Raw genomic sequence first — 56,621 nt, forward strand, 5'->3', positions numbered from 1 at the left:
CCGGCCCAGCGCCCAAATTACTTTATCCTTATGCACCGTTCGCTAGCTGCGGCACTGGCGGCTTAGTCCAACAGACATTTAAAGGTCATGCTGCGCACGACCATTAAATGCTTAGGTGTTATGAAGCCAGTGCGACGACGTCCACTGGTTTTTAGCCACCTTTCAATGTGTGCATAGGCATCATTTCAAGTTAGCAGAAGGATTTTGAACGTCCACTTGCGGGGGAGCTATCAACCAAAAAAAAGCCCACCGAGATCACTCCCGGCGGGCTTTGGTGCTGATTACAACTTTACTGAGTTACTGCCTCAACAGGTTACGCCTTGCCCATTGCTGCCTGGCGCTGGCGCTCCTCCTCTTCGATCTGAAGATCTACAGAAGACACATCGTACTCTTCAGCAAAGCCAGACTCAGGCTCCTTCAACCACATCAAGCAAAGTACCCAGCTGATAAAGGCGCCACCTGCAATGATGAAGAAGAACTGATTAGGCGTTACGAAGGTGAAGATAGTCAGGTAGACCACAGCCCCTACGTTGCCATATGCACCCGCCATTCCCGATATCTGCCCGGTTAAGCGGCGCTTGATTGACGGGATGATTCCGAAGGTTGCACCCTCTGCACCCTGCACAAAGAATGAAGTGAATACAGTGATACCTACCGCAATGATTAGCGGCCAGCTGGAGTTGAGCAAGCCCATCAGTGCGAAGCCAACGGATATACCCAGCATGTAGCTCAGCATCACGAACCGGCGGTTACCCATGCGGTCTGAAACCATGCCACCCATAGGACGAGCCACCAGGTTTACAAAAGCAAAGGAGGCAGCAACCATACCCGCAGCAGCGGCACTCAGGCTCCAGGTTTCTTCAAAGAACATTGGCAACATGGAAACCACTGCCAGCTCTGCACCAAAGTTGGCAAAGTAGGTACTGTTCAACGCAGCAACGCTGTTAAACGGGTACTTGTCGTCCACAGGCACACCCTTTTTCAGGATAGGTACGTTTACTCGCAGAATCTGTACGATCTGATAAAGCACGATGGCAACAATGACTGAGTAGGCAATGATCGCACCAGTCACACTCAGGTAGCCCATGTTCTGGATGCGCCAAACAAGGATTGCCAGAACACCAATCAAGGGAATGGTCCACAGAATAAGTTTGACCATGTCACCCCAGGTGCTGACTTCCAGCGCAGTCGCTTTACGCGGTTTGCGGTGTACGGTGCCTGCAGGACCATCGGTAACAGCAAACCAGTAGTACACGCCGTAAAGCGCCATCACGATAGCACTCTGGGCAATAGCCCAGCGCCAGCCGTCATCGCCGCCATACATTTGCAGTGCAATAGTAGGTAGAGTCAGTGCTGCAGCAGCAGAACCAAAGTTACCCCAACCAGCGTAGAAACCCTCGGCAAAACCAATGTCCCGGGGTTTGAACCACATGGCGGTCATGTGAATGCCCACCACAAAGCTCGCACCGATGGAGCTGAGCACCAAACGGCTGACCAGCAACTGGGTCATGGTGTCGCCAAAGGCGAAGGTGAGTGCCGGAATCGACATCAGAATCATCAGTATGGAAAACACCCGGCGCGGGCCGAAGCGATCAAGGGCCATGCCCACGAGAATACGAGCAGGAATCGTCAGCGCCACGTTACAAATGGCGAATAGGCGAAGGTCGTCCGGGGTCAGCCAATCGACACTTTTGAGCATGCTGGACGCCAGTGGCGCCATGTTGAACCACACATAAAATGTGATAAAAAATGCTATCCAGGTCAGGTGTAATGCCTTAATCTCTGGATTTTTGAAGCGGAATACGTCTGCAACTCTCATTTCAGCCTCCGGGGGCTTCCAGTTCAGTGCCAGTGGCTTTTAGCGGCTGGGCAGGATAAGTAGCGGGCATTGCACCCGGCGAGCCAGAAACGAGCTGACTTTACCGAATGTCATGTAATCCAACTCATCCACAAAGTAAGTTAGCGAGCGGGCGATCAAGCCGCCGTCAACCTCATCACTGTGGCGAGCGATGATGAGCATGTCGGGCTTAACCTTGCTGTCAGCGGCATATAGCAGCATTTTTCGAGCGTCGCCCTCCAGAAGCAGCGTTTCAGAAGAAACTCCCTCCTTCTCACAAACCCCCTGCGCTTCAAGCAGATGGTTTTTGAGTTCCTCTAACTCCTCCTGAAACATGTCTTCATTGCTGGCCGTGATGTCTCTGGGGTTTTCCGCCACAGCCACCAGGATGATCTGAGGCTTCAGTTCGCGAAACATCGTAATCGTCTGAACCAGCGCCAGCTTCGCGTTCCTGGAGCCGTCGTAGGCAATCATGATTTTCATAGCAGTCTCCGAAGGCAAAAGTGCCACACAGGCACAGCGCCAATTGATATTACTCAGTATTAGCCCACACTCAGTAGTGGCGCATATTTGATTTAAGTCAAATACAGCGCCAGATACCCCACCAGAGCAATCGAAGCTCTACCCCCTGACAGCAAATCCCTGTCGGCACCTACCACCAGCCCACCCTGCTGGAGGTACCCCCAATGCCCCCACACGGAAAAAGCCGCTTTTGATATTGTTATAGAGGCTCTGAACAATGGCCCGTATATGCAAACAGACAAGGCCGCAGTAATGATCTCGCCAACCAAACCACAGCAGTACCGCGCACTTGGCCTTTCCACGCTGGCCTTCACTTTGTGTTTCGCCGTATGGACCATTTTCTCCATCATTGGCATCCGCATTGCGGAAGATCTTGGGCTATCTGACACCCAGCTTGGCCTTCTTATGGCCACCCCTATTCTGACTGGCTCAATCAGCCGGCTGTTTCTTGGTATCTGGACGGACCGGTACGGCGGGCGCTGGGTATTCGGCATCCTCATGCTGACCACGGCGGCCTGTGTTTACCTGCTCACCTTCGCCACCACTTACCTGATGTTGCTGATTGGTGCTCTGGGTGTGGGCCTTGCCGGTGGCGCGTTTATTGTGGGCGTAGCCTATACAGCAGCCTGGTTTACCCCCTCCCGACAGGGCACAGCGTTGGGCATCTTTGGTGCAGGCAACGTCGGCTCTGCTGTAACCAACTTTGGTGCACCCTTTTTGCTGGTGGCTTTTGGCTGGGAGACCACCGCCCAGATCTATGCCTCTGTGCTGGCGGTTATGGGCATTGCCTTCATCATTCTGGCAAAAGAAGACCCTGTTTCTGCAGGCCGAAAAAAAGACGATCAACAACGTTCGTTTATGGAGCAGATGGAGCCGCTGCGGGATCTTCGGGTCTGGCGCTTTGCGCTTTACTACTTCTTCGTATTTGGCGCCTTTGTGGCCCTGGCACTCTGGCTGCCCCACTACCTGATTGGCGTTTACGGCCTGGACATAACAACCGCAGGCATGATCGCGGCCCTCTATACCATTCCCGCCTCCCTGTTCCGTATTCTTGGGGGCTGGATGTCTGACCGCTTCGGCGCTCGACGCGTGATGTACTGGACATTTATTGCGTCGGTCATCTGCACTTTCCTGTTGAGTTACCCCCCTACTGATTATGTGGTACACGGCATCGACGGCGACGTGCGCTTTACACTGGAAATGAGCTTGCCGGTGTTTATTATTCTGATTTTCACCCTGGGCTTTTTCATGTCTCTGGGCAAGGCAGCGGTCTACAAGCACATACCGGTTTACTACCCCATGCATGTGGGCGCTGTTGGTGGCGTGGTGGGGATGATCGGCGGACTGGGTGGATTCATTCTGCCGCTCACTTTCGGAGTTTTGAACGACGTTACCGGCATCTGGCAGAGCTGCTTTATGCTGATGTTCATAATTGCCGCCGCTGCTCTCGCCTGGATGCATTACGCCATTCGTTCAGCCGAACGCGTTGAGTGGGCCGCAAACAAGGAGCAAACCGACTTGCCGGAACTGGCATCACCTCAGCTCTTCTACCCCTTGAACCGCAAACACAGCCAGAAAGGCGGCACAGGATCAGCCCCGCAATAAAAGGTTCGGTGCGAGTTTCTTGAAATCTCTGTAACAGTACTGTTCCAGCGCTGGCAGTGCCTTTAGAATTCGCACTCCCGATTTCACCTGGAGCAGTAACCCCCATGTCCCTGGATCTTTCTCCCTCGGCCAGCTTCAACCAGTTGCGCCGTATTGAATCCAGCACGCTTTTTCAGGGCGTAGTGATCGCCATCATCATCCTGTCTGCCCTGACCATAGGCGCGAAAACCTATGACTTACCACCACTGGTGGAGCAGTCACTGGGCGTTATGGATACAGCTATCACCCTGTTTTTCCTGATCGAGATTCTTTTCCGCTTTGCCGCCAGCCCGGTCAAACGCCGCTTCTTCATGGACGGCTGGAACGTCTTCGACACACTGGTGGTGATTGGCAGCCTGATTCCTCTGGATAACTCGGAGGCGGTCTTGCTTGGAAGATTGTTGAGGGTTTTCCGGGTATTGCGTCTGGTCTCTGTGGTGCCGGAGCTGCGTTTTCTGATCAACTCCCTGCTCAAAGCCATCCCACGCATGGGTTACATTGCACTGTTGATGTTTATTATTTTTTACATCTATGCCGCCATGGGTTCGATGTTCTTTGCCAAAGTGGATGAGGATCTCTGGGGTGATGTCGCAATTTCCATGCTCACGCTGTTCCGCGTGGCCACGTTTGAGGACTGGACAGACGTGATGTACGCAACCATGGAGCAATACCCCCTAAGCTGGATTTACTATCTGACGTTCATTTTCCTCACGGCCTTCGTGTTCCTGAACATGATGATTGGAGCGATTCTGGAAGTGATGAGCGAAGAGCAGAACGCCAAACAGGCCCAGCAAGCCCACGACGAGCGGGATGAGATTGTTCAGCAGCTCCACTCGGTTCAGCGCAAGCTGGACGAGCTGTCAAAAAAGCTGGAGAGATAGAGAGGCGGCAAGCCGCCCGATCTATGCCTTGCGAGCCACAAACTGAACCACAGCCCCTTCACCATCATGAAGTGGGCCTTCACGAATATCACGGACGAGTTCGCGGGAAAGAAGTATTTCCTCGGGCTCAAAAAACTGTTCCAGCTCCTGCTTGCTGAACATCATGGCTTTATTGCCCGGCCCGCCAGTGCCTCGCCCAATTTGATCTTCTGTATAGCCTTCCAGAATCAAATGGCCACCGCTTCGCAACGCGTCTTTTGCGATTTGAAGCGAACGCTTGCGAATATCGGTTGGAGTGTGGGCAAAAATCATGACAACCGCCGAGCAGGTGTTTGATTCCGGGGTATAGGTTGCCAAATCGGCATGCACGGTTTCCAGCTCCACGCCACGAGTGGCAGCAAGCCGGGCAGATTTCTGCAGCCCGACTTCAGACAAATCGACCGTGGTTACAGTATGCCCTCGCTCTGCCAGATATACGGCATTTCGGCCCTCTCCCTCTGCCAGGCACAACACTTTGCCTTTGCTTTTATCCAGCTCGAATGCGTTCCACTGCTCCACAAGAAAGGAGTTTGGCTCTTCTCCGTATACAAAGTGTTCGCTACTGAATCGCTCGTCCCACATTGCTTGCTCCATATAACTGTCAGGATACTGGCCCACGGGGTTTGGGCTCGGGTATTGCGTACCTTGAATGAATCAAAATAAGACGGGTTTGGCCATGGCAAGGTGGAAAATAGCGGATACCTGCACCAGGGCCAATACTGCGGCCACAACGCGAATCGGGCGCGAGACGGTCACTTTCAAAGCGAATAGTCCGGCAGCGATGTAGCCCAGCAACAATGCGATTTTTGCCAGAAGCCAGCCTTGCTCCAGCGGGTTCCAACCACCCACAAACAGCAGGCTGATCGCCGCAACCAGCAGTACTGTGTCGTTAGCGTGGGGAATCCAGCGCAGTGGAGTCATACGCCAGCCGGGGCGCCCCACAGCGTCCATCAACAGCCTCAGTGAAAACAAGACAACCGTGAGGTAGGCTGTGGTCATATGGAGGTGCTTCAAAATCATGTATGAGTTCATAAACCATTCCATTGTGAATCAAAACGATAGCGGCATTGTACGCAAAGATACCCCTAACCGGGTATGTTAATTCTGCTCACAGCCGCTTAACATATAACTAACATATATGTATTGACAGGAACCAACATGCAAGCGACTTCAACACCCCAAAAAGCTGGGCCCGCCAGCTTCAACCAGCTTTTCGGCTACCCGTTCCGAATCTTCTTCCTGTCCATGACGGTATTGGCGATTGTCGCCATTCCTCTCTGGGTACTGCAGGTAACAGGCGCCGTCAGCATGCCGCTGGCCATGCCGGGATTGTTCTGGCATCAGCATGAGATGCTGTTTGGCTTTCTGACGGCTGCTATTGCCGGCTTTTTACTGACAGCTGTCTGCGTCTGGACTCAGACCGAACGCACCCACGGGTTCCGACTGATGCTGCTTTGGGGCGTATGGCTGGCCGGGCGCCTGCTGCTCGCATTTGGCGCAGATCTGCCAGAATGGCTAGTGCAAGGGGTAAACCTGGCGTTTCTACCGCTGGTGATGCTGGATGCCGGGTGGCGGGTTTGGCAGGCCAAGCAAAAACGCCAACTTATGCTTCTGGTGGTTCTCGGCTTACTGTGGCTGATGCAAATTGGCTTTGTTACCCGCCTGGATATGACTTACAGCCACGGAGCACTGATTGCGGCTATGGCGCTTATCAGCATTGTGGGTGGGCGAATAACGCCGGCGTTCACTACTGGCTGGTTGCGCCAGCGAGGGCTGAATGCAGACGCGGTAAAAAACATCCCGGCGCTCGATATGGCTTCGCTGTTTTCCATGATTCTGCTCATGGCGTCGCTGGTAACCGGCTGGCAAGCCATCACAGGCATTCTGGCGATCATTGCTGGCTCTCTTGTGTTGGTGCGACTGGCTAACTGGAAAGGCTGGCTCGTTCGCAAAGAGCCTCTGTTGTGGGTTCTTCACCTCTCTATTCTCTGGGTCCCGGTGTCACTCTACCTGCTGGCCGGCACCATTTTCTCCGGCTGGCCATCTAACGCCTGGAGTCATGCAGCAGGAACTGGCGCTATTGGCTGCCTGATTCTGGGTGTAATCGCGAGGGTGACTCTCGGCCACACTGGCCGCCCCCTGGTGCTACCCAAAGGCATGGTTGTGGCATTTATTGCACTGCAACTCGCGGCAGTGGTTCGTGTTCTCACGGCTTTCGATATCATTCCCTGGCATCCCGGTATTGGCAGTAGCAGCCTGCTTTGGGTTTTCGCCTTCGGCATGTTCCTGGTGCGCTACACGAAAATACTTGCAAGCCCCAGACCGGATGGCCGTGCAGGCTGACGCCCTGGCCAGGTTTCCTGAAGTTTTAGATGCATGAGCAGGCTCGCAGCAGCCTGCTTTTTTTATTTTTTTGACCGCCCCCGGAGAGCAGCTCGGGCTTGCAACTGCAACCCTTAAACGTTAATCATCCACTAATGGTCAATAGCGACTCTCGAAATAACAGCTAAAGTAACAATAAATCATTCTGTAACAGAGACGATGGCACTATGAACCCGGATCATTTTGACAAGGAAGACCTGATTAAGTGTGGTCATGGCAAACTTTTCCCGGGCGCCACGCGGCTGCCCATTGATGAGATGCTAATGGTTGACCGCGTCACCCACATAGGCACAGATGACGGTATCTACGGCAAAGGCAGCTTGGTGGCAGAGCTGGATATCAATCCCGACCTCTGGTTCTTCAAAGTGCACTTTGTGGATGACCCGGTTATGCCTGGCTGCCTGGGCCTGGATGCCTTGTGGCAACTGGTTGGGTTCTACCTGGCGTGGAGCGGCAGCGAAGGCAAGGGCCGCGCGCTGGGCGCAGGAGAGGTCAAGTTCACCGGCCAGGTTCTCCCGACCAATAAAAAGGTAACCTACTACCTCGACCTCAAACGTGTAATCCGGCGCAAGCTGACAATGGCTATTGCCGACGGACGTATGGAAGTGGATGGCAAAGAAATATACACAGCCAAAGACCTGCGGGTTGGCGTGTTCACTTCCACCGATGATTTCTAGGAGTTAACAAGATGCGGCGTGTTGTTATCACCGGCATGGGGATTGTCTCCAGCCTTGGCACCAATCAAAAAGAAGTCACTCGCTCCCTGAAGGAGTCCATTCCCGGGATCGCCTTCAGTGAAGAAGCCCGTGACAACGGTTTGCGCAGCCACGTTTGCGGGCAAATCAACCTGGATTTGCCTGAGCTGATTGATCGCAAGCTTTTGCGCTTCATGTGCCCGGCTGCTGCATACACTTATCTCGCAGCCTGCGAAGCGATTGAGCAAGCTGGATTGACCGAAGAGCACCTCACAGCTAACAGCACTGGCGCTGTGTTCGGTACCGGCGGCGCGTCAACGGTTGAGCTTCTCGATGCAATCGACACTCACCGCGCCAAAGGTATTCGCCGCGTTGGGCCATATCGCGTGCCCCGTACCATGGGCAGCTCAATCAACGCGACCATTGCAACGGCATTTGGCATCACCGGCATCAACTACGGCATTACCTCTGCCTGTGCCACCAGCGCACACGCCATTGGCCACGCCGCTGACCAGATTGCCCTGGGGCGCCAGGATGTGATGCTTGCAGGCGGCGGCGAAGATATCCACTGGACTCTGAGCCTGATGTTTGACGCCATGGGTGCGCTTTCAACCAAGTACAACGACACGCCTGAAAAAGCATCCCGCACTTATGATGCAGACCGGGATGGTTTTGTAATCTCTGGCGGCGGCGGCACTCTGGTACTTGAAGCCCTGGAGCATGCAGAAGCTCGCGGCGCGAACATTATTGCCGAACTGGTTGGCTTTGGAGCTACATCAGACGGCGCCGACATGGTAGCTCCAAGCGGTGAAGGCGCTATTCGCTGCATGCACCAGGCTATGAAAAACCTGGATGGTGAGATCAGCTATATCAATACTCACGGCACAAGCACACCCGCTGGTGATGTAACTGAACTTAAGGCCCTGAAAGCAACCTTTGGCGACAAAATCCCGCCACTGAGTTCTACCAAGCCTCTTTGCGGCCACGCTCTTGGCGCAGCCGGTGTTCATGAAGCGATCTACAGCCTGATCATGCAGCGGGATGGCTTTATTGCGCCCTCAGCGAACATCGAGAACCTCGATGAAGGTGCCGAAGGCTACCCAATCGTGCGTGAGCGGCTCGACAACCAGAACCTGGATCTCGTCATGAGTAACAGCTTTGGTTTTGGTGGCACCAACGCAACACTGGTATTCAAAAAGTTCCAAGCCTAAGCGTCAGGACAGCCTGACAGAGCGATACTCAGCCGGGGAAGTGCCCATCCAGCGTTTGAATGCCCGGCTGAACGCGCTTAACTCTGAAAACCCAAGCTGCTCGGCAATTTCCACCAGCGGCTTGGTTTTATCCTGCATGTAAGTTAGCGCCTGCTTACGGCGCACATCCTCAAGTATGCGGGCAAAGGTCAAACCTTCACGCTTCAATTTCTTGTGAAGCGTATATCGGCTCATGTGCAACTGAGATGCCACCACCTCAACGCCCACCTTGCCCCGGGCAAGCTGAATACTGATCAGCGAACTCACTCTATTACCTAATGAAACCCGCGCCACGTCTTGGCTCAGGGGGCCTGACGCCATCTTTTTACCCTCCAGATTCATAACTATCCAATTGCTTACTCCAAGTTACAGCGTACACATGTTAGCTGAAAACAATCAATAAGACGTTTGAGCAGGATCAAGGGAATACACGTTAGCCTGCGGCAAAATAGCCCACCACTGATCTACCCGGAGCCCACATGAACATCCCGGAACTGCTGGCACCCGCCGGCACCCCTGAACATCTGGAGACCGCATTCGCCTATGGCGCTGATGCAGTTTACGCCGGCCAGCCGCGCTACTCCCTGCGGGTACGCAACAACAGCTTTAAAGACACCGCAGCATTGGGTTCCGGTATCCAGCGCGCCCATGAACTGGGCAAACAATTCTACCTGGTGTCGAACATTGCACCCCACAACGACAAGGTACGCTCTTACCTGCGGGATCTGGAACCGGTGCTGGAATACAAGCCAGACGCATTGATCATGTCAGACCCGGGCCTGATTATGCTGGTTCGGGAAAAGTGGCCAGATCAGCCCATCCATCTTTCGGTGCAGGCCAATGCCGTAAACTGGGCAACAGTGGAGTTTTGGCGACGGCAAGGCATCAGCCGGGTGATTCTTTCCCGGGAGCTGGCTCTGGGTGAAATCCGCGACATTCGCGAACGGGTTCCGCAAATGGAACTGGAAGTATTCGTTCACGGCGCTCTGTGTATGGCCTACTCCGGTCGCTGCCTGCTTTCCGGCTATATGAACCACAGGGATGCCAACCAGGGTGCCTGTACCAACGCCTGCCGCTGGAACTACAAGGAAGTTGCCCACACCCAGGACCAAACCGGCGACCTGATTGCCACATCCGCAGCAAGTGATGTTCAAAGTTTTGAGCCGAAAAAAATTCTGCTGGAAGAGCCCAACCGGCCCGGCAGCTTTATCCCTGCCTATGAGGATGAGCACGGCACCTACATCATGAACTCCCGGGATCTGCGTGCCGTGCAGCACGTGGCGGAACTGGCTGCCATGGGTGTTCACTCCCTGAAAATCGAGGGCCGCACTAAAAGCACCTATTACGTTGCCCGCACTACTCAGGTCTACCGCAATGCCATTGATCAGGCGGCACAGGGTAAACCTTTTGACATGACCCTGATGAATGAGTTGGAGGCACTATCCAACCGAGGCTACACAGAAGGCTTTTTGCGCCGGCACATGCCACAGGAATACCAGACCTACGAACGTGGCTCGTCCTATCTGGGCACTCAGCAAGTTGTGGGCACCATCACCGATGATGACGGGCAATGGCTCACCATCAATGTGAAAAACAAATTCGCCCCCGGCGACCAGATGGAACTGATCACTCCCTCTGGCAACCTGCAGTTCTCAATTCCAGCCATGGAAAACCGCAATGGCGTGCGTATGGATTGCGCTCCAGGTAGTGGACATATCGTTCGCATCCCCCGCCCAACCGGCACTCCGGAAGCTTTGGAATACAGCTACCTCACCCGTATCTTGCCGCCTGAAAGCTAACGCCACCCTGCGTTTCCAGCTCCGTATATACGCTTATCAAACCCGTGCTACACCCGCCAGACTTAGCGTCTGGCGGGTGTATTACGATATACTTGATCATCCTTACATTTAATACCTGACTAATTTAGTCTGGTATTGTACAATTACGATCCACAAGCTACAGATCAGGCCCCGCAACCCAGTCTTGGTTGCCGGCAAATCAAAGGGCCTCAGAGCCCGCGAGAGAGAATACGGAGCGACGATCATGACGACCGCCAACAAAGAGGTGAACGAACTGATCAAACGGGAATACGAACACGGTTTCGTAACAGACATCGAAGTAGATACCTTCGAGCCCGGTTTGAATGAAGACGTGATCACCCGCCTTTCTGAAATCAAGAAAGAGCCTCAGTTCATGCTGGAGTGGCGCCTCAAGGCCTATCGTCGCTGGCTTGAGATGGAAGAACCCGATTGGGCTCACCTGGGCTATGAAAGAATCGATTACAACGATATTTCCTACTACTCAGCCCCGAAACGCAAAGAAGACATGCCTCAGAGTCTTGATGAGGTAGATCCCGAACTGCTGAGAACCTATGAGCGGCTTGGCATCCCACTGCACGAGCACGCAAAGCTCGCTGGCGTAGCCGTTGATGCAGTATTTGATTCTGTTTCGGTGGCCACCACGTTCAAAGAGCCACTGGCAAAAGCAGGCGTTATCTTCTGCTCTATTTCAGAAGCCGTGCGCGATTACCCCGAACTGGTGCAAAAATACCTCGGTACTGTTGTTCCCCATACTGACAACTTCTTTGCCGGCCTTAACGCCGCAGTCTTCTCAGACGGAACCTTTGTATATGTGCCCAAGGGTGTTCGCTGCCCCATGGAACTGTCCACATACTTCCGCATCAACGCGGCAAACACCGGCCAGTTCGAGCGCACACTGATTATTGCCGACGAAGGCAGTTACGTGAGCTATCTGGAAGGCTGTACCGCCCCGATGCGCGACGAGAACCAACTGCACGCAGCGGTGGTTGAACTGATCGCTCTGGACGATGCCGAAATCAAGTACTCCACCGTACAAAACTGGTACCCGGGCGATGAGAACGGCAAAGGCGGCATCTACAACTTTGTGACCAAGCGCGCGGCCTGTATCGGCAAGAACTCCAAAGTTTCCTGGACCCAGGTAGAAACCGGCTCGGCCATTACCTGGAAGTACCCCAGCTGTATCCTGCGTGGTGAAGGCAGCGTTGGTGAATTCTATTCTGTAGCGCTTACCCACAACTACCAGCAGGCCGACACTGGCACCAAGATGATTCACCTGGGCAAGAACACCACCAGCACCATCATCTCCAAGGGTATTTCGGCCGGTAAAAGCTCCAACGTTTATCGCGGCCTGGTCAAATTTGGTCCCCGTGCCGAAGGCGCTCGTAACTTTACCGAGTGCGACTCGCTGTTAATCGGAGACCAGTGCGGTGCACACACCTTCCCTTACATTGAGAGCCTGAACAAGTCCGCCATCGTTGAGCACGAGGCCACCACCTCGAAAGTGAGCGACGAGCAGATGTTCCTTTGCCGCCAGCGCGGAATTGATATGGAGCGGGCCGTTTCCATGATCGTTAACGGTTTCTGTAAGGACGTGTTCAAGGAACTTCCTATGGAGTTTGCGGTTGAAGCCGGCAAGCTTCTTGAAGTTAGCCTTGAAGGTTCTGTTGGTTAAATTACACACACAGATTTTCAGATTAAAGAGAGAAGCCACAAATGCTGAGCATCAAAAACCTGCACGCCTCCGTTGAGGGCAAAGAAATCCTCAAGGGCATCAACCTGGAGATCAAAGCCGGGGAAGTACATGCCATCATGGGCCCGAACGGTTCGGGCAAAAGCACGCTGGCCCAGGTGCTTGCAGGCAACGACGCATTTGAAGTCACGTCTGGCAGCGTCACCATGCATGGTGAGGACCTGCTTGAGAAAGCGACTGAAGAGCGGGCGCGGGATGGTGTGTTCCTGGCGTTTCAGTACCCGGTAGAGATTCCGGGCGTCAGTAACCTGCAATTCATGCGTACATCGGTGAATGCCATGCGTCACCACAGGGGCGAGTCAGAAATGAACGCCGCTGAGTTTATGAAGATGGCTCGGGAAATTTCAAAGCAGGTAGATCTTGACCCTGCATTTCTCAAGCGCGGCGTGAACGAAGGCTTCTCCGGTGGCGAGAAGAAGCGTAACGAAATCATGCAGGCTCTGATGCTGCAGCCAAAGCTGGCCATTCTGGACGAAACTGACTCTGGCCTCGACATCGACGCACTCAAGGTTGTTTCTGACGGTGTTAATGCTCTACGTGCCGAAGACCGTGCCATTTTGATGGTAACTCACTATCAGCGCCTGCTTGACCATATTGTTCCTGATTTTGTTCACGTTCTGGCCGAAGGCAAGATTGTGAAGTCTGGCGGCCGTGAATTAGCCCTGGAACTGGAAGAGCGCGGTTACGCATGGCTTGGCATCAAGGATGACGAAACTGCAGCCAGTTCAGCCAACTAAGGAGATCGCGGAATGAAACCAGCACCAAGTCTTCTTTCCAGCGCGTTCCTGCAGCCGGCTGGCCAGGCGTTACCAGCCCCCCTGCTTGCCCTGCGCAAACAGCGTGGTGCCGCCTTGGTAGATATGCCCATGCCAACGCGGAAAACCGAGAACTGGAAATACTCCAGCAAGTACCTGAAGCTGACCGACGAGATGGCCGCTTCTTTGCCAACTACTGGTAAAACAGGCAGCGCCCTTGCTGTGCCCGGCTACAAAGTCGTCTTTATTAATGGCGTTGTGATTCCGGAAGCCAGTGAGTATCCGGATCTGGATAACATCCTTATCCAGCGTTTTGGTGATCTTTCTGAGGCCGAAGCCAATGAGCTGGCTGAGCGCCTGGACAGCACTCTCGACGCCAAGGCCGTGCAATTTGCAGGGCTGAACACTGCGCGTTTTGAAGATGGCCTTCTCATTCGCCTGAAGCCAGACGCGGTTCTTGACCAGCCTCTGTTCATCATCCATGAAGTGACAGCCGACGCCAGCGGATCTGCCTTCCCACGAATTTTTGTAGAAGCAGGCCGAAACAGCCAGATCACTCTGGTTGAAGAGTTTATTTCCAGTGGACAGGAAGCGGTGTTCGTGAACTCCGTTACCGAGTTCACTCTTGCAGAGGGCACAAATGTTACCAACATCCGCCTGAGCATGGACGGCGAGAAGGTACAGCACATCGGCGCCACTGGCGTAACCCAGCAGCGTAGCTCCCGCTTCGAGAGCCACTGCGTAGGCTTCGGCGGCCCCCTGCGGCGCCACGACCTGAGGGTGCGACTGGAAGGCAAAGGCGCAGAGTGCAAGCTCAACGGCGTTGTTGTAACCCAGGGCACACAGCATTACGACAACCACACCACCATTGAGCACGTAGCGCCTAATTGCGACAGTGAAGAAACCTATCGCAACATCGCAGCGGATAAATCCCACGCTGTGTTCAACGGCAGAATCCATATTCATCCGGACGCCCAGAAGTCCAACGCCAATATGAGCAACAAGAACCTGCTGCTCTCCACTGGCGCTGAGATCGATACCAAGCCAGAGCTTGAGATCTACGCTGATGACGTAAAATGTGCCCACGGGGCGACAATCGGCCAACTGGACAAGGAATCGTTGTTTTATCTGGTATCGCGTGGCATCGGCCTCCGTGAAGCCAATGTTCTGCTGACCATGGCGTTCATCAACGAATTGGTTGCCCAGATTCCAGTGGATGCCGTGAAAGATACGGTACAAATCCGCCTGAACCAGTTTTTTGATCAAACCTTCCAGGAGGTCTGACCGGTATGAATGACCTGTCCATGGCAAGCACAGCAACCCAAAAGGCGTTTGATGTACAAGCCATACGCCGGGACTTTCCCATCCTGTCCCAACAGGTAAATGGAAAACCGCTGGTATACCTGGATAACGGCGCGTCGGCACAAAAGCCGCGCTCCGTTCTGGATGCCATGGACCGTTATTACCGGGAAATGCACTCCAACGTACACCGGGGTGCCCACACCCTTGGCGACCGCGCCACTGCCGCATTTGAAGGTGCCCGGGAAACCGTTCGCAGCTTTTTGAATGCTGGCAGTACCCGGGAAATCATCTGGACAAAAGGCACAACAGAAGCCATCAATCTGGTAGCGAATGGCCTGGCCCCCAAACTCAAAGCCGGCGACGAAATTCTGGTGAGCCACATGGAGCACCACGCCAACATTGTGCCCTGGCAGATGATTGCCGAGCGCACTGGCGCAAAAGTGGTGCCGATTCAGGTTACGCCTGCGGGCGAACTGGATCTTGAATCCTTTGATCGTTTGCTGAGCGACCGCACCCGTGTACTGGCCATCACCCACGTTTCCAACGTTCTGGGCACAATCAATCCGGTAAACGAATTGGTGGGCAAGGCGAAGGCGCGCGGTGTGATCACCCTGCTAGATGGCGCCCAGGCTGTCCCCCACTTCCAGCCGGATGTGCAGGCGCTGGACTGTGATTTTTACGTTTTTTCATCTCACAAGCTGTTTGGCCCGACAGGTATTGGCGTGCTTTATGGCAAAGCCGCACTACTGGAAGACATGCCTCCCTACCAGGGCGGCGGCGAGATGATTGAGCGGGTATCGTTTGAACGCACCACATGGAACGTTCTGCCTTACAAATTTGAGGCAGGTACGCCGGCAATCGCCGAGGCGGTGGGTCTGGGCGCGGCAATAGACTACCTTAACGGGCTGGACCGGCCGGCAATGGAAGCGGCGGAGAATGCCTTGATGGTACGTGCCAACCAATTGGTTGAGACCGTTCCCGGCATGAGCATTATCGGCACGGCAAAGCAGAAAGTTCCCGTGATGTCCTTTAAAATCGAAGGCTTGCACCCCAGTGATGTAGGTACATTACTGGACCAGCAAGGCATCGCCATTCGTACTGGGCACCACTGTGCCATGCCACTGATGGATTTCTACGGAGTTCCCGGTACAGCCCGGGCTTCCTTTGCGTTCTACAATACACTGGACGAGGTGGAACAACTGTTTACCGCCTTACAAAAAATCCAGCGCCTGTTTGCCTGATGGAGGAGACACCATGACAGCTGAAGTCTTCACGCCGACCGTAGGCCTCACCATGACGCCAAGTGCCGTCAAGCACGTGCGCAAGCAACTCGACAAAGCGTCGAGCGCCAAAGGTATCCGATTGGCGATCAGAAAAAGCGGATGCTCAGGCTTCAAGTACGAAACCCAGTGGGTGGACGAAGCTTCATCCGACGACAGAATATTCCACATTGACGGGGTTGATGTGTTTGTGAAAGAGGAACACCTTGCCATGGTGAATGGCATCGAGATCGACTTTGTGACCGAAGGCGTCAACTCCATGTTCCAGTTCCGCAATCCAAATGCCACCGCCGAATGCGGGTGTGGCGAGAGCTTTACCATAAGCTGATTCGTCCACTCTCCGCGCCAAACGAGGTATAACCAGGAATGCAAGAAAGAGAAGTTGTCCTGACCAAGCGCGAGGTGGAAGCCCGCCTTGTTCCTGTTGGCACCCAAATCATGATTCCGGCAGATAGTTTTGTAACCATCACGCAGTCTCTGGGCGGCACCTTCACGGTTGCAGTTAATGGCAACCTTGCCCGCATCGAAGGTCACAACGCAGATGCCTTGGGCAAAAAGCCACTGGAAAGCAGCTTTGATACTCCGGAAGACGGAACTATCAACGAAAACCAGGTGTGGGAAGCCATGCGCAACTGCTACGACCCGGAAATTCCGGTAAACGTAGTGGACCTGGGCCTGATTTACGAGTGCCGCATTGAAAACGGTACGCCAGAGGGCAATCACGTCTTCATCCTGATGACCCTCACAGCCGCTGGTTGTGGCATGGGGCCGGTTATTACTGAAGATGTGAAGACCAAGGTGGAGCACGTGCCCAACGTGGACAAGGTAACCGTAGAGCTTACCTTTGATCCCCCCTGGAACAACGATATGCTTACCGACGAAGCCAAACTCGAACTGGGAATGTTGTAAATGCCTGCGACAGAACAGGATTTTCTGAACAATCCGCTCGGAAAAAACCCGACTCTGGAAGACGTACTCGACGGCTTTGAGTTTCTGGACGACTGGGAAGAGCGCTACGCGTTTATTATTGATCTGGGCAAGCAGCTACCGGCTTTTCCGGACGATGCCCGGATTGAAGAGAACTACGTCCACGGCTGTCAGAGCCAGGTATGGGTGATTTCCCACTTCCACGAAGCCAGCGGCAAACTTTATTTGCTGATCGATTCTGACGCAATGATCGTCCGCGGCCTTGCCGCCATGATTCTGATTGCGCTGAACGGGAAAACCCCAAGAGACCTGTTGGCTACCGATATCGACGAGCTGTTTGAACAACTCGACCTGTTCCGCCATATCTCTCCGACCCGCGGCAACGGCCTGCGCTCCATGATCGGAAAGATTCGCGACATAGCGGCAGCCCACGCGGCTGAGTGACCCGCTCACCGGTTTAGCGTGAGCTACCAGATTATGGCAATGTCGTCTCGCTGAATGTTTACCTGCCCACCCAGGCTGGGCATATTGCCATTGCTGAAGTCCGGATGAACATTATTCAGGGTGACTGTCACCTGGCTGTCGCTCAATTCAGGCGTCCCTCCCAGGGAATCAAAATACCGGGCACTGCGATACAAATGCAGCTCATCACCCGGCCTCAGGCCAGCGGTTGCACCTGAAGCCAGTGTTACCTGCTGACCATCTACCCGGGTAATGCGGGCCATAAACGGCTGGCATGCCAATGCTTCGGTGACTGCCTGAGTCATGTCACCCAGAACACCAGCAACCGCCTTTCCATATTGGGTTTTTCGAAATCCTTCTGAGCCAAACCCTGTAGAACTGCCCACGCTCCCATTCCAGTCCGCGGCCGCCTCAAAACGTTGCTGATAGACAGGCGAACCGCTAAAGCCATCGAGAACCACCAGATCCACTGCAAACCGCCGGCGCTTATCGACGGCACCAATACCTCTTTGCATCTTGTCCAGAACCGATGTGCCCCACGCCGTAGGGTCTGCAACGCCAAGATCCCGGATAACGCCCGTGACAACAAACTGAGCACCCATTTCACGGGCTACCTGAATCACATTGGTTAGGCGATTACTACCCTGCTGCAACGTTGGCGCGTTCAACAGATCGGGGAACAGACGGGAGGTAGAGGCGGAAAGCACCTGCAAATTTCCAGCTTCCCGCAAACCTTGCTGCAACAACTGCGGCAGAACTTCACCAGCATCATCAATGCGCCCTACACGGGCCTGCTCAGGGTATAGAAGCGGAAACCCGGTTACTGCCACCCGCTTCCTCAAACGCCCGGAGTCTCCGCCGTCACAACTGGCATCACCGGCAGAAATATCCCCCCGTACGGTCACACGCATAAGATTGCCAATGCGGTGCTCATCAATCACTTTAACATTCCGCGCCCTCGCACTGGAGGCCAGGCGCATTCTGGACTCGGTAAGAACACCGTTTTCCATGGTATCTCTGGTACTAACCTGCGCCTCATACTGAAGAGCGAGATCACGCATGGCCGCATTACGGGCCTCTGCACGGGCAGTCGCGAGGTCCTCGTTATGGATGCTGGCGTGGCCCACACCTTCCAGAACAACCGCCTGAGCGCTGGCAATAAGCATCAGCGGCGTCAACGCACACCAAAGCGCCAAGCGAAAAAACTGCTTCATAAACCCGCGCATCTTTTCATTCCCGCATTTCCAAATGTGCCACGCTTCCAAGGCCTCTACACCAGTATCCCTATAATCAAACCCCGATGGCGACATTAGTCGAGATAGTACAGGGAATCCACGTTCTTGCTCTGAACATCACCAACACTGTCGTTGTATCTGGGCATAGGTATCGGACACAAATCCTGCACCTGATCGGCATCTACTTTCGACACGCAAGCCCGGAAACGTGGTTCCAGCTTCAGCTCCATTACCGTTTCGACAACGCCGTCGCTATGTTCGTTAACAGCAACCATTTTTGCGCCACGAATGTAGCTATCCACGTATGTTCGAAAACTATCATTTCGTAGAACAAAGTCGTTTACTGTAGAGCTGCCATAGACGACCGTGCCATACACTCGCTCAGCGAGGTTCCTGTAGGCATCCATCTGGGAGGCCCGGCGCGCCATCAAACGCTTACGCGTGTTGAGGCGATCTTTACTGGCGTCTTCATAAGTTCCAAAACCGCTTACGCGCACGGTTATAGGCTCCAGCCTGGGTTCGCTTTGTGCTTTACTCTTCTCACTATCCCGGTGCCCACCAACAGGCGCACAGGCCGCCAGTATGAAAGCCAAAAAAGGAACTGTTATCCAGCGAATGGCCATTATCTTGTCTCCAGAATTCGTTTCAGCTAACCATTACCGGAAACCATGAAAAAATCGCGCCAGCTTTTCTAACACACTGATTGAATGGATTTTATTGAACAAAGCTACAATACAGCCCGCTAAACCGGCAAATAACTGCCTCCGCTTACATATCAAAAACAAACCGTTACCGGTTATGCCGTGTTCCCGTACGCATATTGATCTAACCTTTCAGTACTCTCATTGTTCATAGAAACACACTTATCTCCAAGGTACCGAAATGCATCAATATCGCCTGTCCAGATTGTTCATTGCCGTGGGACTGTCCCTTGCAACTTCCTCAGCGCTCGCCAGTCCGCAGTCGTTTATGTCTTCACGCTCCTTTGCAATGGGTGGCACCGGGGTGGCTATTGCGCATCCGGCTTCCGCCACGTCTGCAAACCCCGCAATGATGGCTGCAGACCAGCACGACTGGGCAGATGATTTCGGCCTCACGCTGCCGTCTGTCAACGTGCGGGTTGCGGATGAAGAAGAAACCATTGATCAGATTGATGATATCCAGGACTCAATTGACGGGCTTGAGAGCGCCATCAGCTTTAACAATTCAACCGAAACTAAAAAGCAGGCGGGGCAGTTGCGTGAACAACTTGCCGGATTTGATAGAGACACCGTCCGAGGCAACCTCGGCCTTGGCTTTGCTGTTGCCGTTCCCGGAAAGACAATTTCCATGGGTGTGTTCACCAACGGCAATCTGACTGCAACAGCCAGGGGAGAGTACGACGAAAGTGACGACGCAATACTGGCAGACATAGAAGACGGCACGGTAACCTCTCTCCCTGGTGGCACTCTGACGTTAAATTCCCGCGGTAAGGTCCTTGCTTCAGCGGTGATAGAGGCAGGCATAAGCTTTGCTCACGCGTTGGAGCTGAGTAATGGTGAATCTCTCCAGCTGGGTTTTTCCCCAAAATACGTAAAGCTACAAACGTTTCAATACACGGAAACCGTTTCCGGTTTTGATGACAACGATTTCGACAGTGATGAGTCCCAAACTGAAAAGAGCGGCTTTAACCTCGATATAGGTGCTGCTTATGCGTTCGGAGATGAAAAGCAGTGGAACGCAGGAATCCTGGTAAAAAACCTGATTCCCATGAAGCTCGACTCCGCTGCAAGCCGGGCGGATCTTGGAGAGGAAGTACGCACTCTGAAACTCAACCCCATGGCAACCGTCGGCATCGCTCATAAGAGCGACTATCACGTTGTGACTGCAGAGGTGGATCTCACCAAAAAAGAAGCCTTTGGCTTTGAAGATGACACCCAGTGGCTCGCCTTGGGTGCAGAGTTCGACGCGTTCCGTTACGCACAGCTTCGCGCGGGTGTTCGTTACAACCTTGCAAGCAACAATGACAACGACGGCATTGCCGAGGAAACCCAGTTCACAGCTGGCCTGGGAGTCAATCTGTTAGGCGTTCGCTTTGATCTTGGCGCCCTGTTTAGCGATGCGGATATCGGCGCATCTCTGGAGCTTGGCACAGCATTCTGATTATTGTTCGAGCACTTCTTTCGGTGTCAGGCGAACCCACCAGACTATACAGGTTTGCCTGACACGCCCGGGAAACGGATAATTCCCGGATACTTCTCGGAAAGGAACCGAACCCTCCATGCAAACCTATCTGGTTGGCGGCGCTGTTCGCGACGAACTACTGGGCCTGAAAGTTAAAGATCGGGACTGGGTGGTTGTTGGTGCAACCCCGGAACAAATGCTCGCCCGTGGATTTACCCAGGTAGGATCAGACTTCCCTGTATTCCTGCACCCCAAAACACATGAGGAATATGCCCTCGCTCGCACCGAGCGCAAACAGGGCCACGGTTATCACGGCTTCTCGGTTTACAGTGCTCCTGATGTCACGCTGGAAGAAGATCTGTTACGCAGGGACCTCACCATCAACGCCATGGCGCGCTCCGAACAGGGCGAGCTGAGCGACCCCTTTGATGGGCGCAAAGACCTTGAAGCACGAGAGTTGCGACATGTTTCAATGGCGTTCAAAGAAGACCCCCTGAGAATCTTGCGCACTGCACGGTTTGCTGCGCGCTTTCAACCCCTTGGTTTTCGTGTTTGCGCAGAAACCATGGAACTCATGCGCTCTATGGTTGCCGAGGGCGAGGTGGAACATCTGGTGCCTGAGCGAGTGTGGCAGGAGATTCAGCGAGCCCTGCATGAAAATAATCCGGCTACGTTCTTTCAGGTGTTGAGAGACTGCGGCGCGCTAGCCGTGTTGATTCCGGAACTTTCCCCTGAGGCGCACTTCAGCGCAGCCATTGCTGCCCTGCAACGGGTTCACGCCAGCAATGGCTCAACAGCAGAGCGATTTGCTTCACTGTTATGCGCACTTGACGAGCCTACGGGCACAGCAAGAGCCAAAGCGTTGAAAGCACCCAACGATTGCCAACAACTGGCCCGCCTGACTATGATTTTCACGCCCGCCATACAGCAGCTCGACCCGCTGCAGCCAGATGCAGGCGTTTTGCTGAAGCTGCTGGAAAAGGCCGACTTGTGGCGACGACCAGAGCGGTTCGCGCAACTCCTAAATGTACTTGCATGCACTCTTGAACCCGCAAATCGGGCAAAACTTGAAGCACTCCAAAATGCGGCAAAAGTTGCGTCAACCGTTGACCCTAAAATACTGATGGAACAAGGCTTCCTGGGCAAAGAACTGGGCGATGCAATCCGTACCGAGCGTCTTGCGCGTATTAACCAGGCACTAAGCAGCTTACTATCCTGAGGAACCACCATGCCTGAACATGCGCCTGTCGCCCTGATTACCGGTTCTGCCCATCGCCTTGGAGCCCGCACTGCGCAAATACTCCAGGAGCGGGGCTGGAACATCGCTATCCATTATCGTAACCGCGAAGATCAGGCTCACAGTCTTGCTGAATCAATGAACCAGCAGCGGCCAAACTCTGCCGTCGCACTGCAGGCAGACTTGAGTAACATCACCGACATCAGGCGCTTGGGCACCGAAGCAGCAGCTCAGTGGGGACGTCTGGATGCACTGGTTAACAACGCATCCGTGTTTTATCCAAACCCAACGCCTGAGGCCACGGAAGACGACTGGGACAGCATTATGCACACTAACCTGAAGGCGCCATTTTTTCTGCTGCAGGCGTGTCTTCCGGCTTTGCGGGCAAGCTCAGGCAGTGTCGTAAATCTCATTGATATCTATAGTGAAAAGCCGCTGGCAGACCACCCACTCTATTGCGCCAGCAAAGCAGGACTCGCGGCACTCACCCGGTCCTGGGCCAAAGACCTGGCCCCAGAGGTACGGGTAAATGGTGTATCTCCCGGGGCTATCCTCTGGCCAGAGGGCGACGCAGCGGTTGATGTAGGCTACCAAAGTATAATACTGGCCAAAACGCCCCTTAATCGCACCGGCACTCCGGATGATATAGCCCGCACCATCGTGTTTCTGCTGGCCGAAGCGCCATTTATTACCGGGCAAATCATTTCAGTCGATGGTGGCAGAAGCCTCAACATGTAGGCCGAGGGTTGGGCCTACGCTTTTGCCCGCTTGTCCTTTCCGGCTACAATGCGGCAAACTTTTAAAACGGAGAACTCTCATGCGTGATGTCGTCATCGTTGCCGCTCGGCGTACAGCTATTGGAGCATTTGGCGGAGGCCTTTCCAGCCTTCGTGCGGATCAGCTCGGCGCCGCTGTTATTAAAGCACTGCTGGAAGAAACCGGTGTTGCCGGCAACCAGCTCGATGAAGTTGTTCTGGGCCAGGTTCTGACCGCAGGTTCTGGCCAGAACCCGGCACGCCAGTCGGCGATCAATGCCGGCCTTCCCAATTCTGTCCCGGCCATAACCATCAACAAAGTATGCGGCTCTGGCCTCAAAGCTGTTCACATGGCGGTTCAGGCGATTCGCTGTGGCGATGCCGAGATAGTGATTGCCGGCGGACAAGAAAACATGAGCCAGGCACCCCACGTTCTGCCCAACAGCCGCAATGGCCAGCGCATGGGCAACTGGACCATGATCGATACCATGGTTACCGATGGTCTTTGGGACGCCTTTAACGACTACCACATGGGCATCACTGCTGAAAATATTGTTGAGAAGTACAACATCAGCCGCGAAGAACAGGACGAGTTCGCAGCAGCCTCCCAACAAAAGGCAGTTGCAGCCAGAGAAGCCGGTCGCTTTGATGGTGAAATCGTGCCGGTGTCCATTCCTCAGCGGAAAGGCGATCCAATCGTTATCAGCAAGGACGAAGGGCCCCGCGATGGCGTAACCGGCGAAGGCCTGGGCAAACTGCGCCCGGCGTTCAAAAAGGACGGCACGGTGACCGCAGGTAATGCATCATCCCTGAATGATGGCGCAGCAGCGGTCATGGTGTGCAGTGCTGAAAAAGCAAAAGAGCTGGGCCTGACCCCGCTGGCAACCATCAAAGCCCACGCCAATGCCGGCGTTGACCCGACCATCATGGGAACCGGCCCAATCCCCGCCAGCCAGCGCTGCCTGAAACTGGCCGGCTGGAGCGTTGATGATCTGGATCTGGTTGAAGCCAACGAAGCCTTTGCTGCCCAGGCTATCTCTGTAAACCGGGAAATGGGTTGGGATACCAGCAAAGTAAACGTCAACGGCGGCGCTATTGCTCTGGGCCACCCCATTGGTGCTTCTGGCTGCCGCATACTGGTTTCACTTTTGCACGAAATGGTACGCCGTGATGCGCACAAAGGTCTGGCGACTCTGTGCATCGGTGGCGGCATGGGCGTTGCCCTTGCAGTCGAGCGCTAAAGCCGAATGCTGAATGTGGTGCTGTACGAGCCGGAGATTCCACCCAATACGGGCAATATCATCCGGCTCTGCGCCAATACCGGCTGCAACCTGCATCTGATTGAGCCTCTGGGATTCACTCTGGAGGACAAGCAGATGCGGCGTGCCGGGCTCGACTACAGCGAATACGCCACGGTAAAAGTGCACAAAAACTATCAGGCGTTCCTCGACAGTGAGGAGCCTCGGCGCCTGTTTGGCCTCACCACAAAAGGCCACCGTTACTACCACCAGGTGGCCTATCAGGAAGGCGACTACCTGATGTTCGGCCCGGAAACCCGTGGCCTTCCAGAAGATGTACTCGAAGGATTATCTGCAGAGCATTGCCTGAAGGTACCTATGTGCCCGAATAGCCGAAGCCTCAACCTTTCCAACACCGCCGCTCTAGTGGTTTACGAAGCCTGGAGGCAACTGGGCTTTGAGGGCTCACCAGGCAGCACCTCATAAACAAAAAACCCGGCAGTTGCCGGGTTTTTTTGCAGTCAGGGTAGAGCAACACTCTTAGTGAGTTTTCTGCTCGGCACCGGCTTCACCGGCGGCCTCTTCCTGCTTGCGCTGCAATGCCTGAGCGTAGATAGCATCGAAGTTAACAGGCGCCAGCATCAATGCCGGGAAGCTGCCCTTGTTAACAACACCATCAATTGCTTCACGGGCATAGGGGAACAGAATAGTGGGGCAATAGGCACCCAGCATCTGGCCAAGCTGCGGCCCGTCAATACCTGAAACAAGGAAAACACCCGCCTGCTGAATCTCGACAATGTAAGCAACCTTGTCGTCAATTTTCGCCGTAACGGTCAGCGACAAAACCACTTCATACTGGTTATCACTTACTTTTGTGTGAGCGGTGTTGAGATCCAGATTTACATGGGGCTTCCACTGCTCCTGAAATACCACCGGTGAATTCGGGGACTCAAAAGACAGATCCTTCACGTAGATACGCTGAAGAGCAAACTGAGCTTGGTTCTGGTTTTCGTTGCCTGCGGCGGCTTGCGGATTCTCAGCCATGTTAAGTCCTTTTGCTTTAGTAGGGAGTCGTAGAGAGGGCTCGGGGCCCGTTGTTATGGTTACATCTGCCGTGACAGTCTACTGTCTGGCGTCGATCAGTTATGTGAAACAGTGCGGCAGATCGGCGCGCAGATCAAGTTATGTCGCAGTTTCTACTTTTTTACCAGCGGCAAGTTACTGGCCTTCCAGTCACTAACCCCGCCGTTGAGTCGCACCACATTGGTGAAACCCTCTGCGTTCAGCTGTTTGACGGCCATGGCGGAATGCTGCCCCATTTTGTCCGCCACAATAATCTGTTTGCTCTTGTGCTTGTTCAGCTCGGCAGCCCGACTTTTGAGACTGCTCAACGGAATATTGACTGAGCCGGTAATGCGGCCCTCGCCAAACTCTTTGCGGTCACGGATATCAACCACTATGGCTTCGTCCCGGTTGATCAGGCTAACAGCGCCTTGAGCAGAAATCTTGGCTCCACCCCGCCGGGACTCCAGCACCAGAATAGCAACAAGAAAAGCCACAAAAAGTGAAGCGAGAACGTAGTGGTTAACGACAAATTCAAACAACCGATCCATGAGGTTACCCTGAAAATAAGTTTGGGCGGATTATACACAGCCTGCTCGCCGGACAGAAGGTGACCATACAGGTGACGACTGTGGCCTCAAAGTGTAAAAATGGATAAGCTTCACGCCTACTTCTGTAAATTTACTGCAACTCTACCTCCGGACTGAATGATGACAGCATTGCGCAAGCCGACAGCACTGATAATTCTCGACGGCTGGGGCCATCGTAAACCCGCCGAAGATAACGCCATCAGCAACGCCAATACGCCTTTCTGGGACAAGCTTTGGGCTTCCAGACCCAAAACGCTCATCAACACCTCCGGTATGTTTGTAGGTTTGCCCCAGGGCCAGATGGGCAATTCCGAAGTCGGGCACATGAACCTTGGCGCGGGCCGCGTGGTTTACCAGAGCCTGACGCGCATCGACAAGGATATAGAGGAAGGAACCTTTAACGAAAACAAGGTTCTTTGCGCAGCAATCGACAAAGCCATAAGCAATGGCGGCGCTGTTCACCTCATGGGCCTGCTTTCTCCCGGCGGCGTTCACTGCCATGAAGACCACGTGCTTGCAGCCGCTGAGCTTGCAGCTGCCAGGGGCGCTAAAGAAGTCTACATTCACGCATTTCTCGATGGCCGCGACATGCCACCTCGCAGCGCTCGCCCCTCCCTTGAAAAGGCGGCTGCAAAGCTGAAAAGTCTGGGCGTAGGCCGTGTAGCCTCAATTGTCGGCCGCTATTTCGCTATGGACCGGGACAACCGCTGGGACAGGGTGGAAGCAGCCTACAACCTGATGACGTTAGGTGAGTCAGAATTCATGGCCGCCGATCCTGTTTCAGGCCTGGAGCAAGCATACGAGCGTGGTGAAAACGACGAATTTGTTAAACCAACCCTCATACAAAGCGCCGGCGAACTTGCGGCCACAATCAATGATGGCGACGCCGTCCTGTTTATGAACTTCCGGGCTGACCGAGCCCGGGAAATGACCCGCACGTTTGTAGATGAGGGTTTTGACGGGTTTGAACGCAAGAAACACCCGAATCTCGCAGACTTTGTAATGCTCACCGAGTACGCGGCAGATATCAAAACCTCCTGCGCCTACCCGCCAGAACAGCTGATCAACGGTTTGGGTGAATACCTGGCAGGGCTAGGTAAAACCCAGCTCCGCATTTCCGAAACCGAGAAATACGCCCACGTCACCTTCTTCTTTAACGGCGGGCAGGAAACGCCTTTTGCCGGCGAAGACAGAATTCTGGTGCCCTCCCCTAAAGTGGCAACCTACGATCTGCAGCCTGAGATGAGCGCTCCGGAAGTTACCGACAAGCTGGTAGAGGCCATCAAAAGCGGAAAGTATGACCTGGTGGTATGCAACTACGCCAACGGCGACATGGTGGGCCATACGGGCAAGCTGGATGCAGCCATCAAAGCAGTAGAATGCCTCGACCAGTGCGTACAGCGCGTAGTTGAAGCACTGGATGAAGTCGGTGGCCAGGCACTGATAACAGCTGACCACGGTAACTGTGAACAGATGACAGACCCCGACTCTGGTCAGGTGCACACAGCACACACCATCGGGCCAGTTCCCCTGGTCTACACAGGTAGCCGCGAAGTAAGCCTGAGTGATGACGGCAGCCTGAGCGATGTAGCTCCCACCCTGCTCGCATTGATGGGCCTGGAACTACCGAAGGAAATGACCGGGCATAGCCTGGTTAAAGTCGGTTGATCCGGAAACAGGCCACAGCATTGCGACTGACTGCAGTACTGACGCTGACTCTCGCACTGTTATTGGGTGCAGCACCGTTAGCGTTTGCTAAAGAGGTAACGCCAGCCCAGATCGAAGCCCTCAAGAAACGTATTGAGGGTATCGACAAATGGCTGGCCAATGCCGAAAAGGACCGCTCCTCTCTTGAACGACAGCTGGCTGAAGCTGAACGCACCATCAGCCGGTTGACTCACGAGCGCAGATCCCTGCGAGAACAGGTAAAGGTACAGCAGCAGAAGCTGACCACACTGCAAAGTGAAGAGCGGGAGCTGGCGCGCACCCTGGAGAGCCAGAGGGAAAGCCTGAAAAAACAGATACGCACCGCCTGGATGGAAGGCGATGCACCCGTTGTAAAAGTGCTGCTCAACGAAATCAATCCGGACAACATTGCCCGGACCATGACCTATTACGAATATCTCAGTCGCGACACAGTACGGCGATTGGAAATTTTCCATAAGAACCTCGAAGAACTCAAGGTCACACAAGCGGCCGTGCAAAGCACCCGGGCCGAACTCGCGAACGCTGAAGAGGGCGTAATAAAACGCCAGCAGGCGTTAAAAGCGTCCCGCCTGGAACGCGAAAAAACCCTCGCAGCGCTTAACCAGGATATCCGCAGTCACCGTAGCGAAAAAGACGAACTGGAATCCGATCGAAAGCGATTGGAGGAGCTGCTTTCCGAGGTTCAGCAAGCCATCGCCAGCATCCCGTCGCCCAATGAATCCAAGCCCTTCCCGTCGCTGCGCAACAAGCTTCCATGGCCTGCACAAGGCAAGGTAGTCAGTCGTTTTGGAGAAAAATACGCAGATGGCAAACTGCGCAGGAACGGGCTGATCATTCAGACCGGGGAAGAAGCCGAGATCAAAGCCATTCATTATGGCCGGGTTGTTTTTGCCAACTGGCTCCGGGGCTTTGGCCTGATAACAATTATTGATCATGGCGATGGCTACATGACACTCTATGGCCACAGCAGCAGCCTGTTCACCAGCCCGGGGGACTGGGTTGTAGCAGGGGAAGCCATCGCACAAGCAGGCCGTACCGGTGGAACAGACGCGCCAGCACTCTATTTTGAAGTTCGCCATAACGGCAAACCTGATAACCCGGGCCGCTGGCTGACCAACTGAACAGCCGGGCCGGGGCTGACAAATGAGCCCGCTGCCGCCATACTGTCGGGATTATAGAAGGTTCAGTCCAACTACCGGAATAACCACGGGATATGTGAATGAAACGGGTCCGAAGTACACTCCAAGCATCACCTTTGCGCTCAGCCATCCTTGCCGTCTGTTTCATCTCACTCCCCGGTTTGGCTTTCGCCCAGGATAACCCGGGAGACGACACCCAGGTACTGGAAGGCATTCAGGAAGGTGAACGCATTGAAATCACCCTGCCTGACCCGGAAAAACAACTTCCCCTGGACGATCTGCGCAAATTCACCGAGGTTTTCAGCCGCATCAAGGCAGCCTACGTTGAAGAAGTAGAGGACCGCCAACTGCTGGAAAGCGCAATTAAGGGCATGCTCTCCGACCTCGACCCGCACTCCACCTACCTGGCCCCGAAAGACTACGAAGAGCTTGAAGAAAGCACTTCCGGCGAGTTTGGCGGCCTGGGCATTGAAGTGGGCATGGAAAATGGCTTTATAAAGGTTATTGCCCCCATTGATGACACACCCGCTCAGCAAGCTGGTGTTCGGGCCGGCGACCTGATTATCAAGCTTGGCGAAAAGCCCGTAAAAGGCATGAGCCTGGAAGAATCCGTTCAACTTATGCGGGGCAAGCCTGGCACCGTCCTTACGCTGACCATTATGCGAGAGGGGCAAACCGGCCCCATAGAGATCGATGTTGAGCGCGCGGTTATCAAGGTAACCAGTGTAAAGAGCCGCATGATCGAAAACGGATACGGCTACGTGCGGGTGACCCAGTTCCAGGCTGAAACCGGCGGACAGTTTACGAAAGCCCTGAACAAACTGAAGAAAGAACACGGCGGTGATCTGGACGGATTGGTACTGGACCTTCGCAACAATCCCGGCGGTGTATTGCAGGCGGCCGTAGCAACCGCTGATGCCCTGCTGGACGAAGGATTGATTGTATACACCGAAGGCAGAATTCAGAGTTCCCGCCTCCGCTTCAGCGCCAAAGATGGCGACGTGATGGCTGGCACCCCCATTGTTGTACTGATTAACGGCGGCTCGGCCTCTGCATCTGAAATTGTTGCCGGCGCCCTGCAGGATCACAGGCGGGCTGTCATTATGGGCACACAGTCCTTTGGCAAAGGCAGCGTTCAGACTGTTATCCCACTGGATGAAACTCACGCCATCAAAATGACAACGGCGCGCTATTACACCCCTGACGGTCGCTCCATACAGGCCACCGGCATCAAGCCAGACATCGAAGTAAAGCCGGCCGAACTGAAAGAACTGGATAGCCGCCCATTTTTTACCGAAGCGGATCTGAGCGGACACTTGATTGGTCAGGACGAAGAAACGGAAGGCAAAGGCAAGCAGTCGGAGGGTGAAGACCAACCTGGCTCTATTGCCGACAGGGATTATCAGCTACGCTCAGCACTCAATCTGCTGAAAGGGCTGAACATTCTGAACCGCAAGGGAGCTGACGCAGCACAGTGAAGGCACTCTCTATTCGAGCCCTGGCGACTTCAACTCTGCTGAGGTTTGCATTGGCTTTATTGGCAAGCATTACTGCCAGTAAAGCAGCTGCAGATCCGGCCCCGCAGGGTGTTCCGCCAACTATTGCCATCATCATTGATGACATGGGGCACAACCTGCACGAGGGCGAGCGCCTGGCCAATATGGATCAGCCGCTTACCCTGGCGTTTCTGCCCTACCGGCGGCACACAGACTCCCTTGCGCGTTTGGCCCATAGCCAGAGCAAGGAGATCATGCTGCACGCACCTATGGCCAACACCCGGAACTTTGGCCTCGGGCCTGGCGGTTTGACGCCAGACATGGATGAGCCAGCCTTAACAACGACCCTGCGTCGGGCCTTGCAGTCCATCCCTTTTGTACAAGGTGTGAATAACCACATGGGCAGCTTGCTAACCCAGCAACTGAAACCCATGGATTGGGTAATGAAGGAACTGTATCGCTACCCGGTTTATTTTGTCGATAGCCGCACCATTGCCTCATCCATTGCGGGCGACGTTGCCGCGGCTTATCAGATTCCCACACTGACACGGGACGTATTCCTGGACCACGAGCAAACGGAAGAGTTTGTAGATCGGCAATTCAAGGAATTGATTCGGCAAGCGAAGGAAAACGGTAGTGCGATTGGCATCGGCCACCCACACACAGTGACTGTCGACTATCTGGAAAAGCATCTTCCCCTACTGGATGAGCAGGGCATCGCTATTGCTACCGTGAGCGGGCTATGGGCTATTCGCAACAACAACCAGAGAATGTTTGCGGTAGGCGAAAAGCAGACCATACGACCTGCTTTTGCCAAGAAAGACTAATCCCGGACTTCAATTCCTTGAGCCCTCATGAAGGCCTTTGCTTCGGGAATGGTGTACTCACCAAAGTGAAATATCGAGGCCGCCAGCACCGCATCTGCACCACCCTTGGTGACGCCATCTGCCAGATGCTGAAGCTCGCCAACGCCGCCCGAAGCGATCACAGGAACAGATACCGCATCACTTACTGCGCGAGTCAGGCCCAGATCAAAACCGATTTTGGTTCCGTCTCTATCCATGCTGGTAAGTAAAAGCTCACCAGCACCCATTTCTACCATTTTGCACGCCCATTCCACGGCATCCAGCCCTGTCGGCTTACGCCCACCATGGGTAAAAATCTCCCAGCGGGGCTCTTCGCCTTCAGCACTTACCTGCTTGGCATCAATCGCAACCACAATGCACTGGCTACCAAACCGCTCTGCAGCTTCTTTTACCAGCTCTGGATTAAACACGGCAGCCGTGTTGATCGCGACCTTGTCTGCGCCAGCGTTTAGAAGTTTGCGGATGTCCTCAACGGCACGAACACCACCACCAACGGTTAGCGGAATGAAGACTTCTGCTGCCATGCGCTCAACCATTTCATAGGTCGTATCGCGACTCTCACTGCTTGCGGTGATATCCAGAAAGGTGATCTCGTCGGCGCCCTGTTCGTTATAGCGGCGAGCCACTTCTACCGGGTCTCCGGCGTCCCGGATATCCACAAAGTTTACGCCTTTAACAACGCGCCCCTTGTCCACATCCAGGCAGGGAATAATGCGTTTTGCCAATGCCATAATATTTGCCCTAATCAGCCTTTCAGTGAGTCACAAAACGCCTGAGCTTCAGCAACATCCAGCGTGCCTTCATAGATCGCCCGGCCAGTGATCGCACCAATGATGCCCTTATGGGCAACTGGCGCCAAACGCCTAAGGTCATCCATATTGGTTACGCCACCGGAAGCAATTACCGGAACTCCACCTTCTTCAGCAAGAGCAGCCGTGGCTTCCACGTTTACGCCCTGCATCATGCCGTCGCGGTTGATGTCGGTGTACACAATTGATTCAACGCCATCGTTGGCAAATCGCTTGGCCAGATCAATAGCCATAACTTCGGAGACTTCGGCCCAGCCATCTGTAGCAACGCGGCCGTCTTTGGCATCCAGACCCACAATGATGTGACCAGGGAAGCGCTTGCACATTTCCGTCACGAATTCAGGCTCTTTGACCGCCTTGGTTCCAATAATCACCCACTGCACGCCGGCTTTCAGGTAGGCCTCGATGGTTTCTGCTGAGCGAATGCCGCCGCCAATCTGAATAGGCAAATCCGGGTATTTCCGGGCAATGGCCTTAACAATTTCCCCGTTAACCGGCTCGCCTGCAAAGGCACCATTCAAATCGACAAGATGCAAACGACGGGCTCCAGCCTCCACCCAGCGGGTGGCCATATCAACCGGGTCGCCACCAAACACGGTGGAATCTTCCATACGACCCTGGCGCAAGCGAACGCATCGGCCGTCTTTCAGATCAATGGCGGGAATAATCAGCATGTTCCGTTCCAATCAGTAAAGTTTTTGAGTAATTGCAGCCCCGCCCCGGCACTTTTCTCCGGGTGGAACTGCACTGCAAAAATATTGTTGCGCGCTACTGCCGCTGCCAAATCAACGCCGTAATGGCTGCGCCCGGCGATGTCTGCGTTAGCTTCTGCCTCAGCGTAATAACTGTGCACAAAGTAGAAGCGCTCGCCATCGGGAATACCCTGCCACAGAGGATGCTCAACCGTGTGGTAAACCTCGTTCCAGCCCATATGTGGCACTTTCAGGCGCTCGCCGTTTTCTACCAGGCTGTCGCCAAAATAGCGGACTTCTGAAGGAAACAGACCAATGCAGTCAACTCCGCCATTTTCTTCACTGCGGGACATCAGCGCTTGCATGCCTACGCATATGCCGAGAAACGGGCGGTCGCGGGAAACTTCGCGCACCAGTTCATCCACACCAAGCCGACGAATTTCTGCCATGCAATCACGAATGGCACCTACACCGGGCAGAATCACCCGGTCGGCTTCACGAATCTGGTCTGCGTTGTCGGTCACCAGAACTCTGGTATCCGGGGCAACGTGCTCTACCGCCTTGCGGGCAGAGTGAAGATTACCCATGCCGTAGTCTATGATGGCAACGGTTTTCATGGTCAGTTCTGTGTCCTTCAGTGGCTTGGAATGGCAGCTTACAGCGAACCTTTGGTAGACGGGGTAACACCCGCCATCGCCATGCGCTCATCCATTTCAACCGCCATGCGCAGAGCACGGCCGAATGCCTTGAACACAGTTTCGATCTGGTGGTGGGTATTCTTGCCGCGCAGGTTATCAATATGCACAGTCACCATGGCATGGTTGATAAATCCACGGAAAAACTCTTCGAACAGATCCACATCAAAGCCACCCACAACAGCCCGGGTAAAGGGTACTTCCATAATCAGGCCAGGGCGACCAGACAGGTCAATCGCAACCCGCGAAAGGGCTTCATCCATAGGTACATAAGCGTGGCCATACCGGCAAATGCCTTTTTTATCTCCCACAGCCTGTTTGAACGCCTGGCCTAGAGTAATGCCAACGTCCTCCACTGTGTGGTGGTCATCTATGTGCAGATCGCCTTTGGAAACGATATCCAGATCCATCATCCCATGACGGGCAATCTGCTCCATCATGTGCTCCAGAAATGGCACTCCGGTATCAAATCTGGATTTGCCGGTGCCGTCGAGATTAATGTCGACAGTGATCTGGGTTTCAAGGGTATTTCGTTCTACCCGAGCCTTACGTTCGGCCATGGAGACTCCGTAGCAAATTAAGTGGCACAACGCCGGAAGATATCAATTCCGGGATTATACCTTTTATGCTCTCAGGAGTCCCATAACCGGGCTAATCGGTACGATAGTTTGCCTGACCAAAAAAAATCAGAAGGCTTTCTTCAGGTTGGCCATATAGGTATCCACCAGGCCGTTAAACTCATGTTTGATAACAGGGCTGATGGCCAGTTTTAAAAGCCCAGGCAGTGGCAGTGTCAGCTCAGCACTGGTCTGAAATTTGGCAGTGGTGGCAGTATCACCTTTAGCCTTCAGCACCCAGGACCCACGCACCACGCCATTACCCTCGCCTTTCACAGGCTCCCAGGTGATTTTCCCTGTGTCTTTATCTGAAACGTACTTGCTTGCGTACACAGACTGAATTGCGTGCTTGTCGATACCCACCTTTTCCATTTCCCAGCGGTAGGTGTTGTCACCCAGATCAGTGAGTTTATTCACTTTTGGAAAATGAGCAGCAGAGCGCGGCACATCTGCCAGCAGGTCGAACACCTCGTCATAACTGCCGGGTATTTCGAGCTCTCGGTTCAGTTCAATCGAAACAGTAATAGCCACAGCGAACTCCTTTTTATGGTTATTCAGTAATTTCAGCGCAGAAACAATGGGAGTATTTTGGCCTAACACTACGGCATTGTCATACTCCCACCCTGTTAATTTGTTAACCCTGCGTTATCCTTTAGCTTATTCGCATACGGATTCACCTTGAATCCTGAAAACTCTCGCAGCTAGTTCTCGCAACAAAAAGGACGCCCGAAACATGAAAGCCATACGTTATGTGCTGATCGCCATCGTTGCAGTTATTATTCTCGCCATTGCCGCGATTGCTATAGCCATGGCTGTTATCGACCCGAACGATTACAAGCCGCAAATCGAAAAAGCTGTTGAGGATAACACCAACCTTGACCTCATTCTGGAAGGCGATATTGGCTGGTCTTTCATTCCTCTCGGGCTCGAACTGAACGATGTAGAAGCCACTCTGGATGGCGAGCGCTTCGTTGCGCTGAAGCAGCTGGTGGCGCAGATTGACCTCTGGTCTCTGATAGCCATGTCGCCACAGGTAGACACCTTCGTGCTCGACGGGCTAGAGGCCCATCTGAGCATTAACGAGCAGGGGGAAGGCAACTGGACTCGCATCATGCCTGAACCCGCAGAAGGCGATGCCAAGGGCAGACAGGACCTTACCAGCACACCAGAGCAAACTGCCGCTGCAGATACCAGCGATGAACAAGGCGGCAAGGCCCTCAACTTCAATGTCGATAACGTGCAAATCAGCAATGCCCAGGTGCATTACAGCGATCTGAGCACCGGCCAGAAGGTGACTCTTGACGATTTTTCGGTAAACGCCAGCGATATCACTCTGGGCTCTGAGTTTCCGCTGGAAATTGGTTTTCGTGTAGAAACAGCCCAGCCACAATTCGCAGTGGATGGCAGCATCGAAGCCCGTCTTGCCGCGAACGAAGCACTGAACGATTTCGCAGTCTCCGGCCTGAAAGCAGAATTCAAAATGAACGGAGAGCCATTTGGTGGCAAATCCGTGACCGCCAAGCTGTCGGGCTCAGCGAACGCCAATCTGGAAAATGAAACTGCAACGCTAAGCGACTTTACCGCCAGCCTCGCAAATCTGACCCTGAACACGAACCTGGACGTTAAAGGCTTTGGCGCCAAGCCAGCCCTCAAAGGCACACTGGCCATCGATGAGTTTTCCCTTAAAGATCTGCTCGAAAACCTGGGGCAACCTGCTATTGCAACAACCGATGAAGCAGTTCTTCAGGCCATCGCGTTGTCCACCAATATCGGCGGCCCTGCAGGCAAGCCTGCGCTGTCTGACCTGATGATCAAACTGGATGACACCACCTTCAAAGGTTCAGGTAGCTACAACCTCGACAATGGCGGCATTGTGTTCAACCTTCAGGGTGACAAGCTCAACGCAGATCGCTACCTGCCTCCAGCCGTTGAGGGTGCTGAAGCAAAAAACAATGCACCTGCTCAAACCGCTGCCAGCGGCACGGAAGGCGACCTGCTGCCACTGGAAACCCTGCGCGGCCTGCTGCTGGATATCAACTTCGGACTGGGTGAACTGATTGTAAGCAACCTGAGCATCAATGAGATCAAAGCCAGTACAACCGCCAGCAAGGGCGTACTGAAAGTGGACGAGTTCAGCGGCAAACTCTATGAAGGTAGCTTTGGCGCAAATGCCACTATTGATGCCCGCACCGACAATCCAAAATGGACCATCAACTCAGACGTGAGCAATGTGCAAACGCTTCCTCTGCTGGCAGATCTTGCAGAAATCACCATGCTGTCCGGTGGCGCTAACCTCAAAGTGGATGCCACAACCTCCGGCAACCGCATCTCGGTATTGAGAGACAAGGCCGACGGCAAGATCAGTTTCAATCTTGCAGAAGGTGAATTCCGCAAAATGAACCTGACTCACCTGGCATGCCAAGGCATTGCTCTGGTCAACCAGGACCAGCTGTCAACGGATGACTGGGGCGACACCACGCCGTTCAACGACATGCATGGCGTTCTCGAGATTGATGGCAACGTATTCAATAATACCGATCTGGTCGCCTCGCTCGCCGGCATGAAACTGGAAGGCAAAGGCAACGTTGACCTGAAGCAAACCCTGGTCGATTACGAATTAGGCCTGAGAATTGTGGGCGATATCCACCGCGACAACGCCTGCCGCGTAACTGAATATGTGGAAGACGTGGTTATACCGGTGGAATGCCGTGGCGACTTCTCTGGCGGCGCAGCCAGCCTGTGCTCCTTTGATGGCTCACGCTTCCGCGATACGCTAAAAACCATTGCAGCCAATGCCGCGCGCAAAAAGGCCAATGAGGAAGTGGACAGGGCGAAGGGAAAGGCGGAAGAAAAAGTACGCGAAAAACTGGAAGAGAGTCTCGGAGAAGGGGCTGCCGATAAAGTAAAAGATACGCTCAAAGGCCTGTTCAAGTGACAGCAGACTGCTTCGCTGAAAATCTTCTGAAATGGTACGACCAACACGGCAGGCATGACCTGCCGTGGCACCACAACCGCACGGCATACCGGGTTTGGGTTTCTGAAATCATGCTTCAGCAAACCCAGGTAGCAACCGTTATCCCCTACTATCAAGCGTTCATGGTGCGCTTCCCGGATGTTCAATCTTTGGCGGAGGCGCCCACAGACGACGTACTCAGCCACTGGTCGGGGCTTGGCTACTACGCCCGCGCCCGCAACCTGCAAAAGGCCGCCCGCACCGTTATGGAAGATTTCGGCGGCACCTTCCCGGCCGCACAGGAAGAACTGGAAACCCTCACTGGCATTGGTCGCTCTACTGCCGCCGCTATCGTTGCCCAAGCGTATAACAAGCGTGCAGCCATACTCGACGGTAACGTAAAGCGGGTGCTTGCTCGCTACCACGCCGTTCCCGGCTGGCCCGGCCAAGCCTCAGTGCAAAAGCAGCTTTGGGTACACGCAGAAGCGCACACACCCAATGAGCGTGTTCGGGACTATACCCAAGGCATCATGGATCTTGGCGCACTGGTGTGCACGCGCACACGCCCAGCCTGCGAGGACTGCCCTCTGAAAAAAGACTGCACGGCATACGCCAGAGGAGAAGCCACCCTCTACCCTGGCTCAAAACCGAAAAAAACGAAGCCGGAAAAAACCACCTGGATGGTAATACTTGAAGACCGGGATGGTCGCATACTGCTGGAACGCCGACCACCTAGCGGCATCTGGGGAGGGCTGTGGAGCCTACCTGAACTGGACCCGGCATATGGCGCAGATGAATTGCAGGATGCTTGTGAGAGAAGCCTTGGGGTTGATTGCACAGAGCCAGAGTTGATCGATGGATTTCGTCACACATTTTCCCACTACCACCTGCACATTCAGCCCGCTCGGCTGAATGTAACCAGGCAAAACACCGTGAAGGACGATGCCCATCAGAAATGGCTGCACCGGCACGAAGCCCTGGCTCTGGGCTTACCAGCGCCAATCCGCACACTACTCACCAGCCCGGAGCAGGTCAGTCTGCTGTGACGACAGCCCACACACTGGCTCAGCCAGTGCCATCTGTTATCATCCAACAACTTACCTTTGACATCAGGAGCGATCATGAGCCGCACTGTTTACTGCCGAAAATACCAAAAAGACATGGAAGGCCTGAGCTTTCCACCCATGCCCGGCGCCAAAGGCCAGGACATTTTCGACAACATCTCCAAGCAGGCCTGGGAAGAATGGCAAAACGAGCAAACAATGCTCATAAACGAAAAGCACCTTAGCCTGATTGATCCAAACACTCGCAAATACATACAGGCGCAAATGGAGCACTTCTTTAACAACGAGCCTTACGACAAAGCTGAAGGCTACGTGCCACCAGAAAAATAACCCCGGTTTGGTCAAAGGCTGATCAACCCTGAAAAGATTCAGATATTTTTCCGGGCCGGCCTTGACTCACTACACCGAAACCGGTTTAATAGCGCCCCGTTGCATAGCAGTAAAGCAACTTGCCCGGATAGCTCAGTCGGTAGAGCAGAGGATTGAAAATCCTCGTGTCGGTGGTTCGATTCCGCCTCCGGGCACCATTAAGAATTCAGATGAAACCCGCCTCGTGCGGGTTTTGTTGTTTCTGTGCATCCATTATTCGAAATACAGCCATCAGGCCGCAGAGCACACGCGGTTTCGCCCTTCGGCTTTGGCGTCATACAGCGCCTTGTCGGCCCGCTCGGTGGCGTCTTCAACCGATTCTGCAGCACTATTAACTTGTGCAACGCCCATACTTACCGTAATCCGAATGCTTACACCATTGCCGACCTCGACAACATGTTTTTCAACGCCTTGGCGAATGCGCTCAGCACAGCCTTCGGCCTCTACGTGGTCGGCGCCGGGTAAAAGAATCATAAATTCCTCACCGCCAAAGCGGGCAACCAGATCTCTGTCTCGACTGAATTTCTGAAAAATACCCGCCATATCCTTCAAAACCAGGTCTCCGGCGTGGTGCCCGTAGGTGTCGTTGACTGCCTTAAAATGATCGATATCCAGGGCAATGACAGACACCTGCTCCCCTGTAGTTCTAGCCTGTTGAACCAGACACTCACCCTCAGTCATAAAAAACCGCCGATTATAAAGCTGAGTAAGTGGATCAGTGGCGGCCTGTCGTTTGAGTTCATCCTGCTGGGCCCGGATATCCTCCAGCACTTTAATCCGGTACGAAATGATGAACGCCAGCGTGATCGCTTCCAGCACAATGCCAATCCCGACACCGCGGCTATTGAGGTAGTTTGGCTCAATCAAACCCTTATAGAACAGCACCGCGAGGCCGTTGAATACCACAAAGAAACTGTGCCCCACGAGAAAGAATTTCGCCAAGGGGTGGCCTTTGCGTAATATCGAGAGGCTTACCGAAAAAGTGACTACCATCATTAGCGCAGCCAGGGTGCTTGCGGGTATTAAAGCCCCCTCAATATCAAACAGGCCGTAACAGAAGCCTGCAATGAGCAAAACCAGCAATCCCTTCAGAATTCGATGCTCGGTAACGTAAAACCCTCGAGTCTCGAAAATCACCATCATGAACAGCACAAGAAAAATCGGCATAGTAAATACCGAAAGGTTCAATATAAAAACGGCATCTCCGTATACGTTGAACGCTTTGGCAAGCAATCCGTAAGAAAGCGCTATCCAGATAACGCCAGATATCAGGTAGAGGGAGTAAAGTATGTTCTCTTTCTTGCTGGTGGCGAAGTAAAGCAGGCCGTTGTAGAACACCAGCGCCATCATCATTCCTACCAGCAGTGCGATGTCGAGATGGCCGCCAACCAAAGCCTTTCGCGAGTTCTTATCGTCATAAATTTCCGCCGCAAACCACTGATGGGAGTACAGATGACTGCGGATATAGAAAACCGTGGTTTCTCCTGCTGGCACCGAAAACGGATAGACGATTGTGCCCCGATACATCAGGGGGTTGTCGCTGGCATCGTTAAGATTAACCGTCGCCCGGCCCACCAAGCCTTGGGAACGCTCCTCATAAATATCTATTGCCCGCACCTGATAAGCCGCAGGCATGTGCAGAAACAGGGCCCTTGCCTCAAGCCCCGGGTTATGCAGCTCAATCCGGTGCCAGGTAACCGATGCCCCCGTGCCGAGCGTAGCGGTGCTGTTTGCGGGCTCGAAGGCGTGATTGCGGGCAGTTTCGTAATCAAGCGATTGCTCGTTATCCACGAAATAACCCACCGGAAAGTCCGCCAACCGGATCTCTTCACCACTCACATCCAGAGGCGGCGCTGCGTACCCCGCAAAACTCACAGCCCAAAGCAGAAGAATGTATAAAATTCCTCTGCCAGGTGTTTTTGTCGGTGCCCTTGGGGAAATCCGCATCATCCATTCACAACAGTAACTGGCCCCGTAGCATGCCGAACGACCTTTTCGCTGATACTGCCAAGCGTGAGACTCCGTAATAAAGAATGTCCTCGCCTCCCCAAAACCAGGTGGTCACCCGGATTACTTTCCAGGTAGTCGATAATTTCCTTGGCAGGGTCACCCCTGAGTAGCACTTCTACAGCTGGCTCAACAACGTCGCCGATAGCTTCCTTGGCAGCGGCAAACACTTCGCGTCCGTAGCTTTGCACCTCTGCATCAATATTCTCCGGCATTTTTCCACTAATTACCTTTTTTTCTATCCGGGCACTCGAAAACACCGTTAAGAGTTTGAGTGGCTGCCCCGTCGCCTTGGCTAGTAAAGCCGCCATTCTGGCCGCCTCCGCTGAGTGCTTTGAGCCGTCACATGCAACCACTATGCAGGCAGGATCTTTTGCCATGACACGTCTCCATTTCTATTGAGTACTCAATCACCATAGCATAGACCGCTTCTGGCATTGCCAAATGCCACAGGCCCTTGGCCCCGCGCCTAAAAACAACCAAGTGTCGCATTAGCACAAGCTTTTGTTTTGCTGCCACTGTAACTTCAAGCCATCAATAAAAATAATGAGGGTAGCAATGGCTGATCACTTTGTAGCTTTTTCCATTCCGTTTTTCTTGCTGTTTATAGGTCTGGAATCACTGTTTTTCTGGCGTAAAAACCGGACTTCGCTGCGTGTGAACGATAGCCTCACCAACATGAGTTGCGGAATAATCACGCTGATATTCGAACTGTTCACCAAGGGTGGCTTGTTCGTGATTTTTGCCTATCTGTCCAACAGGTTCGGCCTGTTTGAATGGAGCATGAACTCTGCGTTTACCTGGATTCTGTTTTTCTTCGTTTACGACTTCTTTTACTACTGGGGCCACCGACTGTCCCACACCATCAACTTTATGTGGAATGGCCACCTCCCTCATCATCAAAGTGAGGAATACAATTTTACGGTAGCCCTTCGCCAAGGCGCCCTGCAAGACACTTTGGTATTCCCGATTTTTCTTCCAATGGCATTTATGGGCTGCCCCATCGAAGTCTTCGCAACCGTTCTGTTGCTGAACAAGTTCTTCCAGTTCTGGATACACACTAAAGCCATTGGCAGGGTGCCGTTTATTGAGGGTATTTTAAACACGCCATCGGCTCATCGTGTACACCACGCGGTTAATCCACGGTATGTCGACAAAAACCACGGCGGGGTAATCATGCTTTGGGACAAGCTTTTTGGAACCTGGGCAGAAGAGCGGGATGACGAGCCCTGCATCTACGGCGTGCGTAAGCCCTATCGAAGCTGGGACCCTCTATACGCTCATGTTGACTGGTGGGCAAGGCTGTGGAAAGACGCAGTGAATACAGAAAAATGGAGCGACAAAATCAAACTCTGGTTCATGCCAACAGGCTGGCGCCCCGCGGATGTCACTGAAAACGATCCCTGGAAGCCCTATGATATTGAGAACTATAAAAAGTACGACCCGGAAGTAAACCTCTGGCAAAAAATTACGGCGGTTGCCCTGTTTTTAGCCACTCTTCCTGTTATCAGCCATCTGCTTTTTGAGCAGTTCAGCTTGCCCCTGTGGAAAAAAGCAGCCCTGTCAGTGGTAGTAGTGGTCTGTCTGTATGCCTGCGCTTACCTGCTCAATGGCACCAAACGCAAATCTCTGGAGGGAATTACAACGAAGAGGACGAACGAAGAATTTTCGTAAAACAGCCCATCAGGCAGCTTTGCGAAAATCCTCCATCCGTACACTCCTATCGCGGTTGCGGCGGTACTTGCTCTTATCTTCAACCACGCGCATCTGATACTTCGGGGTTTTGAGTTCCCGCTGCACCGCACTGTGCTTTGTAGGCATCGCCTTCTTTTTCGCCATAGTAATCTCTCCATCGGCCGTTGTGTTCTAACGCTCACATCATAGCATTTACCGAGACATCAAAGAGCATAAGGAAAGACACGCATCCCATATCCTGTCTGCCCTCTGCCGTGTTTTCTGCGCACCTGTCCTTCCCACTCGTTAACAAAACTCAACAGAAGTACACACGGCCAACCATTACCCTTAGCGCCCTACTCAATTACCCCCTATTCTGAAGGACCTTTAAACGCATATGAATAACACCGATCTGGTTTTCCAAAGCTACGGAAGGTGCTGCAACCGTGATGAGTTTTTCGTGGATTTTTACGACCATTTCATGTCGAGCTCGGATGCCATCAAGAACCGCTTTGTGAATACAGATATGCCCGCACAACGACACCTTCTTCGTCACGGGGTTTTGCAGCTGATTCTCACGTCTCGCGGCATGTCAGACCGCAAGCTCAGAGCGCTTGGCGAAAGCCACAACCGCTCAAACTTCAACATCAATCCCGAGTGGTATTCACTGTGGCTGGATGCGTTACTGAAAACTGTTCGCCTTCATGACCCGGAATACACCAGGGAGCTTGGGGAAGCCTGGAGAGAAGTGCTCACGCCTGGAATCGATCTGATTCGCGGCGCCTACTAAGGGCACCCGCTGATACTGCTTGATTCAGCCAATTGATTTCCACACACTTGTAGGCCAGCCCTCAAGCGATAAGCTGCGTTTATGCTCTACAAACTATTTCCCGGCTTGCTCTGGCTGCAGGGATACACGGCCCACACCCTAAGACAAGACGTGGTGTCGGGCCTGGCTATTGGCGTCATGTTGATCCCGCAAAGCATGGGCTACGCGGTGCTGGCCGGCTTGCCACCAGAGTTTGGGCTCTACGCTTCGATCTTTCCGCCGCTGCTTTACGCATTACTGGGCACCTCGAACAAAATCTCTATCGGGCCGGTGGCACTGGATGCCATTCTTATTCTTTCCGGGCTCAGTGTGCTCGCCGAGCCCGGTTCTGATCAATACCTTCAGCTTGCGATTGAATTAACCCTTCTGGTTGGCTTGATTCAGTTTCTGTTCGGGCTGCTGCGTTTTGGATTTATCGCCAACTTTCTTTCCTATCCGGTTGTTGTGGGTTACACCTCAGCGGCGGCCATCATCATTATCGGCAGCCAACTTCAGAGCCTGACTGGGGTTCATGTCGAAAGTGCCAACGTGCTCGACCTTTGCTATCAGCTATTACTGAGAATTGGTGACTGGCATGGCATTACGGTGGGAATTTCTGTAGCCAGTTTGCTGTTTATTTTTCTTTGTAAACGCCGGGCACCCAAGGTGCCGAACGCGCTCATTCTGCTGGTTGGCACCATGCTGTTATCCGGGCTCTTCCATGCCGGCCAGGCTGGTGTTGAGGTTATTAATTCTGTGCCTCAGGGCTTCCCTTCTCTGCAATTCCCCGAGCTCAGTATGGCAAAACTCGGCGAGTTACTTCCGGTGGCATTTACCGTAGCCCTCATGGGCTTTGTAGGCACCATGTCGATTTGCAAATCCCAGGAGTCGCCAAAGGACAAGCGCAGTGTACAGCCTAATCAGGAGTTGATTGCGCTTGGCCTGGCCAATGCTCTGGGCGCCATGTTCCGAAGTTTTCCTGTTTCTGCCAGTTTTTCACGCAGTGCTGCCATGCGCGAGGCCGGGGCGCTGACTCAAATATCAGGGCTCATCTCTTCTGGTCTGATTGCCATTACAGTGGTTTTCCTTACACCACTATTCACCGACTACCCCCTGCCGAAAGCGGCACTGGCAGCAATTATCGTTATGTCTGTGCTGGGGCTATTCAAGTACAAAGAGATAAAGGGATTGTTCCAACAGGACAGGAGGGAGTTTCTGATTCTGCTGGTTACCTTTGTTATCACCATTTTACTGGGCGTACAGCAGGGCCTGCTTATTGGTGTGGCTGTGTCTTTGATGCTGGTGATTTATAACAGCACAACCCCACACATGGCTGAGCTTGGGAAGCTTGATGGCGAAGATCTTTATCGCAACATCCACAGATTCGAAAGCATTAGCGTGCGTAAGGATTTGCTGATTTTCCGCTTTGATGCGCCGCTCTATTTCGCCAACAAAGACTATTTCAAATCCCGGCTATACAGCCTTATCAAGAAGCGGCCGGAAGGTGCCTTGAAAGCGGTGATACTGGATGCTCAATCTGTAAGCAGCATCGACAGCACCTCCCTGATCATGCTGGAGAGCGTGATCGAAAATCTGCAGGAGCAAGGGATTGAGTTTTATCTGGTTAGCCTGATAGGCCCTGTGCGCGACACGCTTACACAATCAGCGGCACTGCGTGAGTATTTTCTGGCCGAACACATGTTCCCCCAGATACCAGATGCGGTGCTGTACATTGATCAGGGCATCAGCTCCCGCGCCTCAATTGCCAAACAGAGCAATGCAGCAAAGGCGCGGCGCGTCAAAAGCTAGCTTGTGGCAACCGGCTCCTGTTTCTTACGCTCAATGGCTGCTGGTCCGCCAGCAGCCAGCACAGCAGCGCCATAAACGCACACCGCCATAACCAATACGATTGGCAACAAGGTTCCACCAGCCAGGGTGGCTGACAGTGCACTTATCACACCCGCAATCGTGAACTGTGCAGCACCCAACATTGCTGCTGCAGTGCCGCCAAGATGGGGAAAAAACTCCAGGGCATTGGCCATGTTGTTGGGAATAATGGCACCCATAAATCCAACCGCAACAATAATGCAGCCAGCTATAACCCAGTATGGCGCGCCCGCCCAGGCACATATAACCAGTGCACTGACAGCTACAGCCTGCAGAAAAACACAGGCTCTGAGAATCCGCACTGACTCATACTTGTTCAGCAGGCGACGGTTAAGCAGATTCAGGCCAGCCATAGCCACTATGTTTGCAGCAAACAGGCCTGAGAACATGGAATTTGAGAGCCCGAACCACTCCTGGTAAATGAAGGATGCGTGGGTGATAAACACCATCATGGAGCTGAAGCACAGGGCTTGCAGACCAACAAAGCGCATGGTTACACCATGGCGGAGTACCAGCCCATAGTTGGTGATCAATGTAACTATTGGCGTGCGCTCTGTTTGCCGGGCAGGTAAACGCTGGAAAAGCATAAAGTGCAGAACAACGGCTAGCAGGGCTGCGTAGCCTGCCAGCATAAGGAAGATCACGTGCCACTCGCTAAAGTACAGCAGCGCTGAGCCAATGGAGGGGGCGGCGGCAGGCGCGATAAACATAACCAGGCCAATCAACCCGAACAACCGGGCAGCATCCTGACCACTGGTTTGATCGCGAACAATGGCTGGCACAGACACTGCACAAAAGGCACCACCAATGCCCTGAACGATTCGCCATCCCAGCATGTTTGTAAGCGTTTCCGACTGGGCAACCATGTAGGCGGCAATAGCAAACACCAGCAGCCCGGCGAACAATATCCGCTGCCGGCCATAGCGGTCGGACAATGGCCCACCCAGCAACTGCGCAAGCCCCAAAGCGCCAATATAAGCGCTCAGCGTGAGGCCGACGCCTCCATGGCCAACACCTAATTCATCAGCAATTTCCGGGAAGGCCGGTAGGTACGCATCAAGTGCCAATGGCCCCAAGGCAACGGTCATGCCTAGCAGGACAGCTAGTTGAAGGTGGGACATAGGGGTTGTATTCAAATCGGTATCCAAATGAGAGAGGCCAGGCAGAAGATGCTGAAACCGTGGATTGTTAGCGTGCTTACAACTTAGCAGTCTAGCGCATAGCAGCAAAATACACTCCCTTAGTGACGGAAATCACTGAGGGAGCATCACAATCATCATAAGGAATACAGAGCAGGCTAGCCTTACTACTTATTGATCAAGCAGCTCTATCCAGTGCTGCACCGGCACTTGGGCTTTGGTCTCAAGGTGCATTTGGCAACCTACGTTGGCCGTTACAATGCAGTCAGGGTTATCCACCGTCAGTGCTTTGAGCTTATTGCCCAGCAGTTTCTGGCTTAGTTCTGGCTGCAACACCGAATAGGTACCGGCAGAACCACAGCATAAGTGCTTGTCTTTGGTGATGGCCAAGCTGATGCCTGCCTTGGTAAGCACCTGCTCCACAACACCGCTCTGCTTCATAGCGTGCTGAAGTGTGCAGGGGCAATGAAAGGCAACTTTGCCAGAGGTGTTCTGCACCTTGAGGCTTTCGAGGTCCTGTTCTAGCAAAAATGCACCAAGGTCGGTGCATAGCTCGCTGACCTTGGCGGCTTTAGCTGCGTAAACCGGGTCGTTTCTTAACAAGTGCCCGTAGTCCTGCACCATGGCGCCACAACCTGAGGCGGTCATAATCAGCGCTTCTGCGCCGGATTCGATGGCTGGCCACCAGGCATCGATGTTCTGGCGCATGCGCTCCAAGCCCTTCTCGTGCTCTGAGAGGTGGTAGTTCACCGCGCCACAGCATCCGGCTTCCGGGGCTTCAACCATGGTGATGCCGAGCTTGTCCAGCACTCGAGCGGCAGCGACGTTAGTGTTCGGTGTTGCAGATGGCTGTACACAGCCCGCCAGCGCCAAAACTATTCTGTTGTGGCTTGCGGCGGGCCAGGGGCTGGCCTGTTTTTTCGGGGGTACTTTGGCTCGCAGTTTGGCGGGCAGTATTGGGGCGAAGGTTTGCCCGAGTTTCAGCAGGTATCCAAACAGCACCCGGTTGGGGACTACTCGCGCGAGCGCCCAGCGCATCCACTTTTCTTTCGGGGGGCGTGGCAGTTCTTTATCAATAAGGTCGCGGCTGATATCCAGAAGGCGACCGTACTTAACGCCCGAGGGGCAGGTGGTTTCGCAGCTGCGGCAGGTTAGGCAGCGGTCGAGGTGTTCACGGGTTTTTTCGGTAACTTCGGCGCCTTCGAGGAACATTTTCATGAGGTAGATGCGGCCTCGGGGGCCGTCGCGCTCGTCGTTCAATTCCTGGTAGGTGGGGCATGTTGCGGTGCAGAATCCGCAGTGGACGCAAGCCCGCAGTATGGCTTCTGCTTCCTGTCCTTCTGTTGTGTTGGCGAACTGTTGGACTAAATTTGTTTGCATATCGTGCCTGCTAAAGCTTCAAAATCGGTGGTGTCGCGATGAGGCGGATAACTCTCTGAAACACGCTGTGAATACTTCCCTGTACGCTTGGCTACGCCATCCATGGCTTCGCACAGTTTCAGAGAGTTATCCGCCCCATCGCTGTTCTGACTTTGGCGAATCTACATCCAGCTATATAACCTGCCCGGGTTAAATATTCCGTCGGGATCAAATGAGTTCTTCACCCGCTGCTGAATCCTTTTAAGCGCATCAGGCTGGCTGTGCATCACTTCACCACTTCTGTCGCCACCCCGGAACAGGCCTACCTGCCCGCCAGCGACGCGAGCCAATGGTTCCATATCGCTCAGCTGTCCCGTACCCCGGAACCAGCGCTGGGAGCCTGCCCAGTCTATGAACCAGTCGCCTTCGATGGCGGGGTTCGCAGCAGTGGAGTTAACGGAGAATCGCCATAGCGCTTCGTCGCTTCCGGTGAAGAAGTCGTGCTGCATGTCTTGTACTAAGCGCCAGAATTCTGCGCCTGCTTCCATTACCTCACCACTCCACTTTTCTGCGGTGGCTTCTACGGCTGTTTTGGCTCCGGAGAGGCGTAGATAGACTTTGCCGTCTACCCAGCAGGCGGCTGTGATGGGTTTGGGTTCGGCTGAGCGGCTGTTCATGTAGTGGAGGACTTCGTCCATGCCCACTTCCTGCACTAAGGTCATGCTAGCGGCGGGGCTGGGCATTACTTTCAGGCTGATTTCAGTGATGAGCCCCAAGGTGCCTAAAGCTCCGGCTTGAAGTCGGGAGACATCATAGCCGGCGACGTTTTTCATCACTTCGCCGCCAAACCGCAAATGCTCGCCTTTGCCGTTAATCAGGCGAATGCCCAGAACTTGATCTCGGACCGATCCAGTCCAGGGTCTGGCTGGGCCAGACAGGTTGCAGGCGAGTGTGCCACCAATGGTGGATTCTGGGCCAAAGTGAGGGGGTTCAAAGTGGAGCGCTTGGCCTTGTTCGGCCAGCACCGCTTCAATGTCAGCCAGGGGCGTGCCTGCACGTACGGTCATTACCAACTCTACGGGATGGTAATCCACTATGCCTGTGTGCTCGCTCACGTTGAGGGTGCCGGCATCTGCACTGGGCTCCCGGCCGATGAAGGCTTTGGTGTTGCCGCCCACTATGTTGAGCTTCTCCCCGCCAGCGCGGGCCTGGAGCACTTGCTCCTGCAGTTGTTGAGAGATATCAGCCATGTTGTGCGGCTTCCGTATGTTCGTGCTTGTGTTGTTTGTATTCGAGCGACCGATATTCCTGACAGTACTTCAGCGCAGGCACAGCTTTGCCCGGATTGAGAATGCCTGTTGGATCAAACGCGGCTTTCACATCGTGAAATTGCTGAAGTTCTTCATCGTTGAATTGAATCGCCATTTGGCGAATCTTCTCCACGCCCACGCCATGCTCGCCGGTAATACAACCACCAACATCCACACACATTTTCAGTATTGCCGCACCAAAGGCTTCGGTACGCTCGAACTCTCCCGGCACGTTTGCATCAAACAGGATCAACGGGTGCAAATTGCCATCACCGGCATGGAATACGTTGGCGACTCGCAAGCCGAACTCTTGAGACATTTTGTCCATCTCAGACAACACATAAGCAATGTGTCGGCGGGGAATGGTGCCGTCCATGCAGTAGTAATCAGGGGAAATGCGCCCGACTGCAGGAAACGCGCATTTCCGGCCCAGCCATAACAGCGCCCTCTCCTCTTCGCTTTGGGAGGTGCGAACCGAGGTGGCGCCAAGCTTTCGGAAAACCTCTTCGGCCTCTGCAATGTGCTCGTGAACTTCTTCTTCGGTGCCATCCACTTCGCAAAGAAGCAGCGCTTTGGCGTCTCGGGGGTAGCCGGCACCGGCAAAGTCGTCGGCTGCCACAATGGCGTAGCCGTCCATCATCTCCAGGCCGCCTGGAATTATGCCGTGGGAAATAATGCCACCAACGGCATCACCCGCTTTTTGTACGCTATCGAAACCGGCCATCACTACCTGTGCCACTTCAGGCTTGGGCAATAGCTTTACTTTAACTTCTGTTACCACGCCCAGCAGGCCTTCCGATCCGGTTAGCAGAGCGAGTAGATCCATACCACAGCTATCCAGCCCGTCGCTCCCCACAGTTACCACATCACCTTCAGCGGTGACTATTTCCACACTGAGGAGATTGTGTACCGTCAGCCCGTACTTCAGGCAGTGCACACCACCAGAGTTCTCCGCCACGTTGCCACCAATGGTGCAGGCAATCTGCGACGAAGGATCGGGGCCATAGTAAAGACCGTATTGAGCCGCCTCTTCGCTGATAGCGAGGTTGCGAACTCCAGGTTGCAGGCTGGCCGTTCGTGCCAGCGGGTCGATGTTCAGAATGCGATTAAACTTGGCAAGCGACAGCACCACGCCTTCCTTGTTCGGCATGGCACCGGCACTGAGCCCCGTACCCGCTCCGCGGGCAACAACCGGAACCCCATGCTTATGGCAAATCCGCATGATCCGCTGCACCTGGGTTACGGTTTCCGGTAGCACTACCAGCAACGGCATTTCGCAGTACATGGACATGCCGTCGCATTCGTAGGGCTTCATGGTTTCGTCATCAGTGATAACGAAATCTGCATCAACAAAGGCCCGGAGCTGTTCAGCCAGCTCCGCTTTGCTGATGGTTGGCTTGGTTTTCATAAGGCCTTCCTCAAACCGCCTGTTTCAGCCTCGTTGGGCTGCAAAGTAATCAAGCCCCGCCTGGGCGCAATCCATGTCCTGCTGTGGCGTGCCGGAACTCAATCCGATACCACCCACAACCTCGCCATCGACGATCACGGGCAAACCTCCACCCACAGAACTTACGCGCCCGCCTACTTCTGTATGGATACCAAAAGCCAGGCTGCCAGGTACGTTAACGGCATTGTATTCATGGGTTGCTTTCCTGGCCGCTGCCGCCGTGAACGCTTTGTCCTGGGCAATGGTAACGCTCGTGATTTTGCCTCCATCCATGCGCTCGAAGGCAATCACGTTGCCAGACTCATCAACAACCGCGATGCACATGGGCACTCCGATTTCCCGGGCCTTTTCAGCCGCCCCGGCAATCAACAGCCGGGCTTCGGCCAGATCAAGTCTCTTGATAGTTAACATGTTACTAACCTCCAGAATGGATCAGCCGTAAACCAGCCCTGGCAACCAGGTAACAACACCCGGAATAGCGATGCACACCATCAAACCAAAGGCTTGAATGGCAAGGAACACCAGGGAGGATTTGAAGATAGTGCCCATGGATATTTCCGGAGGGCACACGCCACGTATGTAAAACAGTGCATAGCCAAAGGGAGGGCTAAGGAACGACATCTGCATGTTCACCAGATACAGCACCCCGAACCAGAGCACGACGTCATCACCCTCTACAGGTGGCAATCCGAAAAGGCCTTCAAACGTCAGCGCTTTCACAATCGGGATGAAGATAGGAACAGCCAAAAGCAGGATGCCAACCCAATCCAGGAACATGCCCAGCACGATCAACAGTCCCATCAGCAGAAACAGAATGCCGTAGGAGGACATGCCGGTACTCAGAATGGAATCTGTTACAAACTGCTGGCCACCCTGCAGAATGTAGAAGCCAACGAACACAGAAGCCCCGAACATGATCCACAACACCATGGCAGAGGCTTTAGCCGTGGTTATGGAGGCTTCACGCAGGCCACTGATATTGAACTTGCCGTGCATGATGGCAACCACAATGGCACCGAATGAACCGATACCCGCGGCCTCAACCGGCGTGGCTATGCCACCGAACAGCAGCCCAAGAACCAGCGCCACCAGAATCAGAGGAGCAATCAAACCTTTCAGCAGAAGCAGCTTTTCCCTCAGGGAAATACGCTCATCAACCGGAACAGGAGGCCCAAGGCTTGGGTTCAGCCAACTGCGAATCAGAACATACGCAATATATAGGCCGGAGAGCATTAGCCCGGGAATAACTGAACCCAGGTAAAGCTCGCCCACCGACTGCTGCGCTACCACTGCATAGAGTATGGCAAGAATGGACGGTGGGATAAGAATACCCAAGGTACCGCCCGCCATAATGGAGCCAATGGCAATTTTGTGGTCGTAGCCACGCTTCAGCATGGCAGGCAACGCGATGATTCCCATGGTTACAACCGCAGCACCGATTACGCCAACCATGGCAGCCAAAAGCGTAGAGGCCAGTATGGTTGCTGTTGCAAGACCACCACTTAGGCCGCCCATCCATTTGTAGACCACACTGAACATTTCCTCGATCAGCCCGGCACGCTCCAGCATGGACGCCATGAAAATAAACAGCGGAATCGCAGCCAGATCGGAGTTGGTCATCATCGGGAATATGCGGCTGGGCACGATGTTGAGCATCATGGAATCGCCCACCAGATACACAAATAGCACCCCGAGGCCGCCCGTAACGAAGGCCAGTGGCAAGCCCATCATCAGGGCAACGAAAAGCGAGCCAAACATCAGATAAGTAAGCGGGCCGATTTCAACACTGGCAAGGCTGCCAGCAAATTTGAAAAGGAATTTCTCGTCGCTGAATGGATCGTAGAACAGGATATTGATCATCTCGACACAGATGACAAACCCGAACCCTATGGTGGCCAGAATCATCAACCAGGTGCCGAGCTTACCCGACAGAGTAGGACCTGAAGCAGTCGGTGTACTGGTAGTCATGCGACACGCTCCTGTCCCAGGCGAACAAACAGGACAATATCCTTAATGAGCTTGGATATGCCCGCGAGCAGCAACAAGGTGGAGCCAAGCATCATCATGCCTTTTACCGGCCAATACTGAATGCCCCAGGTCTCAACAGTGGTTTCATTCATGGAGTATGAATTCTCGAAGAAGGTCCAGGAGGTAACCATGAGTACCAAGGCAAACACGAAGAAGAACATTGAAGTGAAAATATCCATGCCAATCCTGCCCCGCACCGGCAAGAGGTTGTAAACCACATCCACTCGCACATGAGCGCCATGGAGCATGGCAAAGGCGCCTGCCAGCAGGTACTGCATCCCCAGCAACAGGAAGCTGGCTTCATGCACCCACACCGTGGGCTGGTTGAACATGTACCGCATGACAACTTCGAAAAAATAGAAAACCACTGCGTTGACCGTCCAAAAGGCGACAAACTCGCCAGATTTCTCACTGATCCAGTCAATAATGCGGGTAAACCAGTTACCTTCGAACTTCAGGTAAACCAGAGGGTCATCTTCCATAGCCTGCAACTCACCTGGCGTCATGCCAGGCTCTGCGGGTTCGCCGCCGCGAGCGCAAGCCCACTTATGCCATCCCATCATGATGAGCGGCATCACTGCCAGCCAGCCCCAATACATCCAGTGCGGCATTACAAATCCGAAGCCTTCCAGATCAGACATGTCGTTACTACCTCAGCCATAAAACGGGGAAGGAGGCGCTCCGCTTTTCAAGAGCAATCCCTAGCCTTCCCCACTGTGCTTTTATTGTTGTCAGATAACGCAGGCTTACTTGCCTTTGACGCCTTCCAGATCAGACTCGCTCACATAACCAACGGTGTCGTTCATCATGTACTCAAGCTGCATGTCGAAGATGGCGCGGGCATCCTCATCCTTGTTTGCCCACTTGTACCAGATGGGAATCGCGGCACGGCGGAACTCGGCAAGGTCATCCTGGCTGAGGCGGGTTACCGTATCGCCGTCGGCCCGGAACTTCTTCATGGCTTCGATGTTGCGCTTCTGAATGGTGAGGTAGTGAATCTGGGAATAATTGCGGACTTCATCCTCAACCAGTTTTTGCAGTTTCGGATCAAGGTTGTTCCAGTTTCGCAAGTTGACGGTGAGGTCCATCAAGTCCACTGGCTGGTAGATAGACATAACACCGGGAGGGCCGAACATGATGTAGTCGGTTACCTGGGAGAAGCCCAGCTCATAGTTCACCGCCGGGCCAACATAATCCGCCGCATCAATGGTGCCTTTCTCCAGTGCAGGGAAAATATCAGAGCCGGGTAAGCTTACAGTCGAGACACCAAACTGCTGGAACACTTCGGCGACCATTCCGCCGGGCACACGAATCTTCATGCCCTTCAAGTCGCTCAGTTTGTTAACCGGCTTTTTGGAGTGAATGATGTTGGCATCGTGCTGAATGGGGCCTACGTAAAACAAGCCGTACTTTTTATAGATTTCCCGGGTCTTCTCCAACATGCCCATGGAGTAGAACATAGTGTCCCACTGGTGCGGCTGATCCGGGCCTGCAGGATAGGAAGACAAAAATACCGATGCTGGAATCTTGCCAGACCAATACAAGGTGAACGGGTTCATACCTTGCAACACGCCATTACGCACAGCCTCAAACAAGGCGTTGTTATCGGCAGCAACCGCCTTGGCCGGGAACGGCTTGAAAATAAGCTCTCCGCCGCTTTTTTCCTTGATGCTCTCGCACCATTCTTCGAACAGGTCGTAACCGACAGTGCCCGCATCCCAAACTGACTGAATTTTCCAGGTTGTTGCAGCGTGAGCCTGGCCTGCCCCCATCATCAGGGCACCAGCCAAAGCGGCCCCAAGGGCTGCGGTTTTCAGAAAACCCCTGCGCTGCGAAGCTGCACCGGCTTCGCAATTATTAGTATTGGTCTTGCTCGGTTTCATCGAGACATCTCCGTTAAAATTGTTGTTATGTTTTTTGTAGAGCTCTGAGCAACACCGGCTTCATACCCGGCATCAAAAACGATATTCGTTGGCAGTACCTGTTTAGTCCAGCAAAGAGACAACTGGTCCGACCAGTTTCTGTAACTGGCAAAATGGACGAACGCGGCCCAATCGGCCATATTCAAAGGGCTGTCGTATTGCGGGCAGCGTTAACCTGATAACAACAATTACAACCATCACTGGTCAGACCAGTGATCCCGCAGGCAAGAAAATGGCAATTTCACGTGAAGTCTCATACCGGCTGGAAAGGCTCATCCTTGATGGGGGCCTGGCGCCGGAACAAAAAATACCTTCAGAACGGCAACTTGCAGCGCGCCTTCGGGTTTCGCGGTCGGTGATTCGTGAAGCGCTTCATGAGCTTCAGGGGCGCGGTGTGATAGAAACCCGCCACGGCAAGGGCTCCTTCGTTTCTACAATGGTGCCCGGATCTGACGATCTCCGCGAGCAGGGCCCCTTGATGCATCTTTTTGAAGGGCATCCACGAACCCTCTACGATTTGCTGGAAGTTCGTGAGCAGTTGGAAGGGCAAGCAGCGTTCCTGGCCGCAAAGCGTGCAACCAGCCTCGACCATCACCGGATCACCAAAGCGTTCAGGGCACTGGAAGAAACCGACCCACTAAGCAATGCACGCCCGGATCACGGTTTCCATCAGGCAATTGTTGAGGCTTCTCATAACCCGATTCTGGTTCATGTACTCAACAGCCTTAAGAACATGATGCTGATGACGGTGCAAGCATCGGTCGCCAATCTCAACCCTCGGGCCGAGAAGCGTAAGAAAATTGTGCAGCAGCACCGGCAACTGTATGAAGCTATTATGGCCGGGCGGCCGGCCAGTGCTCAAAGGGTTGCCATGGCGCATGTTCGCTTTGTAAGTGAATCACTGCGCGACATGGAGAACGAAGGCAGCGAACTTATACGCATTCCGGTTATTCCGGAAACTGCAGGCTGCCAGCACTCCAGCATCGGCTGACACCTGCAAAATGCTTGCATTGAACACTCATTCCGCCACAATACGGGATCTCAAATAGAGGCGCTGGGAAATAGTAATATTGTATGTGCGCACGGCATTGGTTTCTGCCGCCACAACCCTTAAAGCGCCCTTGAATTTCAGTTTCAGGAGCCCTCCATGGCGGACCAAGCGCCTTTGATCTGCAAAGACATACACAAAACCTTTGCCGAGCTCGAAGTGCTCAAAGGTATTTCACTCGAAACCCGCAAAGGCGATGTGGTTTCTCTGATCGGCAGTTCCGGCTCTGGTAAAAGTACCTTTCTACGCTGCATTAACCTGCTGGAAACCCCAACGTCTGGCGACATTATTGTGCACGGCGACCCCATCAGGTTCACCACCAACCGGAAGGGTGAGCGTATTCCGGCAGATAACAAGCAGGTAGAACTGATTCGCGCCAAGCTTTCCATGGTATTCCAGAGCTTCAACCTCTGGTCTCACATGACGGTGCTGGAAAACATCATTGAAGCGCCAATCAACGTGCTCAAGGTTCCAAAAAAGGAAGCCATTGAACGGGCAGAGGCTTACCTGAACAAGGTGGGAATATACGAGCGCAAGGATTATTATCCGGCTCAGATGTCCGGTGGCCAACAGCAGCGGGCAGCCATAGCCAGAGCACTGGCGATGGAACCAGAAGTAATGCTGTTTGACGAGCCAACCTCAGCACTGGACCCGGAGCTGGTTGGGGAAGTATTGAAAGTTATGCAAAGTCTGGCTGAGGAAGGCCGCACCATGATCGTAGTAACTCACGAAATGGCATTTGCAAAGGATGTGTCGACTCAGGTGCTGTTTTTACACCAGGGCGTTATCGAGGAACAGGGAACACCCCAGAAGGTGTTTGATAACCCTGACTCGGAGCGCATGAAACAGTTCCTGGCTCCCAAGTTCTGACAGGCGGTGCTATCTTTATCGCTGTTGGACATATAATTTCCAAAAAAATAACGCCCTAGAGGCGACCCACTGGAGAAGTGACACATGAAAAAACTGATAATTGCAGCAAGCTGCGCTCTGGCCATGTTTGCCACAGGTGCACAGGCAGATGAGCGTAATTTGCGCATTGCTTTCGACGTACCCTATGAGCCGTTTGAATACAAAGATGAAAATGGTGAGCTGACAGGCTTCGAAGTTGATCTGGCCGCTGCCATGTGCGAAGAAATGAAAGCAGACTGCGAGTTTGTTATTCAGGCTTGGGACGGCATGATTCCCGGTCTTTTGGCCCGTAAATTCGATCTGATCATGTCTTCCATGTCGATCACTGCGGAGCGTGCTGAGCGGGTTCTTTTCTCCGAGCCCTACTACAACACCCCAGGCGGCTGGTTTGGCCCTGACAGCTTCAACGCAGACGTTACCGACATGAGCGCCATGAAAGGTAAAACCGTAGGTGTTCAGCGTGGCACCACCATGGATACCTTTGTCACCGAGGAAATGAGCGGCGTAGTAACCATCAAGCGTTACACCACCGCAGATGACATGGTTCTGGATCTCGAAGGCCAGCGTCTGGATGTTGTGTTTGTTGACTACCCGGTAGGCGAACAGACTGTTCTCACGAAAGAAGGCTTCAAGGAAGTTGGCGAGCCCGTAAAGCTGGGTGAAGGCGTTGGCGTTGCCATGCGCAAGCGCGACAAAGATGTTGCCGAAGAGGTTAACGCGGCACTGCGTAAGCTGAAGGAAAACGGCACCTACGACGCCATCATGAAGAAGTACTTCGCTTACGACGTAAAAGTCTGACCGTCAGGATTTAACACTACCAGCCTCAGGTGCAGCCTTAACGGCTGCACCT

General features: G+C 53.7%; 56 protein-coding genes and 1 tRNA gene. 32 read left to right on the top strand and 25 right to left on the bottom strand.

Annotated features, from left to right (window positions below; genetic code table 11):
- Nucleotides 1-313: 313 nt before the first annotated feature.
- Nucleotides 314-1,819, bottom strand: coding sequence for an MFS transporter (locus tag FFI61_RS05865; protein ID WP_200369628.1), 1,506 nt, complete (start codon nucleotides 1,817-1,819; stop codon nucleotides 314-316).
- Nucleotides 1,820-1,858: 39 nt separating this feature from the next.
- Nucleotides 1,859-2,320 (bottom strand): universal stress protein, encoded by a 462-nt coding sequence (locus tag FFI61_RS05870; protein WP_200202879.1) that lies wholly within the window; start codon nucleotides 2,318-2,320, stop codon nucleotides 1,859-1,861.
- 267 nt (nucleotides 2,321-2,587) lie between these two features.
- On the opposite strand from FFI61_RS05870, the gene FFI61_RS05875 reads away from it, so the two are divergent.
- Nucleotides 2,588-3,964 carry an MFS transporter gene (locus tag FFI61_RS05875; RefSeq protein WP_200369629.1) on the top strand — a complete coding sequence of 459 codons (1,377 nt, stop codon included), beginning with the start codon at nucleotides 2,588-2,590 and terminating at the stop codon, nucleotides 3,962-3,964.
- A 104-nt stretch (nucleotides 3,965-4,068) separates the two neighbouring features.
- Nucleotides 4,069-4,884 carry an ion transporter gene (locus FFI61_RS05880; RefSeq protein WP_200202881.1) on the top strand — a complete coding sequence of 272 codons (816 nt, stop codon included), beginning with the start codon at nucleotides 4,069-4,071 and terminating at the stop codon, nucleotides 4,882-4,884.
- 21 nt (nucleotides 4,885-4,905) lie between these two features.
- Here FFI61_RS05880 and FFI61_RS05885 read toward each other — a convergent pair whose 3' ends face one another.
- Entirely contained in the window at nucleotides 4,906-5,505 is a 600-nt protein-coding gene (locus FFI61_RS05885) for a class I SAM-dependent methyltransferase (protein WP_200202882.1), read from the bottom strand.
- Nucleotides 5,506-5,577: 72 nt separating this feature from the next.
- Nucleotides 5,578-5,955, bottom strand: a complete 378-nt coding sequence (locus FFI61_RS05890) for a SirB2 family protein (protein WP_200202883.1) — start codon at nucleotides 5,953-5,955, stop codon at nucleotides 5,578-5,580.
- Between the two features lie 126 nt (nucleotides 5,956-6,081).
- Between FFI61_RS05890 and FFI61_RS05895 the strand changes: the two genes are divergently transcribed.
- From FFI61_RS05895 to fabB, 3 genes are all read left to right on the top strand, one after another.
- Nucleotides 6,082-7,266 carry an NnrS family protein gene (locus tag FFI61_RS05895; RefSeq protein ID WP_200202884.1) on the top strand — a complete coding sequence of 395 codons (1,185 nt, stop codon included), beginning with the start codon at nucleotides 6,082-6,084 and terminating at the stop codon, nucleotides 7,264-7,266.
- Nucleotides 7,267-7,472: 206 nt separating this feature from the next.
- Nucleotides 7,473-7,982, top strand: a complete 510-nt coding sequence (fabA, locus tag FFI61_RS05900) for a bifunctional 3-hydroxydecanoyl-ACP dehydratase/trans-2-decenoyl-ACP isomerase (RefSeq protein ID WP_200202885.1) — start codon at nucleotides 7,473-7,475, stop codon at nucleotides 7,980-7,982.
- Between the two features lie 11 nt (nucleotides 7,983-7,993).
- Entirely contained in the window at nucleotides 7,994-9,211 is a 1,218-nt protein-coding gene (gene fabB, locus FFI61_RS05905) for a beta-ketoacyl-ACP synthase I (protein WP_200202886.1), read from the top strand.
- Nucleotides 9,212-9,214: 3 nt separating this feature from the next.
- Here fabB and FFI61_RS05910 read toward each other — a convergent pair whose 3' ends face one another.
- Complete coding sequence (locus FFI61_RS05910; RefSeq protein WP_200202887.1) at nucleotides 9,215-9,571, bottom strand: helix-turn-helix transcriptional regulator; 357 nt, start codon at nucleotides 9,569-9,571, stop codon at nucleotides 9,215-9,217.
- Between the two features lie 158 nt (nucleotides 9,572-9,729).
- On the opposite strand from FFI61_RS05910, the gene yegQ reads away from it, so the two are divergent.
- From yegQ to FFI61_RS05950, 8 genes are all read left to right on the top strand, one after another.
- Entirely contained in the window at nucleotides 9,730-11,049 is a 1,320-nt protein-coding gene (yegQ, locus tag FFI61_RS05915; protein WP_200369630.1) for a tRNA 5-hydroxyuridine modification protein YegQ, read from the top strand.
- A 244-nt stretch (nucleotides 11,050-11,293) separates the two neighbouring features.
- Nucleotides 11,294-12,742, top strand: coding sequence for a Fe-S cluster assembly protein SufB (sufB, locus tag FFI61_RS05920; RefSeq protein WP_200202889.1), 1,449 nt, complete (start codon nucleotides 11,294-11,296; stop codon nucleotides 12,740-12,742).
- Between the two features lie 41 nt (nucleotides 12,743-12,783).
- Nucleotides 12,784-13,557, top strand: coding sequence for a Fe-S cluster assembly ATPase SufC (gene sufC / locus FFI61_RS05925; RefSeq protein ID WP_200369631.1), 774 nt, complete (start codon nucleotides 12,784-12,786; stop codon nucleotides 13,555-13,557).
- Nucleotides 13,558-13,569: 12 nt separating this feature from the next.
- The gene (sufD, locus tag FFI61_RS05930) at nucleotides 13,570-14,859 is read left to right on the top strand and encodes a Fe-S cluster assembly protein SufD (RefSeq protein ID WP_200369632.1); all 1,290 of its coding nucleotides are present in this window, start codon (nucleotides 13,570-13,572) and stop codon (nucleotides 14,857-14,859) included.
- 5 nt (nucleotides 14,860-14,864) lie between these two features.
- A complete protein-coding gene (locus FFI61_RS05935; RefSeq protein WP_200369633.1) occupies nucleotides 14,865-16,118 on the top strand; it encodes an aminotransferase class V-fold PLP-dependent enzyme in 1,254 nt (417 codons plus the stop codon).
- Nucleotides 16,119-16,131: 13 nt separating this feature from the next.
- Nucleotides 16,132-16,485 (top strand): HesB/IscA family protein, encoded by a 354-nt coding sequence (locus FFI61_RS05940; protein WP_200369634.1) that lies wholly within the window; start codon nucleotides 16,132-16,134, stop codon nucleotides 16,483-16,485.
- 38 nt (nucleotides 16,486-16,523) lie between these two features.
- Nucleotides 16,524-17,066 carry a putative Fe-S cluster assembly protein SufT gene (sufT, locus tag FFI61_RS05945; protein WP_200202894.1) on the top strand — a complete coding sequence of 181 codons (543 nt, stop codon included), beginning with the start codon at nucleotides 16,524-16,526 and terminating at the stop codon, nucleotides 17,064-17,066.
- A complete protein-coding gene (locus FFI61_RS05950) occupies nucleotides 17,067-17,528 on the top strand; it encodes a SufE family protein (RefSeq protein WP_200369635.1) in 462 nt (153 codons plus the stop codon).
- A 23-nt stretch (nucleotides 17,529-17,551) separates the two neighbouring features.
- Here the strand turns inward: FFI61_RS05950 and FFI61_RS05955 are convergent, their stop codons facing one another.
- Nucleotides 17,552-18,760, bottom strand: a complete 1,209-nt coding sequence (locus tag FFI61_RS05955) for a flagellar assembly protein T N-terminal domain-containing protein (protein WP_200202896.1) — start codon at nucleotides 18,758-18,760, stop codon at nucleotides 17,552-17,554.
- A 95-nt stretch (nucleotides 18,761-18,855) separates the two neighbouring features.
- Nucleotides 18,856-19,404: an LPP20 family lipoprotein gene (locus FFI61_RS05960; protein ID WP_200369636.1), complete on the bottom strand. Its 549-nt coding sequence runs from the start codon at nucleotides 19,402-19,404 to the stop codon at nucleotides 18,856-18,858.
- Nucleotides 19,405-19,663: 259 nt separating this feature from the next.
- Between FFI61_RS05960 and traF the strand changes: the two genes are divergently transcribed.
- From traF to trmL, 5 genes are all read left to right on the top strand, one after another.
- Nucleotides 19,664-20,923, top strand: coding sequence for a conjugal transfer protein TraF (gene traF, locus FFI61_RS05965; RefSeq protein WP_200202898.1), 1,260 nt, complete (start codon nucleotides 19,664-19,666; stop codon nucleotides 20,921-20,923).
- A 118-nt stretch (nucleotides 20,924-21,041) separates the two neighbouring features.
- Nucleotides 21,042-22,163 (top strand): multifunctional CCA tRNA nucleotidyl transferase/2'3'-cyclic phosphodiesterase/2'nucleotidase/phosphatase, encoded by a 1,122-nt coding sequence (locus FFI61_RS05970; protein WP_200369637.1) that lies wholly within the window; start codon nucleotides 21,042-21,044, stop codon nucleotides 22,161-22,163.
- A 9-nt stretch (nucleotides 22,164-22,172) separates the two neighbouring features.
- Nucleotides 22,173-22,919 carry a pteridine reductase gene (locus FFI61_RS05975; protein ID WP_200369638.1) on the top strand — a complete coding sequence of 249 codons (747 nt, stop codon included), beginning with the start codon at nucleotides 22,173-22,175 and terminating at the stop codon, nucleotides 22,917-22,919.
- 79 nt (nucleotides 22,920-22,998) lie between these two features.
- On the top strand, nucleotides 22,999-24,177 hold the full coding sequence (locus FFI61_RS05980; RefSeq protein WP_200202901.1) for an acetyl-CoA C-acetyltransferase: 1,179 nt from the start codon (nucleotides 22,999-23,001) through the stop codon (nucleotides 24,175-24,177).
- Between the two features lie 6 nt (nucleotides 24,178-24,183).
- Nucleotides 24,184-24,660, top strand: coding sequence for a tRNA (uridine(34)/cytosine(34)/5-carboxymethylaminomethyluridine(34)-2'-O)-methyltransferase TrmL (gene trmL, locus FFI61_RS05985; RefSeq protein WP_200369639.1), 477 nt, complete (start codon nucleotides 24,184-24,186; stop codon nucleotides 24,658-24,660).
- Between the two features lie 54 nt (nucleotides 24,661-24,714).
- Here the strand turns inward: trmL and secB are convergent, their stop codons facing one another.
- Both secB and FFI61_RS05995 read right to left on the bottom strand, forming a co-directional pair.
- On the bottom strand, nucleotides 24,715-25,218 hold the full coding sequence (gene secB, locus FFI61_RS05990) for a protein-export chaperone SecB (RefSeq protein ID WP_200202903.1): 504 nt from the start codon (nucleotides 25,216-25,218) through the stop codon (nucleotides 24,715-24,717).
- A 152-nt stretch (nucleotides 25,219-25,370) separates the two neighbouring features.
- Nucleotides 25,371-25,787: a rhodanese-like domain-containing protein gene (locus FFI61_RS05995; protein WP_200202904.1), complete on the bottom strand. Its 417-nt coding sequence runs from the start codon at nucleotides 25,785-25,787 to the stop codon at nucleotides 25,371-25,373.
- A gap of 159 nt (nucleotides 25,788-25,946) precedes the next feature.
- Here FFI61_RS05995 and gpmM point away from each other — a divergent pair, with 159 nt between their 5' ends.
- The 4 genes from gpmM (at nucleotide 25,947) to FFI61_RS06015 (ending at nucleotide 30,995) form a co-directional block, all read left to right on the top strand.
- On the top strand, nucleotides 25,947-27,494 hold the full coding sequence (gene gpmM / locus FFI61_RS06000) for a 2,3-bisphosphoglycerate-independent phosphoglycerate mutase (protein WP_200202905.1): 1,548 nt from the start codon (nucleotides 25,947-25,949) through the stop codon (nucleotides 27,492-27,494).
- A 62-nt stretch (nucleotides 27,495-27,556) separates the two neighbouring features.
- A complete protein-coding gene (locus FFI61_RS06005; protein WP_413785025.1) occupies nucleotides 27,557-28,654 on the top strand; it encodes a murein hydrolase activator EnvC family protein in 1,098 nt (365 codons plus the stop codon).
- A gap of 98 nt (nucleotides 28,655-28,752) precedes the next feature.
- A complete protein-coding gene (locus tag FFI61_RS06010) occupies nucleotides 28,753-30,150 on the top strand; it encodes a S41 family peptidase (RefSeq protein ID WP_265092106.1) in 1,398 nt (465 codons plus the stop codon).
- Between the two features lie 38 nt (nucleotides 30,151-30,188).
- Nucleotides 30,189-30,995, top strand: a complete 807-nt coding sequence (locus FFI61_RS06015) for a divergent polysaccharide deacetylase family protein (protein WP_413785010.1) — start codon at nucleotides 30,189-30,191, stop codon at nucleotides 30,993-30,995.
- Here FFI61_RS06015 and hisF read toward each other — a convergent pair.
- The 5 genes from hisF to FFI61_RS06040 form a co-directional block, all read right to left on the bottom strand.
- Nucleotides 30,992-31,765, bottom strand: a complete 774-nt coding sequence (gene hisF / locus FFI61_RS06020; RefSeq protein ID WP_200369641.1) for an imidazole glycerol phosphate synthase subunit HisF — start codon at nucleotides 31,763-31,765, stop codon at nucleotides 30,992-30,994. The genes FFI61_RS06015 and hisF overlap by 4 nt on opposite strands.
- A 14-nt stretch (nucleotides 31,766-31,779) precedes the next feature.
- Nucleotides 31,780-32,517: a 1-(5-phosphoribosyl)-5-[(5-phosphoribosylamino)methylideneamino]imidazole-4-carboxamide isomerase gene (hisA, locus tag FFI61_RS06025; protein ID WP_200369642.1), complete on the bottom strand. Its 738-nt coding sequence runs from the start codon at nucleotides 32,515-32,517 to the stop codon at nucleotides 31,780-31,782.
- Nucleotides 32,511-33,152, bottom strand: coding sequence for an imidazole glycerol phosphate synthase subunit HisH (gene hisH / locus FFI61_RS06030; protein ID WP_200202909.1), 642 nt, complete (start codon nucleotides 33,150-33,152; stop codon nucleotides 32,511-32,513). Before hisH ends, hisA begins: the two co-directional genes overlap by 7 nt.
- A 38-nt stretch (nucleotides 33,153-33,190) precedes the next feature.
- A complete protein-coding gene (hisB, locus tag FFI61_RS06035; RefSeq protein ID WP_200202910.1) occupies nucleotides 33,191-33,790 on the bottom strand; it encodes an imidazoleglycerol-phosphate dehydratase HisB in 600 nt (199 codons plus the stop codon).
- Between the two features lie 126 nt (nucleotides 33,791-33,916).
- Nucleotides 33,917-34,378, bottom strand: coding sequence for an SRPBCC family protein (locus FFI61_RS06040; protein WP_200202911.1), 462 nt, complete (start codon nucleotides 34,376-34,378; stop codon nucleotides 33,917-33,919).
- A gap of 202 nt (nucleotides 34,379-34,580) precedes the next feature.
- Between FFI61_RS06040 and FFI61_RS06045 the strand changes: the two genes are divergently transcribed.
- The 4 genes from FFI61_RS06045 to FFI61_RS06060 all read left to right on the top strand — a co-directional run bounded on the left by FFI61_RS06045 (nucleotide 34,581) and on the right by FFI61_RS06060 (nucleotide 38,391).
- A complete protein-coding gene (locus tag FFI61_RS06045) occupies nucleotides 34,581-36,782 on the top strand; it encodes an AsmA family protein (RefSeq protein WP_200369643.1) in 2,202 nt (733 codons plus the stop codon).
- Entirely contained in the window at nucleotides 36,779-37,846 is a 1,068-nt protein-coding gene (gene mutY, locus FFI61_RS06050; RefSeq protein ID WP_200369644.1) for an A/G-specific adenine glycosylase, read from the top strand. Before FFI61_RS06045 ends, mutY begins: the two co-directional genes overlap by 4 nt.
- 75 nt (nucleotides 37,847-37,921) lie before the next feature.
- On the top strand, nucleotides 37,922-38,194 hold the full coding sequence (locus tag FFI61_RS06055) for an oxidative damage protection protein (protein ID WP_200369645.1): 273 nt from the start codon (nucleotides 37,922-37,924) through the stop codon (nucleotides 38,192-38,194).
- Between the two features lie 121 nt (nucleotides 38,195-38,315).
- Nucleotides 38,316-38,391: transfer RNA gene (locus FFI61_RS06060), tRNA-Phe, on the top strand.
- Between the two features lie 73 nt (nucleotides 38,392-38,464).
- On the opposite strand, the gene FFI61_RS06065 is transcribed toward FFI61_RS06060, so the two are convergent.
- On the bottom strand, nucleotides 38,465-40,108 hold the full coding sequence (locus tag FFI61_RS06065; protein WP_320159562.1) for a diguanylate cyclase: 1,644 nt from the start codon (nucleotides 40,106-40,108) through the stop codon (nucleotides 38,465-38,467).
- 71 nt (nucleotides 40,109-40,179) lie between these two features.
- The gene (locus FFI61_RS06070; RefSeq protein ID WP_200202915.1) at nucleotides 40,180-40,620 is read right to left on the bottom strand and encodes a universal stress protein; all 441 of its coding nucleotides are present in this window, start codon (nucleotides 40,618-40,620) and stop codon (nucleotides 40,180-40,182) included.
- A 178-nt stretch (nucleotides 40,621-40,798) separates the two neighbouring features.
- On the opposite strand from FFI61_RS06070, the gene FFI61_RS06075 reads away from it, so the two are divergent.
- Nucleotides 40,799-41,914, top strand: coding sequence for a sterol desaturase family protein (locus tag FFI61_RS06075; protein ID WP_200369646.1), 1,116 nt, complete (start codon nucleotides 40,799-40,801; stop codon nucleotides 41,912-41,914).
- A gap of 9 nt (nucleotides 41,915-41,923) precedes the next feature.
- Here FFI61_RS06075 and FFI61_RS06080 read toward each other — a convergent pair whose 3' ends face one another.
- Nucleotides 41,924-42,079: a hypothetical protein gene (locus tag FFI61_RS06080; protein ID WP_200369647.1), complete on the bottom strand. Its 156-nt coding sequence runs from the start codon at nucleotides 42,077-42,079 to the stop codon at nucleotides 41,924-41,926.
- 232 nt (nucleotides 42,080-42,311) lie between these two features.
- Between FFI61_RS06080 and FFI61_RS06085 the strand changes: the two genes are divergently transcribed.
- Nucleotides 42,312-42,704 carry a globin gene (locus tag FFI61_RS06085; RefSeq protein WP_200202918.1) on the top strand — a complete coding sequence of 131 codons (393 nt, stop codon included), beginning with the start codon at nucleotides 42,312-42,314 and terminating at the stop codon, nucleotides 42,702-42,704.
- Nucleotides 42,705-42,785: 81 nt separating this feature from the next.
- On the top strand, nucleotides 42,786-44,531 hold the full coding sequence (locus FFI61_RS06090) for a SulP family inorganic anion transporter (protein ID WP_200369648.1): 1,746 nt from the start codon (nucleotides 42,786-42,788) through the stop codon (nucleotides 44,529-44,531).
- Here the strand turns inward: FFI61_RS06090 and FFI61_RS06095 are convergent.
- The 8 genes from FFI61_RS06095 to dctP all read right to left on the bottom strand — a co-directional run bounded on the left by FFI61_RS06095 (nucleotide 44,528) and on the right by dctP (nucleotide 53,775).
- Complete coding sequence (locus FFI61_RS06095) at nucleotides 44,528-45,745, bottom strand: multidrug effflux MFS transporter (RefSeq protein ID WP_227714707.1); 1,218 nt, start codon at nucleotides 45,743-45,745, stop codon at nucleotides 44,528-44,530. The two genes, FFI61_RS06090 and FFI61_RS06095, sit on opposite strands and share 4 nt — an antisense overlap.
- A 174-nt stretch (nucleotides 45,746-45,919) precedes the next feature.
- Entirely contained in the window at nucleotides 45,920-47,128 is a 1,209-nt protein-coding gene (glcF, locus tag FFI61_RS06100) for a glycolate oxidase subunit GlcF (RefSeq protein WP_200369649.1), read from the bottom strand.
- Between the two features lie 161 nt (nucleotides 47,129-47,289).
- A complete protein-coding gene (gene glcE / locus FFI61_RS06105) occupies nucleotides 47,290-48,357 on the bottom strand; it encodes a glycolate oxidase subunit GlcE (protein ID WP_200369650.1) in 1,068 nt (355 codons plus the stop codon).
- Nucleotides 48,350-49,825: an FAD-linked oxidase C-terminal domain-containing protein gene (locus tag FFI61_RS06110; protein ID WP_200202922.1), complete on the bottom strand. Its 1,476-nt coding sequence runs from the start codon at nucleotides 49,823-49,825 to the stop codon at nucleotides 48,350-48,352. Before FFI61_RS06110 ends, glcE begins: the two co-directional genes overlap by 8 nt.
- Nucleotides 49,826-49,849: 24 nt before the next feature.
- Nucleotides 49,850-50,275, bottom strand: a complete 426-nt coding sequence (locus FFI61_RS06115) for a GlcG/HbpS family heme-binding protein (protein ID WP_200202923.1) — start codon at nucleotides 50,273-50,275, stop codon at nucleotides 49,850-49,852.
- A gap of 21 nt (nucleotides 50,276-50,296) precedes the next feature.
- Nucleotides 50,297-51,832, bottom strand: coding sequence for a TRAP transporter large permease (locus FFI61_RS06120; protein ID WP_200369651.1), 1,536 nt, complete (start codon nucleotides 51,830-51,832; stop codon nucleotides 50,297-50,299).
- Nucleotides 51,829-52,533: a TRAP transporter small permease subunit gene (locus FFI61_RS06125; RefSeq protein ID WP_200202925.1), complete on the bottom strand. Its 705-nt coding sequence runs from the start codon at nucleotides 52,531-52,533 to the stop codon at nucleotides 51,829-51,831. The genes FFI61_RS06120 and FFI61_RS06125 overlap by 4 nt, the downstream gene beginning before the upstream one ends.
- A gap of 105 nt (nucleotides 52,534-52,638) precedes the next feature.
- A complete protein-coding gene (gene dctP / locus FFI61_RS06130) occupies nucleotides 52,639-53,775 on the bottom strand; it encodes a TRAP transporter substrate-binding protein DctP (protein ID WP_200369652.1) in 1,137 nt (378 codons plus the stop codon).
- 271 nt (nucleotides 53,776-54,046) lie between these two features.
- On the opposite strand from dctP, the gene FFI61_RS06135 reads away from it, so the two are divergent.
- The 3 genes from FFI61_RS06135 (at nucleotide 54,047) to FFI61_RS06145 (ending at nucleotide 56,569) form a co-directional block, all read left to right on the top strand.
- Entirely contained in the window at nucleotides 54,047-54,805 is a 759-nt protein-coding gene (locus FFI61_RS06135; protein WP_200369653.1) for an FCD domain-containing protein, read from the top strand.
- A 156-nt stretch (nucleotides 54,806-54,961) separates the two neighbouring features.
- Entirely contained in the window at nucleotides 54,962-55,732 is a 771-nt protein-coding gene (locus FFI61_RS06140; protein ID WP_200369654.1) for an ABC transporter ATP-binding protein, read from the top strand.
- 84 nt (nucleotides 55,733-55,816) lie between these two features.
- The gene (locus FFI61_RS06145; protein WP_200369655.1) at nucleotides 55,817-56,569 is read left to right on the top strand and encodes a transporter substrate-binding domain-containing protein; all 753 of its coding nucleotides are present in this window, start codon (nucleotides 55,817-55,819) and stop codon (nucleotides 56,567-56,569) included.
- The last annotated feature ends 52 nt before the right edge of the window (nucleotides 56,570-56,621 follow it).

It is taken from the genome of Marinobacter sp. DY40_1A1 (assembly GCF_016597815.1).
Taxonomy (GTDB): Bacteria; Pseudomonadota; Gammaproteobacteria; order Pseudomonadales; family Oleiphilaceae; genus Marinobacter; species Marinobacter xiaoshiensis.

What these genes read in the sequence shown, in the direction of transcription:
- FFI61_RS05940 (WP_200369634.1), top strand. Translation starts at nt 16,132, where the DNA reads ATGACAGCTGAAGTCTTCACGCCGACCGTAGGCCTCACCATGACGCCA.
- sufT (WP_200202894.1), top strand. Translation starts at nt 16,524, where the DNA reads ATGCAAGAAAGAGAAGTTGTCCTGACCAAGCGCGAGGTGGAAGCCCGC.
- FFI61_RS05980 (WP_200202901.1), top strand. Translation starts at nt 22,999, where the DNA reads ATGCGTGATGTCGTCATCGTTGCCGCTCGGCGTACAGCTATTGGAGCA.
- FFI61_RS05880 (WP_200202881.1), top strand. Translation starts at nt 4,069, where the DNA reads ATGTCCCTGGATCTTTCTCCCTCGGCCAGCTTCAACCAGTTGCGCCGT.
- hisA (WP_200369642.1), bottom strand. Translation starts at nt 32,517, where the DNA reads ATGCTGATTATTCCCGCCATTGATCTGAAAGACGGCCGATGCGTTCGC.
- sufB (WP_200202889.1), top strand. Translation starts at nt 11,294, where the DNA reads ATGACGACCGCCAACAAAGAGGTGAACGAACTGATCAAACGGGAATAC.
- FFI61_RS05950 (WP_200369635.1), top strand. Translation starts at nt 17,067, where the DNA reads ATGCCTGCGACAGAACAGGATTTTCTGAACAATCCGCTCGGAAAAAAC.
- FFI61_RS05910 (WP_200202887.1), bottom strand. Translation starts at nt 9,571, where the DNA reads ATGGCGTCAGGCCCCCTGAGCCAAGACGTGGCGCGGGTTTCATTAGGT.
- FFI61_RS05870 (WP_200202879.1), bottom strand. Translation starts at nt 2,320, where the DNA reads ATGAAAATCATGATTGCCTACGACGGCTCCAGGAACGCGAAGCTGGCG.
- traF (WP_200202898.1), top strand. Translation starts at nt 19,664, where the DNA reads ATGCATCAATATCGCCTGTCCAGATTGTTCATTGCCGTGGGACTGTCC.
- sufC (WP_200369631.1), top strand. Translation starts at nt 12,784, where the DNA reads ATGCTGAGCATCAAAAACCTGCACGCCTCCGTTGAGGGCAAAGAAATC.
- FFI61_RS05995 (WP_200202904.1), bottom strand. Translation starts at nt 25,787, where the DNA reads ATGGATCGGTTGTTTGAATTTGTCGTTAACCACTACGTTCTCGCTTCA.
- FFI61_RS05890 (WP_200202883.1), bottom strand. Translation starts at nt 5,955, where the DNA reads ATGAACTCATACATGATTTTGAAGCACCTCCATATGACCACAGCCTAC.
- FFI61_RS06090 (WP_200369648.1), top strand. Translation starts at nt 42,786, where the DNA reads ATGCTCTACAAACTATTTCCCGGCTTGCTCTGGCTGCAGGGATACACG.
- FFI61_RS06055 (WP_200369645.1), top strand. Translation starts at nt 37,922, where the DNA reads ATGAGCCGCACTGTTTACTGCCGAAAATACCAAAAAGACATGGAAGGC.
- FFI61_RS06045 (WP_200369643.1), top strand. Translation starts at nt 34,581, where the DNA reads ATGAAAGCCATACGTTATGTGCTGATCGCCATCGTTGCAGTTATTATT.
- FFI61_RS06075 (WP_200369646.1), top strand. Translation starts at nt 40,799, where the DNA reads ATGGCTGATCACTTTGTAGCTTTTTCCATTCCGTTTTTCTTGCTGTTT.
- trmL (WP_200369639.1), top strand. Translation starts at nt 24,184, where the DNA reads ATGCTGAATGTGGTGCTGTACGAGCCGGAGATTCCACCCAATACGGGC.
- FFI61_RS06110 (WP_200202922.1), bottom strand. Translation starts at nt 49,825, where the DNA reads ATGAAAACCAAGCCAACCATCAGCAAAGCGGAGCTGGCTGAACAGCTC.
- FFI61_RS05875 (WP_200369629.1), top strand. Translation starts at nt 2,588, where the DNA reads ATGCAAACAGACAAGGCCGCAGTAATGATCTCGCCAACCAAACCACAG.
- yegQ (WP_200369630.1), top strand. Translation starts at nt 9,730, where the DNA reads ATGAACATCCCGGAACTGCTGGCACCCGCCGGCACCCCTGAACATCTG.
- FFI61_RS05955 (WP_200202896.1), bottom strand. Translation starts at nt 18,760, where the DNA reads ATGAAGCAGTTTTTTCGCTTGGCGCTTTGGTGTGCGTTGACGCCGCTG.
- fabA (WP_200202885.1), top strand. Translation starts at nt 7,473, where the DNA reads ATGAACCCGGATCATTTTGACAAGGAAGACCTGATTAAGTGTGGTCAT.
- FFI61_RS05970 (WP_200369637.1), top strand. Translation starts at nt 21,042, where the DNA reads ATGCAAACCTATCTGGTTGGCGGCGCTGTTCGCGACGAACTACTGGGC.
- FFI61_RS06120 (WP_200369651.1), bottom strand. Translation starts at nt 51,832, where the DNA reads ATGACTACCAGTACACCGACTGCTTCAGGTCCTACTCTGTCGGGTAAG.
- glcF (WP_200369649.1), bottom strand. Translation starts at nt 47,128, where the DNA reads ATGCAAACAAATTTAGTCCAACAGTTCGCCAACACAACAGAAGGACAG.
- FFI61_RS05975 (WP_200369638.1), top strand. Translation starts at nt 22,173, where the DNA reads ATGCCTGAACATGCGCCTGTCGCCCTGATTACCGGTTCTGCCCATCGC.
- FFI61_RS06115 (WP_200202923.1), bottom strand. Translation starts at nt 50,275, where the DNA reads ATGTTAACTATCAAGAGACTTGATCTGGCCGAAGCCCGGCTGTTGATT.
- secB (WP_200202903.1), bottom strand. Translation starts at nt 25,218, where the DNA reads ATGGCTGAGAATCCGCAAGCCGCCGCAGGCAACGAAAACCAGAACCAA.
- fabB (WP_200202886.1), top strand. Translation starts at nt 7,994, where the DNA reads ATGCGGCGTGTTGTTATCACCGGCATGGGGATTGTCTCCAGCCTTGGC.
- FFI61_RS05895 (WP_200202884.1), top strand. Translation starts at nt 6,082, where the DNA reads ATGCAAGCGACTTCAACACCCCAAAAAGCTGGGCCCGCCAGCTTCAAC.
- hisF (WP_200369641.1), bottom strand. Translation starts at nt 31,765, where the DNA reads ATGGCATTGGCAAAACGCATTATTCCCTGCCTGGATGTGGACAAGGGG.
- dctP (WP_200369652.1), bottom strand. Translation starts at nt 53,775, where the DNA reads ATGAAACCGAGCAAGACCAATACTAATAATTGCGAAGCCGGTGCAGCT.
- FFI61_RS06145 (WP_200369655.1), top strand. Translation starts at nt 55,817, where the DNA reads ATGAAAAAACTGATAATTGCAGCAAGCTGCGCTCTGGCCATGTTTGCC.
- glcE (WP_200369650.1), bottom strand. Translation starts at nt 48,357, where the DNA reads ATGGCTGATATCTCTCAACAACTGCAGGAGCAAGTGCTCCAGGCCCGC.
- FFI61_RS06140 (WP_200369654.1), top strand. Translation starts at nt 54,962, where the DNA reads ATGGCGGACCAAGCGCCTTTGATCTGCAAAGACATACACAAAACCTTT.
- FFI61_RS06070 (WP_200202915.1), bottom strand. Translation starts at nt 40,620, where the DNA reads ATGGCAAAAGATCCTGCCTGCATAGTGGTTGCATGTGACGGCTCAAAG.
- FFI61_RS05960 (WP_200369636.1), bottom strand. Translation starts at nt 19,404, where the DNA reads ATGGCCATTCGCTGGATAACAGTTCCTTTTTTGGCTTTCATACTGGCG.
- FFI61_RS06085 (WP_200202918.1), top strand. Translation starts at nt 42,312, where the DNA reads ATGAATAACACCGATCTGGTTTTCCAAAGCTACGGAAGGTGCTGCAAC.
- gpmM (WP_200202905.1), top strand. Translation starts at nt 25,947, where the DNA reads ATGACAGCATTGCGCAAGCCGACAGCACTGATAATTCTCGACGGCTGG.
- FFI61_RS05935 (WP_200369633.1), top strand. Translation starts at nt 14,865, where the DNA reads ATGAATGACCTGTCCATGGCAAGCACAGCAACCCAAAAGGCGTTTGAT.
- FFI61_RS06010 (WP_265092106.1), top strand. Translation starts at nt 28,753, where the DNA reads ATGAAACGGGTCCGAAGTACACTCCAAGCATCACCTTTGCGCTCAGCC.
- FFI61_RS06125 (WP_200202925.1), bottom strand. Translation starts at nt 52,533, where the DNA reads ATGTCTGATCTGGAAGGCTTCGGATTTGTAATGCCGCACTGGATGTAT.
- hisB (WP_200202910.1), bottom strand. Translation starts at nt 33,790, where the DNA reads ATGGCCGAACGTAAGGCTCGGGTAGAACGAAATACCCTTGAAACCCAG.
- FFI61_RS06135 (WP_200369653.1), top strand. Translation starts at nt 54,047, where the DNA reads ATGGCAATTTCACGTGAAGTCTCATACCGGCTGGAAAGGCTCATCCTT.
- FFI61_RS05865 (WP_200369628.1), bottom strand. Translation starts at nt 1,819, where the DNA reads ATGAGAGTTGCAGACGTATTCCGCTTCAAAAATCCAGAGATTAAGGCA.
- FFI61_RS06080 (WP_200369647.1), bottom strand. Translation starts at nt 42,079, where the DNA reads ATGGCGAAAAAGAAGGCGATGCCTACAAAGCACAGTGCGGTGCAGCGG.
- hisH (WP_200202909.1), bottom strand. Translation starts at nt 33,152, where the DNA reads ATGAAAACCGTTGCCATCATAGACTACGGCATGGGTAATCTTCACTCT.
- sufD (WP_200369632.1), top strand. Translation starts at nt 13,570, where the DNA reads ATGAAACCAGCACCAAGTCTTCTTTCCAGCGCGTTCCTGCAGCCGGCT.
- FFI61_RS05885 (WP_200202882.1), bottom strand. Translation starts at nt 5,505, where the DNA reads ATGTGGGACGAGCGATTCAGTAGCGAACACTTTGTATACGGAGAAGAG.